Here is a 52,041-nt window from a genome sequence, read left to right as displayed (position 1 = left end):
ATGCTTTTTCATGGTCTCGCCCTCGCTGCCGTTGGCTTCTTCGAACGCCACCGTGGCACTGTGATGCCTCGGCGGGGGCGAGTCCATCGATTACACCGACCGCACGCCCCTGTCAGGCGTACACGGTCCCTGTAGGAGCGGCCTTGTGTCGCGATAGGGCTGCAAAGCAGCCCCAGCCCTCTCAACCCCGCCCCGCATTCCTCTCGGAAACCTGGCTGTTCAACGTCCAGAAGTCATACAGCACCCCCACCAGGAACAGCCCGCCGGTAAAGAAGTAGATGATCGCGGTAATCCACTTGCCCTGATACAGCCGGTGCAGGCCAAACACCCCAAGGAAGGTCAGCAGCACCCAGGCGATGTTGTAGTCGATGCGCCCGGACTGGAACCGAAGGTCAGCCTCACGGTCCATGGACGGGATCAGGAACAGGTCGATCAGCCAGCCGATGCCCAGCAGCCCCAGGGTAAAGAACCAAATGGTGCCGGTGACGGGCTTGCCATAGTAGAAACGATGCGACCCGGTGAAGCCGAAAATCCACAGCAGGTAGCCAATGACCTTGCTGTGAGTGTCGTGATAGGGCGCACCCTGCTCATAACTGTTCATTCGTAGCCCTCGTGGGTTATCCAAAAATTTTCTAAAAAAAAATGTGACTTTCTCGTGGCAGGCCGACGTACGGCACGTGGGCAATCGACCAACGGATCAAATAATGATCAAAAAGCTGTTATAAAGTTGCGCGCCCAACACATAACTATTCATAAGAGCTTCATCTATGCCGCCTTTATTCAAGACATGGCTGACCCTCTGTCTATTATTGCCCCTGGCCGCCCACGCCACCAATCGTGAGCAACGTCTTCCCAATGGTTTCACCGGCTACACCACCAATGCCTCGGTGAAACACGCGCCGGTCAAGCAGACCACGCTGCGCGCACGCCCAGGCAACGCTGCCAGCAGCCGCGGTGTGCCGGTGGCTGCCATGTCGCCGAAACAGAGCAGCGATGTGCTCAGCCGTGCGGTGAATGTGCTCGGCACCCCCTACGTTTGGGGTGGCAACAGCCCGAAAAAAGGCTTCGACTGCAGCGGGCTGGTCAAATACGCCTTCAACGATGTCGCAGACGTCGACCTGCCGCGCACCTCCAATGCCATGGCCCAGGGCCACGGTGTGAAAGTGGCCAAGGGTGACCTGAAGCCTGGTGACCTGATTTTCTTCAACATCAAGAGCCGTCGGGTGAACCATGTTGCCATCTACCTGGGCAACGACCGCTTCATCCATGCGCCGCGGCGTGGCAAGCGGGTTAGCATCGACACCCTGAGCAAGCCTTACTGGCAGAAGCATTATGTAGTGGCCAAACGGGTGCTGCCGAAAGAGCAGCGGCAGCTGAGCCTGGCCAAGCGCTGAGCTGATCGGCGTTCTCCTGTTCCGGCCTCTTCGCGGGCACGCCCGCTCCCACAGGTACGTCGCCCCTCTCACGGGAAACGCCATACCTGTGGGAGCGGGCGTGCCCGCGAAAGGGCCGGCACTGGCACTATGAATCGCTGATCACCCCCCTTTCCCTCAACCTCTGCAAAGCCCCCTCCATCGTCCGCATCCCCTCCGCCGCCCCTGCCTGCATCACCGAACACAACTGCGCCATCCGGCCTTCCCGCACCAGATTACGCACCGCCGGCGTCGCCACCAGCACTTCCCTTGCCGCCACCCGGCCACCGCCTTCACGCCTGACCAACACCTGCGCCACTACCAGCCTTAGCGATTCCGCCAGCATGGCCCGCACCAATGGTTTTTCCTCGGCCGCAAACACTTCCACCAGGCGATCAATACTGCCCGCCGCCGAACGCGTATGCACAGTCGCCATCACCAGGTGCCCGGTCTCCGCCGCGCGCAAGGCCAGGCGAACGGATTCAAGATCACGCAACTCACCGATCATGATCACATCCGGGTCCTGGCGCAGCGCACTGCGCAACCCTTGGGCGAAGCCGCCGCTATGGCGGCCAATCTCGCGCTGGTTGATCAGGCTGCGCTGGCTGCGGTGGATAACTTCGACCGGGTCTTCGAGGGTGATGATGTGCAGCGCCCGCTCGCGGTTCAGCTGGTCGAGCAACGTCGCCAAGGTGCTGGACTTGCCACTGCCGGTAGGCCCACCTATCAGGATGAGGCCATCACTGCATTGCGCAACAGCTTGATACACATCCCTCAGGTCAAGTTCATCCAGCGTGGCGATCCCCCCCGGGATCAGCCGAAAAGTAACCCCGGGGCCATTCAGTTGGCGAAACAGGTTTAGCCGAAAGCGGCCAAGCGTGGGAACCTCCAGCGCCAGGTCCAGCTCATCACCCTGTGACCACTGCTGTCGTTGATGTTCGGCCAGCAAGGGCGCCACACCCTCGGTCAGGCCTGCCGGCACCAGAGCCGGCATGTTCATCCGCTGCAACTCGCCATCCAGGCGCAGCATCGGTACCTGGCCAGCCGCCAGGTGCAGGTCCGAAGCCCCCGCCTCCACGGCCTGGGCCAACAGTTCAGTCACATCCATGAGACTCCCCAAAGGCCTTCAAGTAGGTAGAATGCCGCAGACCCTACAGCCGTCGGCATCCGTCCATGTCCACCCTAGCAGACAACCTTTCCGCTATTTCCGCCCGTATCGCCAGCGCTGCCCAGGCTGCCGGGCGTGATCCGGCCAGCGTCCAGCTGCTGGCCGTGAGCAAGACCAAGCCCGCCAGCGCCATCCGCGAGGTCCACGCTGCCGGTGTGCGCGATTTCGGGGAAAACTACCTACAGGAAGCGCTGACAAAGCAGCAGGAGCTCGGCGACTTGCCCTTGATCTGGCACTTCATCGGCCCCATTCAGTCGAACAAGACCAAAGCCATCGCCGAGCATTTCGACTGGGTACATTCCGTGGACCGCCTGAAAATTGCCCAACGCCTGTCCGAGCAACGCCCTACCGGGCTGGCGCCACTGAACATCTGCCTGCAGGTGAACGTCAGCGGCGAAGACAGCAAGTCCGGCTGTGCTCCCGCCGACCTGCCGGCCCTGGCCAAGGCCGTGGCCGCCCTACCCAACCTGCGCCTGCGCGGGCTGATGGCAATCCCCGAACCCACTGATGACCGCGCTGCCCAAGAGGCCGCCTTTGCAAGCTTGCGTGCCTTGCAGGAGGGCATAAACCTTGGCCTGGACACGCTGTCCATGGGCATGAGCCACGACCTGGAAACGGCAATTGCACAGGGCGCGACCTGGGTGCGTATCGGTACCGCCCTGTTCGGCGCCCGCGACTACGGCCAAAACTGATTGCATGCTTTACTCACTCTTTCCCACAAGGACCTGACATGAGCAACACTCGTATTGCCTTCATCGGCGCCGGCAACATGGCCGCCAGCCTGATCGGTGGTCTGCGTGCCCAGGGCCTGGACGCCTCGCAGATCCGCGCCAGCGACCCGGGCGCGGAGACCCGCAGCCGCATCCAGGCCGAACACGGCATCGAAACCTTCGAGAACAACGCCCAAGCCATCGACGGCGCCGATGTGATCGTGCTGGCGGTCAAGCCGCAAGTCATGAAAGCCGTGTGTCAGGCCCTGCAACCCAACCTGCATGATGGCCAGCTGATCGTATCGATCGCCGCCGGCATCACCTGCGCCAGCCTGCAAAGCTGGGTAGGCTCCCGCCCGGTGGTGCGCTGCATGCCCAACACCCCGGCGCTGCTGCGCCAAGGCGTGAGCGGCCTTTACGCCACCGCTGAAGTGTCCGACGAGCAACGCCAGCAGGCCGAACAACTGCTGTCTGCGGTGGGCACAGCCCTGTGGCTGGAGCAGGAACAACAACTGGACGCGGTGACCGCTGTGTCCGGCAGCGGCCCTGCGTACTTCTTCCTGCTGATCGAGGCCATGACCGCAGCAGGCGAAAAACTTGGCCTGCCACGTGAAACCGCTTCCCAACTGACCTTGCAGACCGCACTTGGCGCTGCCCGCATGGCCGTTGCCAGCGATGTCGATGCCGCCGAACTGCGCCGCCGCGTCACCTCACCAGCAGGCACCACGGAAGCAGCGATCAAGTCGTTCCAGGCCAGCGGCTTCGAGGCCATCGTCGAGCAGGCACTGCAGGCTGCGGCCACGCGCTCCGCCGAGCTGGCCGAACAACTGGGCAAATAAGGAGCTTTAGATGAATGCACTGTCCGGCGCCGCGATCTTCGTGGTGCAAACCCTGGTCAGCCTGTACCTGGTGATCGTTCTGCTGCGCTTCGTCCTGCAACTGGTCAAAGCCAACTTCTACAACCCGCTGTGCCAGTTCGCGGTGCGTGCCACCCAGCCGCTGCTCAAGCCGATTCGCCGGGTCATCCCCAGTGTCGCTGGGCTGGACACCTCGTCGCTGCTGTTGGCCATCGTTATCCAGGCCCTGCTGATGGGCTTCGTGCTGATGGTCACCTATGGCACCTTCGGCGACGTCCTGCACCTGCTGATGTGGGCGATCATCGGCATCACCTCGCTGTTCCTGAAGATCTTCTGGGTGGCGATGATCGTGATGGTGATCGTTTCGTGGGTCGCGCCCAATAGCCATAACCCCGCAGCCGAGCTGGCCTACCAGATCAGCGAACCGGTGCTGGCACCGTTCCGCCGCATCGTGCCCAACCTGGGCGGCATGGACATATCGCCGATCTTCGCCTTCCTGGCAATCCAGGTGATCCAGTCGTTCGTCATGCCCCCTCTGGCTGCCTACGCAGGCATGCCACAAGAACTGTGGCGCATGATCTGACCCTGGTTGCTTCCAGCGGCAAGCCTTTGCTTGCCGCTGGGGGTAGCGCTCTTTAGACTTACGCCTCCGTCAAGCGTGAGCAGGGTCGATGTCCACTGTCTTTCCCGAAGATTCCGTCGGTCTGGTAGTACCGCAAACCGCCCGGTTCGATGAACCGCTGGCACTGGCCTGTGGCCGTTCACTGGCCAGTTACGAGCTGGTCTACGAGACCTATGGCACCCTGAACGCCAGCGCGAGCAACGCCGTGCTGATCTGCCATGCCCTGTCCGGCCACCACCACGCCGCTGGCTACCATGCCGCCACCGACCGCAAGCCGGGCTGGTGGGACAGCTGCATTGGCCCCGGCAAGCCGATCGACACCAACCGTTTCTTCGTGGTCAGCCTGAACAACCTCGGCGGCTGTAACGGCAGCACCGGCCCCAGCAGCATCAACCCGGCTACCGGCAAACCTTATGGCGCCGACTTCCCGGTGCTGACTGTTGAAGACTGGGTACACAGCCAGGCACGCCTGGCAGACCGCCTGGGCATTGCACAATGGGCAGCCATCGTCGGCGGCAGCCTTGGCGGCATGCAGGCGCTGCAATGGACCATGACCTACCCCGAGCGTGTACGCCATTGCGTCGACATCGCCTCGGCACCCAAGTTGTCGGCGCAAAACATCGCCTTCAACGAAGTGGCACGCCAGGCCATCCTCACCGACCCCGAATTCCACGGTGGCTCGTTCCAGGACCAGGGCGTGATCCCCAAGCGCGGCCTGATGCTGGCGCGCATGGTTGGCCACATCACCTACCTGTCCGATGACTCGATGGGTGAAAAATTCGGCCGTGAGCTCAAAAGCGACAAGCTCAACTACGACTTCCACAGCGTCGAGTTCCAGGTAGAAAGCTACCTGCGCTACCAGGGCGAGGAGTTTTCCGGCCGTTTCGACGCCAACACTTACCTGCTGATGACCAAGGCACTGGACTATTTCGACCCGGCTGCCAGCCAAGGCGGCGACCTGGCCGCCACCCTGGCCCACGTCAAGGCGGATTACTGCATCATGTCGTTCACTACCGACTGGCGCTTCTCGCCGGCCCGTTCGCGCGAGATCGTCGACGCCCTGATGGCAGCGCGCAAGAACGTCTGCTATCTGGAGATCGACTCGCCTTATGGGCACGATGCCTTCCTGATCCCCACGCCTCGCTACATGCAGGGTTTCTCGAACTACATGAACCGCATTGCCATCTGAGGACAGCATGAGAGCCGATCTGGAAATCATCCACGACTGGATCCCCGCCGGCAGCCGGGTACTCGACCTGGGCTGCGGCAGCGGCGAATTGCTGGCCTCGCTGCGTGACCGCAAACAGGTCACCGGCTATGGCCTGGAGATCGACGCCGACAACATCGCCGCCTGCGTGGCGAAGGGCGTCAACGTCATCGAGCAGGACCTGGACAAAGGCCTGGGCAACTTCGCCAGCAACAGTTTCGATGTAGTGATCATGACCCAGGCCCTGCAGGCCGTGGAGTACCCCGACCGCATCCTGGATGAGATGCTGCGCGTAGGCCGCCAGTGCATCATTACGTTCCCCAACTTCGGCCACTGGCGCTGCCGCTGGTACCTGGCCACCAAGGGGCGCATGCCGGTGTCGGACTTCATGCCGTACACCTGGTACAACACGCCAAACATCCACTTCTGCACCTTTGCCGACTTCGAAGAACTGGTGCACGAGCGCAGGGCCAAGGTGCTCGACCGCCTGGCCGTCGACCACTTGCACCGCAACGGGTGGGGCGGCCGGCTTTGGCCTAATCTTCTAGGTGAGATCGGCATCTATCGCGTCAGCAGCCCGGGCCTGCAAGAGCACCAGCTCGCAGTCTGACGCCCACCGGAGGAATCGCCCCATGCGTCGCCTAGCCCTGTTCCTGATCAGCCTGTGCCTGGCCTTGCCGGTACTGGCTGCCGATGCCGCCCGGCCCGAGCGCAAGGAAGTGTTTGGCGACGTGACGGTGCATTACAGCGCATTCACTTCGAGCATGCTTACACCCGAGGTGGCTGCAGCCACCGGCCTTGTACGCAGCAAGAACCAGGGCGTGCTCAACATTGCCGTGCTCAAGGCCAACAAGCCCACCACGGCGCTGGTCAGCGGCACGGTCAAGGACCTGACCGGGCGCAGCAGCCCGCTGTCGTTCAAACAGATTACCGAACAGGGCGCGGTGTACTACGTTGCCCAGTTCAAGATCGAACAGCCAGAAACCGTCACCTTCGACCTGAATATCGAAACCGGCGGCATCAGCAATTCCCTCAGCTTCAACCAGGAAGTTTTCCCAGGCGAATGATCAATTTCCAGCAACTCGTATTGGCCAGCCACAACGCCGGCAAACTCAAGGAACTGCAGGCCATGCTCGGCCAGTCCGTGCAGCTGCGCTCCATTGGTGAATTCAGCCAGGTCGAGCCGGAAGAAACCGGCTTGTCGTTCGTCGAGAACGCCATCCTCAAGGCGCGCAACGCCGCGCGAATCTCCGGCCTGCCGGCCTTGGCCGACGATTCCGGCCTGGCGGTGGACTTCCTCGGTGGTGCGCCGGGCATCTACTCGGCGCGCTACACCGACGGCAAGGGTGACGCGGCCAACAATGCCAAGCTGCTCGAAGCCCTGAAGGACGTGCCCGAAGCCGAGCGCGGTGCGCAGTTCGTCTGCGTACTGGCTTTGGTGCGACACGCCGACGACCCGCTGCCGATCCTCTGCGAAGGCCTCTGGCACGGCAGTATCCTGTTCGAGGCCAGCGGCGAGCACGGCTTTGGCTACGACCCGCTGTTCTGGGTGCCGGAGCGCAACTGCTCCAGCGCCGACCTGGCCCCGGCAGACAAGAACCAGCTCAGCCACCGCGCCCGTGCCATGGCCCTGCTGCGCCAACGTCTGGGCCTGGCATGATCGCAACGCTGTCCACCCCCGGCGCGGCGGGTTTCATCAGCCTGCCGCCGCTGGCGCTGTACATCCACATTCCGTGGTGCGTACGCAAGTGCCCTTACTGCGACTTCAATTCCCACGCTGCCGGGCCTGAACTGCCGGAGGACGCCTACGTCACAGCGCTGCTGGACGACCTTGATCAGGAGCTGGCCGCCGTACAGGGCCGCCCCATCCGCTCGATCTTCTTCGGTGGCGGTACGCCCAGCCTGTTCAGTGCCAACGCCCTGGGCCGGCTGCTGCGCGGCGTGGAGCAACGCATCCCGTTCGCGCCAGACATTGAAATCACCCTGGAGGCCAACCCAGGCACGTTCGAGCAGGACAAATTCAAGGCCTACCGGCAAACCGGCATCAACCGCCTGTCCATCGGCGTGCAGAGCTTCCAGCCAGCCAAGCTGGAGGCGCTGGGGCGCATCCACAATGGCGACGAAGCGGTCCGTGCTGCCGGCATGGCGCGTGCGGCCGGTTTTGACAACTTCAACATGGACCTGATGCACGGCCTGCCCGACCAGTCCCTGGATGATGCGCTGGGCGACCTGCGCCAGGCCATCGACCTGGGGCCAACGCACCTGTCGTGGTACCAGCTGACCGTGGAACCGAACACGGTGTTCTGGAACCAGCCGCCTGAGCTGCCCGAGGACGACATCCTCTGGGATATCCAGGAAGCCGGCCAGGCACTGATGGCCGAGCACGGTTTCCGCCAGTACGAGGTATCGGCCTACGCCCAGGCGGGCCGCGCTGCCCGGCACAACCTGAACTACTGGCGCTTCGGCGACTTCATCGGGATCGGCGCCGGCGCCCACGGCAAGCTGACTTTCGCCGACGGGCGCATCCTGCGGACCTGGAAGACCCGCCTGCCCAAGGATTACCTGAACCTGGCCAAGCCATTCAAGGCCGGGGAGAAACTGCTGCCGGTCGACGAACTGCCGTTCGAGTTCCTGATGAACGCCCTGCGCCTGACCGATGGCGTGGAAGCCGAACTGTTCACCCAGCGCACCGGCTTGCCACTGGAGCAACTGCGCGAGGCACGCCGCGCCGCCGAACAAAAGGGCCTTTTACAGGTCGAACCGGATCGACTGGTGGCCACGCCAAGGGGCCAGTTGTTCCTCAATGACCTGCTGCAGTATTTCTTGACCTAAGGATGACCCATGGATCTGGTACTTGATCTGCTCGCGACGGTTTCCCGCTGGAGCCGCGGTAACCTGTCGGAGATTTCACTGGCCTTGGTAGGCTGCCTGCTGGTGCTGTTTGGTAGCGATGTAAAAGCCTGGGCCGAGCAACGCATTGGTGGCCTGGCGGGCGCCCTGCGCGTGCCGTTCATGGCGCTGATGGTGATGATCGGCAGCGGTGCGGCGCTGATCTATGCCACGCCGTGGGTGGTGAAGGGGTTGAGCCAGTTCAACAACTACGCGCTGGCGCCGGTGTTGTTGGTGGTGCTGGTGTTGATTGGTGTGGTGGCTGATCGCCGAGGGTAAGGACTGCTAAAAGCTGCCCCGGAGTACCAGGGCAGCCCTACCACCTGACTAGCCCTTAACGGGCATCATCGAAGTGGTCGCGCATGAAATCCCGAACGGTCTTGATCACTATCAAGATCCGGACAAGCTTCCAGACGCGGCTCAGCGCATCAAGCAAACGCTTCATATGCCTTGGCCTCCGTGTTGGCGGGCCAATCTTCCAGCATCTAACCGGTGCTTCGATGCCTTCGAAAACTGGGTGGACGTTTTCGGTGAAGTGGCCAGGTTAATGGCCCTTCGAAGTCAGTTACCGGCACGGTTCTCAGGCCGTGTCGAAGGGGCCGGAAAGCAGAATTTTTCCCCTACCCGACCCATCACCGAATTTTTCCCCACAGGAGCAACACGATGATAATCGGGATGCGCGATCAAAGCTGTTAAGCGCGCAGACACACGTGATGCTGGATATTTCTGATCGTTGACGCGACCTTTTTGGCTGCTTATGATCCACTGACTGTGTGGACGTTTTCGGTGAAGTCCCAGAGCGAAGGATACTCAGTCCTGTCGCTCACAAAAAAACCGCCCTTCTCAGGGCGGTTTTTTTTCGCCTGCATTTCTGCAAGCACCAGCACATCGAAAGGCCGTATCAGCCGATCAATCCACCTTCTCGAACTTCAAATCCCACACCCCATGCCCCAGCCGCTCGCCACGGCGTTCGAACTTGGTGATCGGGCGCTCTTCCGGGCGCGGCACGTAGGTGCCATCGGCCGCACGGTTGCGATACCCCGGGGCCGCGCTCATCACTTCCAGCATGTACTCGGCGTACGGTTCCCAGTCAGTAGCCATGTGGAACACGCCACCAGGCTTGAGCTTGCGTCGTACCAGCTCGGCAAACTCCAGCTGGACGATGCGGCGTTTGTGATGGCGCGCCTTGTGCCAAGGGTCGGGGAAGAACAGCATCAGGCGGTCGAGGCTGTTGTCCGCCACGCAGCGGTTCAGCACTTCGATGGCATCGCAGTCATACACCCGCAGGTTCTTCAGCCCCTGGGTCAGCACGCCGTTCAGCAGCGCTCCAACGCCCGGGCGGTGCACTTCCACGCCGATGAAGTCCTGCTCAGGCGCAGCCGCCGCCATCTCCAGCAGGGAATGGCCCATGCCGAAGCCGATCTCCAGGGTGCGCGGCGCTGAACGGCCGAACACCTTGTCGTAGTCCACCGCGCTGTCCGCCAGCGGCAGGACGTACAGCGGGCCGCCCTGGTCCAGGCCGCGTTGCTGGCCTTCGGTCATGCGCCCGGCGCGCATCACGAAGCTCTTGATGCGGCGGTGTGGGCGGGCGTCGCCGTCGGCGGCGATCGGCTTATCTTGCGAGTCAGTCATCTGGGGCTCTTACTTGATCAGACCATCCAGCGGCGAAGAGGCGCTGGCATAGAGTTTTTTCGGCATGCGGCCGGCCAGGTAGGCCAGGCGACCGGCGACGATGGCGTGCTTCATGGCCTCGGCCATCAGCACCGGCTGCTGCGCGTGGGCAATGGCCGAGTTCATCAGTACTGCCTCGCAGCCCATTTCCATGGCGATGGTGGCATCGGAGGCGGTACCCACGCCGGCATCGACCAGCACTGGCACCTTCGATTCTTCAAGGATGATCTGCAGGTTGTAGGGGTTGCAGATACCCAGGCCGGTACCAATCAGGCCAGCCAGCGGCATGACCGCGATGCAGCCGGCTTCGGCCAGCTGGCGGGCGATGATCGGGTCATCGCTGGTGTACACCATCACGTCGAAACCTTCCTTGACCAGTACTTCGGCAGCCTTGAGGGTCTCGATCACATTGGGGAACAGGGTTTTCTGGTCGGCCAGCACTTCCAGTTTTACCAGCGTGCGGGATTCGTGCGACTTGCGCCCATCGAGCAGTTCGCGGGCCAGGCGGCAGGTACGTACCGCTTCCACCGCGTCAAAGCAGCCTGCAGTGTTCGGCAGGATGGTGTACTTGTCGGGCGACAGTACGTCGAGCAGGTTCGGCTCGCCCGCATTCTGGCCAAGGTTGGTGCGGCGCACGGCAACGGTGACGATTTCGGCACCCGAGGCCTCGGTGGCCAGGCGGGTTTCTTCCATATCACGGTACTTGCCGGTACCCACCAGCAGGCGCGACTGGAAAGTACGCCCGGCCAGGGTGAAGGGCTTGTCGCTACGAACGTTGCTCATCGTTGTTCCTCGGGAAAAGGTTGCAGGGCTAGCTTTTGAACCGCGGGCTGCTGTCAGCCGCCACCAATGGCGTGGACCACTTCGACCTGGTCGCCGTCGTTCAGCAGCGTGCTGTCGTGCTGGCTACGCGGCACGATATCCAGGTTCAGTTCCACCGCAACACGGCGCCCGGCCAGCTCCAGGCGGGTCAGCAGGGCTGCAACGCTTTCGCCAGCAGGCAGTTCGTAAGGTTCACCGTTCAGTTGAATGCGCATGCGCACGGCCACCATTGTTCTTTGGGGCCCGCATTCTAGCGCCGAACCGCCCTGCAACCCAAGGGCGGTGCGCGCCATTAGTCGCGATTGTGGACCAACCGGTCAGCCCAGCCGCCAGGCTGCCAGGCCCAGGCACAACCAGCCGGCCAGGAAGCACAGGCCGCCAATTGGGGTGATGATGCCGAGCTTGCCAATGCCGCTGAGGGTCAGCAGGTACAAGCTGCCGGAGAACAGCACGATACCCAGCGCAAACAGGCCCCCAGCCCAGCCGACCAGGCGCCCGGGGAGGTGCGCCGAGAGCACGGCAACGCCAAAGATCGCCAGCGCATGCACCAGCTGGTAGGTCACGCCGGTGTGGAAGATAGCCAGGTAGTCGGCCGTCAGCCGGCTTTTCAGGCCATGGGCGGCGAAGGCACCCAGGGCGACCCCGGTAAAGCCGAAAAAGGCGGCAAGCATCAGGAAGCTGCGAAGCATGGGACGACTCCTTGTATCGGGTCTGTATAATGGCCCCTTCCACCCGTACGGCCAAGCCATCGTCATGCTGCCAACCCTTATCCGCCGCCTCTCCCGTGCCCTGCTCTGGTTCGCTGCCGGCAGCATCGTGCTGGTGCTGGTGTTCCGCTGGGTGCCACCGCCTGGTACGGCGCTGATGGTCGAGCGCAAGGCGCAGTCGTGGGTCAGCGGCGAGCCGATCGACCTGCAACGCGACTGGGAGCCATGGGAGAACATCTCCGATGAGCTGAAAGTAGCTGTCATCGCGGGTGAGGACCAGAAGTTCGCCAGCCATTGGGGCTTCGACATCCCGGCCATCCAGGCAGCCTTGGCCTATAACGAGCGCGGCGGCAGTGTTCGCGGTGCCAGCACCCTGACCCAGCAAGTGGCCAAGAACCTGTTCCTGTGGTCCGGGCGCAGCTGGTTCCGCAAAGGGCTGGAGGCCTGGTTTACCGCGCTGATCGAGCTGTTCTGGTCCAAAGAACGGATTCTCGAGGTCTACCTGAACAGCGCCGAGTGGGGCAAGGGCGTGTTTGGTGCGCAGGCGGCGGCGCGTTATCACTTTGGCGTCGATGCCAGCCGGCTCAGCCGCCAGCAGGCGGCGCAACTGGCGGCGGTGCTACCTAGCCCGATCAAGTGGAGTGCCAGCCGGCCGAGCGCCTACGTGGCCAGCCGGGCCGGGTGGATTCGCCGGCAGATGAGCCAGTTGGGTGGGCCCAGCTACCTGATGCAGCTCGATACTTCGCGCAAGCTTTGAGGGCCCTTTCGCGGGCACGCCCGCTCCCACAGGTTCAGCGCTGCTCTTGAGACTTGCGCCCTACATGTGGGAGCGGGCGCGCCCGCGAAGAGGCCGTCAAAGCCAACACAAATAAAAAGCCGCTTACCCGATCAGGGCCAGCGGCTTTTCTGTGCAACCAAGGCCCGATCAGACCGCAATCAACGCCTTGACCTTGTTCATCGCATTCTTCTCAAGCTGGCGAATCCGCTCGGCCGACACGCTGTACTTGTCCGCCAGCTCATGCAACGTGGCCTTCTCTTCTGCCAGCCAGCGCTGGTAGAGAATATCGCGGCTACGCTCGTCCAGGCCTTGCAGTGCTTCGTGCAGGTTGCTGGTGGAGTTATCGCTCCAGTCGGCATTCTCCAGTTGCACCGCCGGGTCGTACCGGTGGTCTTCCAGATAATGCGCAGGCGACTGGAAGGCGCTGTCGTCATCCGCCTCGGCTGCCGGGTCGAAGGCCATGTCCTGGCCACTCAAACGGCTTTCCATCTCACGCACTTCACGCGGCTCGACACCCAGGCTTTCAGCCACGCGATGCACTTCGTCGTTGTTCAGCCAGGCCAGGCGTTTCTTCTGGCTGCGCAGGTTGAAGAACAGCTTGCGCTGGGCCTTGGTGGTGGCCACCTTGACGATGCGCCAGTTGCGCAGAATGAATTCGTGAATCTCTGCCTTGATCCAGTGCACGGCAAAGGACACCAGGCGCACGCCCATTTCCGGGTTGAAGCGCTTGACGGCTTTCATCAGGCCAACGTTGCCTTCCTGGATCAGGTCGGCCTGGGCCAGCCCGTAGCCTGCATAGCTACGGGCGATATGTACGACGAAACGCAGGTGGGCCATCACCATTTGACGAGCGGCCTCGACATCCTGCTCATAATAGAGACGCTCGCCCAGATCACGCTCCTGCTCGACCGTCAGCAGCGGGATGCTGTTGACCGTGTGCACATAGGCTTCCAGGTTTGCACCGGGCACCAAGGCATAGGCAGGTTGCAACGATGTGGTCATTCAAGAACCTCCGACTTACCAGACTCGCGCCTTGTGGGCGCTGCCAACATTGACCCGGAACGACGGTACAAGTTCCATGGTGAAGAAAATGTCAATGCTGGCACGTAAAAACTATCGCGGCGCCAGCTCGTTCAGATGACGAGCGACGGCAATCCATGCACCGATATACCCCAACAACACTGCTCCGATCAAGAGGGACAGACCATCGGACGCAGGCACTCCGCCCAGTGCGAAATCACTGCCATACAGGCCGGAAAGCCCTACAACCGCCTCGTTCAGCCAGTTCAGGCCAAACGCCAGGATGCCCCACGCCAGCAGGCCAGCACCCAGGCCATACAAAGCGCCCATGTACAGGAAAGGCCGGCGCACGTAGGCGTCGGTGCCGCCTACCAGCTTGATCACCTCGATCTCGATGCGGCGGTTTTCAATGTGTAGACGAATTGTGTTACCGATTACTAACAGCAACGCAGAAATCAGCATCACGGCCAAGCCGAAGACGAAGCGGTCACCCAGCTTGAGGATGGCCGCGAGGCGCTCGACCCACACCAGGTCCAGTTGCGCCACCTCCACCCTCGGCAGCTCAGACAGGCGCTGACGCAACGCTTCCAGGGCCGGCTTGTCGACCTCGCTCGGTGTCACCACCACTACGCCAGGCAGCGGGTTGTCCGGCAGTTCGCGCAAGGCCTCGCCCAGGCCAGACTGCTGCTGGAACTCCTCCAGTGCCTGCTCGCGGCTAACGAATTGCGCGTCTGCCACGCCGGGCATGCCCTTGATCTCATCGCGCAGCGCTTCACCGTCGCGGCTACCGGCATCCAGCTTGAGAAACAGCGAGATCTGCGCTGCGCGCTGCCACGAGCCGCCAAGCTGCTCGATGTTTTTCAGCAGCAACGACAGGCCCATGGGCATGCTCAGCGCCACTGCCATCACCAGGCAGGTGAAAAAGCTGCCTATCGGCTGCTTGCCCAGACGGCGCAGGCTATCGGCCATGCTGGCACGGTGGCTTTCCAGCCAGGCATGCAGCAACGTGCGGAAATCCGGGCCGTCATCGTCTTCGCCGCGTTTTTTCTTTGCCGGTTGCGGGTCGGCCGGCTTTGGCGCAACCCGCTCGGAAACCTTCGGCGTACGTGTAGTGCTCATTGCCCGGCCTCCCCATCGCCGATCAAGCGGCCGCGCTGCAAGGTCAGCATACGGTGGCGCATGCGCGCAATCAGTGCCAGGTCGTGGCTGGCGATCAATACCGTGGTGCCCAGGCGGTTGATGTCTTCAAACACACCCATGATCTCTGCGGCCAGGCGCGGGTCGAGGTTACCGGTGGGTTCGTCGGCCAGCAGCAAGGCCGGCTGATGCACGATAGCGCGTGCGATACCGACACGCTGCTGCTGCCCGGTGGACAGGTCGGCCGGGAACAGCTCGCCTTTGTCGCTCAGCGATACACGCTCCAGGGCCGAGTCCACGCGCTTGGCGACCTCGGCCTTGGACAGGCCGAGAATCTGCAGTGGCAGGGCGATGTTGTTGAACACCGTGCGGTCGAACAGCAACTGGTGGTTCTGGAACACCACGCCGATCTGCCGACGCAGGAACGGGATCTGCGCATTGCTGATCTGGCCCAGGTCCTGCCCGGCCAGCATCAGCTTGCCGCTGGTCGGGCGTTCCATGGCCAGCAACAGGCGCAGCAAGGTGCTCTTGCCGGCGCCCGAGTGCCCGGTGACGAACAGGAATTCGCCCCGGCGCGCCCGGAAACTCAGCTCATGCAAACCCACATGACCGTTGGGATAGCGCTTGGCAACCTGTTCGAATCGGATCATGGTCAGTCTCGCTCGGCGAACAGAGCCTTGACGAACGGCTCGGCTTCAAAGGTGCGCAGGTCATCGATGCCTTCACCCACACCGATGAAGCGGATCGGGATATTGAACTGCTTGGCCAGGGCGAAGATCACCCCGCCCTTGGCGGTGCCGTCCAGCTTGGTCAGGGCCAGCCCGGTCAGTTCGACACTCTGGTTGAAGTACTTGGCCTGGCTGATGGCGTTCTGGCCAGTACCGGCGTCGAGCACCAGCAGCACCTCGTGTGGCGCATCGGCGTCGAGCTTGCCGATGACCCGGCGAACTTTCTTCAGCTCTTCCATCAGGTTGTCTTTGGTGTGCAGGCGCCCGGCGGTGTCGGCGATCAGCACGTCCGCGCCACGCGCCTTCGCGGCCTGCACGGCATCGAAGATCACCGAGGCAGAGTCGGCGCCTGTGTGCTGGGCAATCACCGGAATCTGGTTGCGCTCGCCCCACACCTGCAGTTGCTCGACCGCCGCGGCACGGAAGGTATCGCCCGCAGCCAGCATCACCTTCTTGCCTTCCAGTTGCAGCTTCTTGGCCAGCTTGCCGATGGTGGTGGTCTTGCCGGCACCGTTCACGCCAACCACGAGGATCACGTAGGGCTTGTTCTGTGCCTGGACTTTCAGCGGCTGCTCAACCGGGCGCAGCAGTGCGGCCAGTTCTTCCTGCAACGACTTGTACAGGGCATCGGCGTCGGCCAGCTGCTTGCGCGCGACTTTCTGGGTCAGGTTCTGGACGATGGCCGAGGTGGCTTCCACGCCGACGTCGGCAGTCAGCAGCCGGGTTTCGATTTCATCGAGCAGGTCGTCGTCGATGACCTTCTTGCCGAGGAACAGGCTGGCCATGCCCTCGCCGATGCTGGCGCTGGTCTTGGACAGGCCCTGTTTGAGGCGGGCGAAGAAGCCTGGTTTGGCTTGCTCGGTAACGGTTGTGGCAGGGGCTGGCTCTGGCTCTGGCTCTGGCTCTGGCTCTGGCTCGACAGGTGCAGCCACCGGGCGCTCGGGGATCGCTGGCGGGGCCTTGGGCTCCAGGTCAGGGACCAGGGCGACGGGCTCCTCGGCAACGGGCAGGACCAGGTTGCTGACCGGGGGTTCGACGGATTGAACGACCGGGGCTGGTGCTGGCGCAGGGGTTACGACCTGCGGGGTGGCAGGCTCCGCATTCGCGGGCACGCCCGCTCCCACCGGGGCCGGTGCAGGCTCGGGAGCTGGGGTAACCACTGGGGCAGGCTCAGGCGCCGGGGCAGGCTCGAGGACCGGTGCAACCACTGGGGCAGGTGCAGGTTCAGGGGCTGGTGCTGGCTCGAAAGCCCGAGGGGTCTCGGTTGCAGGTGCGGGAGTTTCTGCAACCACCGGCTCTACCGGAGCAGCTTCAGGGTGCTCGACGGCGGGCTGCGGCGCTACAGGTTCTGCGGCCTGGGCTTCAGGCGCTTGTGGCTGTTCGGCGACGGGTTGCTGCGGCTTCTTTCGAAACCAGCTGAACAGGCCTTTCTTTTCGCCAGCCTCGGCCGGCGCTTTTTTGTCGTCGTTGGAACCAAACATGGAGGACGGCTATCTCAGGGTAGCGATGGGCCAGCAACGGCACATCGGGAATTCTCTCTACGCAGAACAGACTATCTTGAAGCCGGCTGGTTCATGCGCAACGTTTTGTCTTAGTGTCCTGTGGGCCAGAACGGCGACAGGCATGGTCGCCAGGCAACCGGATCAGTATCCTAGCACCTCCTGGCCCGTCGACGCTAAACCCAGCGGGCCGCCGAACAGGTTAAACACCGTATGAATGCTCTAGCCCGCCGCGCCGCTGGCCTGTTGTTCGGCACGCTCTGCCTGCCGCTCGCGGCCTTTGCCGCCGATGTGCAACCCACCCACGAATTCATCCTCGACAACGGCCTCAAAGTGGTCGTGCGCGAAGACCACCGGGCCCCGGTGGTGGTCTCGCAGATCTGGTACAAGGTCGGCTCCAGCTACGAGACCCCGGGCCAGACCGGCCTGTCCCACGCGCTGGAACACATGATGTTCAAGGGCAGCGCCAAAATCGGCCCCGGTGAAGCTTCGCGCATCCTGCGTGACCTGGGCGCCGAAGAAAACGCCTTTACCAGCGACGACTACACCGCCTACTACCAGGTACTGGCCCGCGACCGCCTGCCAGTGGCCCTGGAACTGGAGGCCGACCGCCTGGCCAGCCTGCGCCTGCCCGCCGACGAGTTCAGCCGCGAAATCGAGGTGATCAAGGAAGAGCGCCGCCTGCGCACCGACGATCAGCCCAACGCCAAGGCATTCGAGCTGTTCCGCGCCATGGCCTACCCGGCCAGCGGCTACCACACCCCGACCATTGGCTGGATGGCCGACCTCGAGCGCATGAAGGTCGAGGAACTGCGCCACTGGTACGAAAGCTGGTACGCCCCCAACAATGCCACCCTGGTGGTGGTCGGCGATGTCACAGCCGATGAGGTCAAGGGCCTGGCGCAGAAGTACTTCGGCAGCATTCCCAAACGCGCGGTACCGCCTGCCAAACTGCCACTTGAGCTGGCCGAGCCTGGCCAGCGTCAGCTGACCCTGCATGTACGCACGCAGCTGCCCAGCCTGATCTACGGGTTCAACGTGCCCGGCCTGCCCACCGCCAAAGACCCGCGTACCGTCCACGCCCTGCGCCTGATCTCGGCCCTGCTCGACGGCGGCTACAGCGCCCGCATGCCGGCCCGCCTGGAGCGTGGCCAGGAGCTGGTAGCCGGTGCTTCGTCCAGCTACAACGCCTTTACTCGCGGCGACAGCCTGTTCCTGATCTCGGCTACGCCGAACGTGCAAAAGCAGAAAACCCTCGCCGATGTCGAAAAAGGCATCTGGCAGTTGCTTGACGAGCTCAAGACCACCCCGCCCACGGCAGAAGAGCTCGAACGCGTGCGCGCCCAGGTCATTGCCGGCCTGGTCTACGACCGCGACTCCATCAGCAGCCAGGCCACCACTATCGGCCAGCTGGAAACCGTCGGCCTGTCCTGGAAACTGATCGACAGCGAGCTGGACGAGCTCAAGCGTGTCACCCCGCAGGACATCCAGAACGCCGCGCGCACCTATTTCACCCGTGAACGCCTGAGCGTTGCCCATGTACTGCCTGAGGAGTCCGCTCATGAGTGATCGTCGCGCACCGCGCCCAACCCTGCTGGCCACGGGTATCCGCGCCTTGGCGCTGGCGGCCGTGCTGGCCGCCCCGGCCATGGCCGACAATGCAGCTAAAGCCGACAGCAGCGCCGCCCGCCCGGCCAACACCTTGCAATCGCTGGCCGAGCTCGATGGCAAGGCGCCCAGCCGGCGTCAGCTGAACATCCAGCACTGGAACACCGCCGAAGGCGCCCGGGTGTTGTTCGTCGAAGCCCGCGAATTGCCCATGTTCGACCTGCGCGTCACGTTTGCTGCGGGCAGCAGCCAGGACGGCAGCACACCCGGCGTGGCCGCCCTGACCAACGCCATGCTCAACGAGGGTGTGGCCGGCAAGGACGTGACCGCCATCGCCGAAGGCTTCGAAGGCCTGGGCGCAGACTTTGGCAACGGTTCCTACCGCGACATGGCCGTAGCGTCGTTGCGCAGCCTCAGCGCCAAGGACAAGCGCGAACCCGCACTCAAGCTTTTCGCTGAAGTAGCCGGCAAACCGACCTTCCCCGAAGACGCGCTCAAACGCATCAAGAACCAGATGCTGGCCGGGTTCGAATACGAGAAGCAGAACCCCGGCAAGATTGCGGGCAAGGCGCTGTTCGGCAAGCTCTACGGCGATCACCCTTACGCCCACCCTAGTGACGGTACCGCCGAAAGCATCAACGGCATCACCCTGGCACAACTGCGCGCCTTCCACGCCAAGGCCTATACCGGCGGCAACGCGGTCATCGCCCTGGTCGGTGACCTGAGCCGCGCCGAGGCCGAAGCCATTGCCGCCCAGGTGTCTGCCGGCCTGCCCAAGGGCCCGGCGCTTGCCGCCCCAGCCCAGCCAACCGAAGCCAAGGCCGGCTTGACCCACATCGACTTCCCGTCCAAGCAGACCCACTTGATGCTGGCCGAACTGGGTATCGACCGTCAGGACCCGGACTGGCCAGCCTTGTCGCTGGGCAACCAGATCCTCGGTGGCGGCGCGTTCGGCACCCGGCTGATGAGCGAAGTGCGTGAAAAGCGCGGCCTGACGTACGGCGTGTACTCGGTGTTCAGCCCGATGCAGGTACGCGGCCCGTTCATGATCAACCTGCAAACCCGTGCCGAACTCAGCGAAGGTACGCTCAAGCTGGTGCAGGACATTCTCGCCGACTACCTCAAGGCCGGCCCTACCCAGCAAGAGCTGGACGATGCCAAGCGCGAACTGGCCGGCAGCTTCCCGCTGTCCAACGCCAGTAACGCCAGTATCGTCGGCCAGTTGGGCGCCATCGGCTTCTACAACCTGCCGCTGACCTGGCTGGAGGATTTCATGCAGCAGTCCCAGGCCCTCACCGTCGAGCAGGTCAAGGCAGCGATGAACAAACACCTGTCAGCCGATAAACTGGTGATCGTCACCGTTGGCCCGAAAGTGCCACAACAACCGCTGCCAGCCCCCACTGACAAGCCCTCCGAGCAGCCGCTCGGGGTACCGGAGCACTAATGCCTAGATCCACCCCTACCGCCCGCCCACAACCGGGCCAAAGCAAGGGCCAGGGCCACCTGCGCATCATCGCCGGCGAGTGGCGCAGCCGCCGCCTGGCGGTACCGGAGGGTGATGGCCTGCGGCCAACGCCTGATCGCGTGCGCGAAACCGTTTTCAACTGGCTGGCACCCTACATCGAAGGTGCCCGCGTGCTGGACGCCTTCACCGGCAGCGGCGCACTGGTGCTCGAAGCCCTGTCGCGCGGGGCCAAGGACGCCGTTGCGCTGGACAACAACCCGGCGGCCATCGCCAACCTGAAGAACAACCTCGAGATCCTGCGCTGCCCACGCGGGCAAATCCTGCAAACCGATGCCCTGCGCTACCTGCAAGGCCCGGCCAAGCAGCAGTTCGATGTGGTATTCCTCGACCCGCCATTCCACCAGGACCTGTTGGCCAACACCTGCAACCTGCTGGAGCAGAACCAGTGGCTGGGCGAACAGGCGCTGATCTATACCGAAAGCGAAGCGGCGCCGTCGACACTGCCGATGCCCGACAACTGGCGCCTGCACCGCGAAAAGAAAACCGGCCAGGTGCATTACGCGCTGTGGCAGCGGGGCTGATCCCGTAACTCTGGGTTGTCGTACTTAGTTACCGCAACCTTGTCAGACCCATGGCTGAAGCTGCTCCTTCGTTTCTTGCAGGAGCACTTCAATCATGCCCCACCGCCCTTCCCCGCCCACACCGGTAAGCGCCGTAAGCGCTTTCACACTTGCCAACGGCTTGCGTGTCTACCTGCGTGAAGACCGACGCGCGCCGCTGGTCAGCGCGCAAGTGTGGTATCACGTCGGTTCCAGCTCCGAGCCAGCAGGCCATACAGGCCTTTCTCATGCACTGGAGCATCTGCTGTTCGAAGGCAGTAGCAAACTGGCCGCCGGTCAGTACTCCGCGCTCATGACACGCATTGGCGGCAATCCGAACGCATTTACTGCTCATGAAGCCACCGTTTTTCCGCTGACATTGCCCAGCAATCGCTTGGAGATTGCTCTGGAGGCCATGGCCGACGTGATGGCAAGCGCCACCCTCGGCAGCACGCCATTTGCTCGGGAGCTGGCAGTGGTCATGGCCGAGCGACGTGAAAGTGTCGATAACAGCCCTCTTGCACTGGCACTGGAGCACCACCTGCTACTCGCCTATGGCGACAGCGGCTATGGCACACCAGTGATCGGCCACAAAACGGACCTCAGCCACATGACGCTGGCCGCGGCACGTACTTGGTACCAAAGCTGGTACCGCCCCAACAACGCCACGCTCGCAGTGGCCGGCAACATTGACTTGCAACAACTGCAAACGCTGGTTACCCGGCACTTTGCAACAATCCCCGCCAATCGTCTGCCACCACAGCAAACATTCCTCGCGCCTCCCGGACTGGTCCGACGCTGCCAGACATTGCGTCTGCAAGGCCTGTACACGGGTGTAATTCTCAGCTTCAACGTACCCAGCCAATGTACCGCCAAGTCTGACGCACAAGCCTATGCACTGCGGCTACTGCCTGAAGTTCTTGCCGAAGGCCATGCCAGCACATTGCACCGCCTGTTGGTACAAGAAGAATCGCTACTGCTGGGGCTGAGATCGGCTTATGAGCCCTGGCAGCGGGGCGACAGTCTGTTAACCCTCTACGCGTTCTGCAGCCCACAGTCCAAGCCGGAGGCTATAGCCGAACGGCTGATGCTTGAGATAGACGCATTCCGCCAGTCGGCCCCCTCCAAAGAAGACCTTCAACGCGCCAAAACGCGGCTGCTGGCCAAGCGGCTGTTCGAAATGGACGATATCAGCAAACAAGCAGCAACCATTGGCAAGCAGGCCGGGTGTGGTCTGGATCCCGTGACCCTGGACGATGAACGTCAAGCCATCAACGCAGTGACAGCCGAACAAGTCGGCCTGGCAGCCTTGGAATACCTCACCGAACCCCGGACCACCATCACTTTCATGCACAGCAAGGAGAGCGCTGATGAATGACCCAATTCCACTCCCTCAGCCGGCCATGGCCGATGGCATCTTCGGCGGCCTTGTCTCGGCCCAAGGGCTGGACTTGAATCAGCTCGAGTCCCCTCAGATACAAGTGCAGGCTTGGACAACAGCAACGGGCACAGGTGTGAAGTTCGTCGAGGCCCGCGGGCTGCCTATCGTCGATGTGATGCTGCGATTCAAGGCCGGCACGACCCAGGACACCTCGCAACCCGGCTTGGCCGCCTTGACGCGGCACATGCTTGATGAGGGCAGCCAGCGTTACACAGCCACCCAGCAAGCCGAGCATATGGAACGGCTGGGCGCGTTCACGGAACAAAAGATACACCTGGAACATGCAACGCTGAGCCTGCGCAGCCTGAGCAGCAAGGCCCTGCTGGATCCTGCCCTGGATCTTTTCATCGATCTTGCTGCAAACCCGGCCTTCCCGGCCCCTGCCCTTGAGAAGGTAAAACGTCAGTTGTCGCAGCACAACGCAGCTCGCGACCGGCGGCCAGATGCAAGGGCTCGCAACGAAGTTTTCCGCCATTTGTTCAAGGCACATCCCTATGGCACCCCGTTGGGTAGCACTGCTGGCGGCATAAGGTCCGTGACCCCTGAGGACTTGCGGGTATTCCACCAACGAGCTTATTGCACCAGCAATCTGGAGATAGTGTTGGTCGGCGACCTCTCTCTCACTGAAGCACAAAGCATTGCACAACGAATTTGCCAGGCCCTACCACAGGGCTGGCCCGCTATTGACCTGCCAGCCGTACCGGCAGCAACCGGTACAACAGTCAACATCGACCAGGCCGGCGCCAGCAGTGCATTGGTACTGGCAGTGCCCATCAACGTGCCCGCCAATGACCCGGATTATCCGGCTCTGGTGCTAGCGAGCGAGGTTTTGGGGGCAGGCCTCGAATCCCGCTTGATGACGGAACTGCGCCAACGTCGCGGCCTGACTTACGGCATCTACAGCCGGGTATCGTCCATGAGTGCCGGTGGCCTGTTCACCATCGATTGGGAAATCGCGCCGGCGTATGTGCAAGCTACACAGGCACTGGTAGAAACCCTGCTGCGTGATTTCATAGGCCATGGGCCGACCCAGACCGAGCTGGACCTGGCGCGCAAACAACTTGCCGGGCATTTGCTACGAGGAGTTGCGCAAAACAAAAGCTTGGCAGCGTTGCTCACGGAGCTCGCTCATCAAAACCAGCCCGTTGATCATCTGAACACCTACATCGAGCGCATCGGTAGGCTGACCCCGGAGGATATTCGCACCGTCATGCAGCGCCGGCTCGACCTGAGCCACAAGGTACTTGTCAGTGTCGGCACTCAGGTCGTCCAACAAGCGCTGCCGGGCCTCGACCAATAGCGCAGGTACGGTGGCGCTTTTTCATGGCACTCTAGGCAGGCACATCACGAGTTGCCCAGTATGCCCAGCACAAGCGCCACCTTCCGGCCGGCCACCGGCCTGTCCAACCCCCACCTGCAGACGCTATGGGGCCCCCTGTGGCGCAAGCTGCCTGCGCTGCAGCGCGACCGCGAGCGGCTATGGCTGGCCGACGGCGACTTCATCGACCTCGACTGGCATGGCCCACATCAGGCCCAAGCGCCACTGGTGCTCGTGCTGCATGGGCTGACCGGCTCCTCCCACTCGCCCTACGTCAAAGGGTTGCAGCAAGCGCTGCACAGCCGCGGCTGGGCCAGCGTGGCGGTGAACTGGCGTGGTTGCTCAGGCGAGCCCAACCTGTTGCCGCGCAGCTACCATTCCGGCGCCAGCGAAGACCTGGCGGAAATTGTCAGCCACCTGCGCACAAAGCGCCCCTTGGCCCCGCTGTACGCGGTGGGTTACTCGCTGGGTGGCAATGTGCTGTTGAAATACCTGGGCGAGAGCGGCGTTGCCAGCCAACTGGAGGCGGCAGTTGCCGTGTCGGTACCCTTTCGCCTGGACCACTGTGCCGACCGTATCGGCCAGGGGTTCTCCAAGGTGTATCAGGCGCATTTCATGCGCGAGATGCTGGCGTATGTTCAGCTCAAGCAGCGGCACTTCCATGAGCAGGGCCAACATGAACGGCTGGCGGCGTTGCAGCGCTTGGGGCACCTGACCAACCTGCGCACGTTCTGGGATTTCGACGGCAAAGTCACTGCTCCGCTCAACGGCTTTCGCGATGCGCACGATTACTATCGCCGCTCATCGAGCCACTTCTTCCTTGGCCAGAACCGCACGCCTACGCTGATCATCCACTCGAGCGATGACCCGTTCGTGGCCGGCCAGAGCCTGCCTACGGCGCGTGAACTGGCACCGCAAACCCGCTTCGAACTGCACAGCCGCGGCGGGCATGTGGGGTTTGTCGATGGCAGCCTGCGCAACCCGGGGTATTACCTGGAGCGGCGGATTCCGCAGTGGCTGGTCGACGGTAGCTAGTCAGAGTATGCAAAAGCTACGCGATCTGTGTGGGAGCGGCCTTGGGTCGCGATGGGCTGCGGAGCAGCCCCAGGACCTTGGCAAAACCACATGAATTGCCGGGGCCGCTTTGCGGCCCTATCGCGACACAAGGCCGCTCCCACAAAAACCCGCGATCTCCTGTACTGAGTATCTATTCGCCAGTGGCCACACCACGTGCTGGGTTGTTGATCCACTCGCTCCACGACCCCGCATACAGCTTGCCCAGCGGGTAGCCCGCCAGCGCCAGCGCAAACAGGTTATGGCAAGCCGTTACCCCAGACCCGCAGTAGGACACCAACTGCTCCGGCGCACGCCCGCCCAGCTTTTCGGCAAAGCGCTGCTTGAGCTGGTCCGCAGGCAGGAAGCGCCCGTCAGCGCCGAGGTTGTCGGTGAAGGCCGCACACTGCGCACCCGGAATATGCCCGGCAACCGGGTCGATCGGTTCCACTTCGCCACGAAAACGTGGCAACGCGCGTGCGTCTAGCAAGGTCAGGTCCGCAGCACCCAGGCGCTTGCCCAAGTGGTCGGCATCGACCAACAATTTGGCATCCGGCTCACCCGTGAAGGTGCCTTCGTGCTTTGGCGGCGAGTCCAGACTCAGCGGCAGGTGCGCCGCATGCCACGCCTTCAGCCCACCATCGAGAATCGCCACGCCGCTGCGCTTGCCCAGCCAGGCCAGCAACCACCAGGCGCGAGCGGCAAAAGCGCCCGGCCCGTCGTCGTACAGCACCACCTCGCTGTCATCGTCCAGGCCCCAATCGCGCAAGCGTTCGACCAGGCGCCGCGCCTCAGGCAAAGGGTGGCGCCCGGTGCGCCCCTTGCTCACCGGCCCGCTAAGGTCACGGTCCAGGTCGGCAAAATGCGCCCCGGCAATATGCCCCTGGGCGTAACTGCGTTGGCCATAGTCCACATCCTCGAGGGCAAAGCGACAGTCGAGGATCACCAACTTGGGCGAGTCCAGACGCTCGGCCAACTGCTGCGGGGTGATCAATTGCGCAAGGGGCATGACAATCTCCTGATCGATGGCACTAGGGCCCTGGGTTACTGTTCCAGGGCCTGGTTGAACGGTACATGGAATTCCTGGCACAGGGCGTCCACGGCACTGCGGGCGTTGTCGGTCACATAGCCGAGTTCCAGCACCAGCACTTGGTAGACGCCGCGCTTGAAGGCTTCTTCACCCAGATGCGCGGAATGTTCACGGGTGGTGCTGAGAAAGCGCACCCACGACGTCAGCACGATCCAGGCATTGATGGTCAGCGATTCGATCTGCGCAGGTGCCATGGTCAGGATGCCGGCCTCGACAAAGCCGCGATAAATCGCCTGGCCCTGGCGCAGGCAGCGTTCGGAAAAGCGCCTGTAGCGGGCGGCCAGTTCCGCATCGCTTTCCAGCAGGTGCTCCAGGTCGCGGTGCAGGAAGCGGTAGTTCCACATCGCCGCCAGCAAGGCCTTGAGGTAGAAGCGCTTGTCCTCCACGGTCGCTGCGCGCCCTTGTGGCGGGCGCAGGAAGCTGTCCACCAGCTCTTCGTACTGGCTGAACAACAGGGCGATGATCGCCTGCTTGTTGGGGAAGTGGTAATACAGGTTGCCGGGCGAGATTTCCATGTGCGCGGCAATGTGGTTGGTACTGACGCTGCGTTCGCCCTGCTGGTTGAACAGCTCCAGGCTGTTCTGCACGATGCGCTCTCGGGTCTTCATGCGCGGGGCCATGCTCAGCTCCCAGTCTGCGGGCCTTCTTCAAAGTGCCATCTTACGGCGTATTGCAGGTGGAATGCACCGTTCGACGGCGCGGAAAAATTCGCACCATGGTACAAATTAGAGTATAGGCTCTAGGGATTCCCTGCCCGGACTCGACGCCGCCATGAACTCGCCCAGTGCCTTGCCCCCTGTGCAACCCGACCTCGACCTTGCAGCAGTGTTCGCCACCCAGCGCCAGGCCTTTGCGGGCAACCCTCTGCCACCCGCCGCCCAACGCCGGCAATGGCTAAAAAGCCTGCGCGAAGCCCTGCTGGCCGGCCAGGCCGGGTTGATCGCAGCCATCAGCGAGGACTTTGCCGGGCGCAGCGCCGACGAGACCCTGCTGGCCGAGCTGCTGCCCTCGGTACAGGGCCTGCGCCACGCCGAAAAGCACCTGCAACGCTGGATGCGCGCCAGCCGGCGGCAGGTTGGGCTGGCCTTCCAGCCGGCCAGCGCGCAGGTGCGTTACCAACCGCTGGGGGTGGTCGGCATCATCGTGCCGTGGAACTACCCGCTATTCCTCGCCATCGGCCCGCTGACGTGCGCCCTCGCCGCAGGCAACCGGGTCATGCTCAAGCTCAGCGAAGCCACGCCTGCCAGTGGCCAGGTACTGAAGCAATTGCTGGAACGGGTCTTCCCCACCGACCTGGTCAGCGTGGTGCTCGGTGAAGTCGAGGTGGGCCAAGCCTTCGCCCGCCTGCCCTTCGACCACCTGCTGTTCACCGGCGCCACCAGCGTGGGCCGCCAGGTCATGCTGGCTGCTGCGCAGAACCTGACCCCGGTCACCCTGGAACTGGGCGGCAAGTCACCAGCCGTCGTGTCTGCCGACGTGCCCCTGGATACCGCGGCAGAGCGCATTGCCTTTGGCAAAACCCTGAACGCTGGCCAGACCTGCGTCGCCCCCGACTACGTGCTGGTGCCGCGTGACAGGCTGGAGGCCTTCAGCGACGCCTACCAGCGCGCCGTCCGCCGCCTGTACCCACGCATTGCCGATAACCCCGACTACACCGCCATCATCAACCCGCGCCAGCTCCAGCGTTTGCAGCACCTGCTGGACGATGCCCGGGAAAAGGGTGCGCAGGTGGTCGACCTGTACCCTGGCGAAACCCGCCAGGGCCGGCGCCTGCCACCGCACCTGCTGCTGGGTGTGAATGACGACATGCAGGTGATGCAGGACGAAATCTTCGGCCCGCTGCTGCCGCTGCTGCCCTATGACAGCCTCGACCAGGCGCTGGCTTACATCAACCAGCGCCCGCGGCCTCTGGCGCTGTACTACTTCGGTTATGACCGGGCCGGCCAGGACCGCGTGCTATGCAACACCCACTCGGGTGGGGTGTGCTTGAACGATACCTTGCTGCACGTGGCCCAGGACGACCTGCCCTTCGGTGGCATCGGCCCTTCGGGCATGGGTCATTACCACGGCCACGACGGTTTCCTTACCTTCAGCAAGGCCAAGGCAGTGCTGGCCAAGCAACGCTTGAACGCCGCCCGGCTGATCTACCCGCCTTATGGCAAAGCCTTGCAGCGCCTGATCTACAAGCTGTTTATCCGCTGAGGGCCGGCCTATGCAACGCCGTGACCTGCTGCGTTTCAGCTTGGGCGCCAGCGTCTTTCTGAGTGCCACCAGCCTGGTCGGCTGCACCGCGCAAACCAGCGCACACGGTTACCAGGCAGTGCGCGATGACGACCTGCCACTGCTGCGTGCGCTGATCCCGGTGGTGCTGGCGGGTACGTTGGCCACCGAGCAGCCAGTACTGCTGAGCCTCGACCACAAACTGGCGGCCTTGTCGCCGGAAATGCTCAAGCTCACCCGGCAACTGTTCGACGTGCTGAGCCTGCCACTCACCCGCGGCCCGTTGACCGGTATCTGGGGCGCCTGGGAACAGGCCAGCCCTACCCAGGTCACAGCCTTCCTGCAGCGCTGGCAGGACAGTTCATTGAACCTGCTGCGCATGGGCCACGCCTCGTTGCTGCAACTGCTGCAAATGGCCTGGTACGAACGCCCCGAGTCCTGGGCCGCCTGTGGTTACCCCGGCCCACCGAACATCTGAAAACAACAAGAGCATCGCCAATGCCTGTAGCCGATCCGTTTCGCCAAGGCCTCGAACGCGGCTGGATAACCCACGACGCTTCGCGCCTGGAGCATGACCTAGCCCTTGAGGCCGATGTAGCCGTTATCGGCAGCGGTGCCGGTGGTGCCACCAGCGCACAGATGCTCAGCGCTGCCGGTTTCAAGGTGCTGTTGATCGAAGAAGGCCCGCTCAGGACCAGCAGCGACTTCCACCTGCTGGAGAGCGAAGCCTACGCCAGCCTGTACCAGGAGGGCCTGGGGCGCATGAGCAAGGATGGCGCCATCACCATTCTTCAGGGCCGCGCCGTTGGCGGCACCACGCTGGTGAACTGGACATCGAGCTTTCGTACCCCGCCGCAGACGCTGGCCCACTGGGCCTCGGCGCACGGCGTGAACGGCCTGGGTGAGGATGACCTGCGCCCCTGGTTCGAGCGGGTGGAACAAGAGCTGGGCATTACACCCTGGGCCATGCCGCCCAACGCCAACAACGACGTGCTGCGCCGCGGTTGCGAACAACTGGGCTACCGGTGGGCGGTGATCCCGCGCAACGTGCGCGGCTGCTGGAACCTGGGCTACTGCGGCATGGGCTGCCCGGTGAATGCCAAGCAGTCGATGCTGGTAACCCGTATTCCCGCCACCCTCGAGCATGGCGGCGAACTGCTGTACCTGGCCCGGGCCGCGCGCTTCACACACAACGGCGAACGTATCCAGGGCCTGACATGCCAGGCCCTGGATGCCCAAGGCATCTACCCCACCGGCAAGCAGGTCAGCGTACGTGCACGTCATTACCTGCTGGCCGGCGGCGGCATCAACAGCCCGGCCCTGCTGCTGCGTTCCGACGCGCCAGACCCCCACGGCCGCCTGGGCAAGCGCACCTTCCTGCACCTGGTAAATTTCAGCGCAGCGCGCTTCAAGGAGCGCATCGACCCTTACTACGGCGCCCCGCAGTCCATCTACAGCGACCACTTCCAGTGGCAAGGCGGCACGGATGGCCCGGTCGGCTACAAACTGGAAGTGCCGCCGCTGCACCCGGCCCTGGCCAGCACCCTGCTGGGCGGACACGGCCAGGAGAACGCCCGGCGCATGGCCGAGCTGCCGCACACCCATGTAATGCTGGCGTTGCTACGTGACGGCTTTCACCCCGAAAGCCAGGGCGGGGCCGTGGAGCTGCGTGGCGATGGCTCACCGGTGCTCGATTACCCGGTCACCGGCTACCTGCGCGACGGCTTGCGTCGCGCCTACCGCAGCATGGCACAGATCCAGTTCGCGGCTGGGGCCACGCAGGTGACGCCCGTGCACAGCGATGCCAGCACCGCTTCCAGCCTGGAACAGGCCTTGCGCATGATCGACACCTTGCGCCTGGAGCCCTTCAGGACGCGCCTGGGCAGCGCCCATGTGATGGGTGGCTGCGCGTTGGGCGAAGACCCGCGCCAGGCGGTATGCGACAGCCTGGGCCGCCATCACCAGCTGGAAAACCTGTCGGTCCACGACGGCTCGCTGTTCCCCACCAGCATCGGCGCCAACCCGCAACTTTCGGTGTATGCCATCAGCGCCAGGCTTACCGAGGCCCTGATTGCCCGCCTGGCACACAGCGCATGACAACCAATACGGCCCCTGTCTATAGTGCCATCAGCCAGCCGCATGACTTGGCCGGGGCGCCGTCGCTGCGCTACCATCCGACTCCCCAACGCACTCCAGCCAGGATGACGCGATGAACCGAGTGTTGTACCCGGGTACTTTCGACCCCATTACCAAAGGCCATGGCGACTTGGTCGAGCGCGCCTCGCGGCTGTTCGACCACGTGATCATCGCAGTGGCGGCCAGCCCGAAGAAAAACCCCCTGTTCCCGCTGGAACAACGGGTGGAGCTCGCCCGTGAGGTCACCAAGCACCTGCCCAATGTCGAAGTCATCGGCTTCTCTTCCCTGTTGGCGCATTTCGCCAAGGAACAGGGTGCCAACGTCTTCCTGCGTGGCCTGCGTGCCGTTTCCGACTTCGAGTACGAGTTCCAACTGGCGAACATGAACCGGCAGCTGGCCCCCGATGTCGAGAGCCTGTTCCTCACGCCGTCGGAGCGCTATTCGTTCATTTCTTCGACGTTGGTCCGGGAAATTGCCGCACTGGGCGGAGATATCACCAAGTTCGTCCACCCGGTGGTGGCCGAAGCGCTGACCGAACGCTTCAAGAAGTAAGCCTGACCGCCTGATTGTCGCGCCCGCGTGCACTGCGGGCGCGAATGCGGCACAATTGTGCCCATTGCGTTGAACATGCCCGGGCTGTGAGCCCCGGCCGGAGTCCCCATGTCCCTGATCATCACCGACGATTGCATCAACTGCGACGTCTGCGAACCCGAGTGCCCGAACGAGGCCATCTCCCAAGGCGAAGAGATCTACGTGATCGACCCTAACCTGTGCACCCAGTGCGTAGGTCACTACGACGAGCCGCAGTGCCAGCAAGTCTGCCCGGTCGACTGCATCCCACTGGATGAAGCGCACCCAGAGACCGAAGAACAGCTGATGGCCAAGTACCGCCGCATTACCGGCAAGGACTGACCCTTCAGGCCTGCGCGGTCCCTGTAGGAGCGGCCTTGTGTCGCGATGGGGTGCGAAGCGCCCCCAGCGGTTTCTGCGCAGAAGCTGAAATTTTGGGGGCGCTTCGCACCCCATCGCGACACAAGGCCGCTCCTACAGGGGAAAGCAGCACACCTGTGCGCTTCAGCGCTGGCAGCGCGGGCAATACACGCTCGCCCGCTGCCCCAGCTTCACCTCGCGCAGCTCCGTGCCACACACCTTGCACGGCTGCCCACCGCGCCCGTAAACGAACAATTCCTGCTGGAAGTACCCCGGCTGCCCATCGCCCCCGATAAAGTCGCGCAGTGTGGTACCGCCTTGCTCGATCGCCGCCGCCAACACCCGCTTGATCTCGATCGCCAGCTTCAGGTAGCGCCCCCGGGAAATCCCGCCCGCCTCCCGGCGCGGGTCGATGCCCGCGGCAAATAGCGCCTCGGTGGCGTAGATGTTGCCCACCCCCACCACCACTGCGTTGTCCATGATGAACGGCTTGACCGCCATCGACCGCCCGCGGGACAACTGGAACAGGCGCTCACCGTCGAACAGGTCGGTCAGCGGTTCCGGCCCCAGGCGCAGCAGCAGTTCGTGGTTCAGCGGGTCCAGGCTCCACAGCATGGCACCAAAGCGGCGCGGGTCGGTGTAGCGCAGCATCAGCCCCGACTCCAACTCGATGTCCACGTGCTCATGCTTGGCCGCCGGCAAGCCCAGCTCGACCAGCCGCAGGTTGCCCGACATGCCCAGGTGACTGATCAGCGTACCGACCTCGGCATTGATCAACAGGTACTTGGCGCGCCGCTCGACACTGACAATGCGCTGCCCCGACAGGCGCACATCCAGGTCCTCGGGGATCGGCCAGCGCAAGCGCCGGTCACGCACCACCACTCGACTGACGCGCTGGCCTTCCAGGTGGGGCGCTATACCGCGCCGGGTTGTTTCAACTTCGGGTAATTCCGGCATGTGTCAGTGCCCGCCCAGCTCGCGAATGTTCTGCTTGAGGTTTTCGAAATCGTATTCCGACAAGCCAATGTAATCGAGCACCAGCGGGCCGACCACGTTCCATTCGTGGTCAACCGCCTGGTTGCCAAGCACCCGGTAGGACGCGCAGATGTGCTCGGCCATCTTCAGGACTGCCAGCAGGTTCTTCAGCTGGCTCTGTGTGTTGCGCGAGCTCTCGTCGCGGAACACCGCCAAGGCGTTGTGGTGGTTGGCGATGGCAGCCGTAAGGTGCTCAGGCAAGCGCCAGGATTTGGCGGTGAAGTAGCCGACCACCGAATGGTTGGTGTTGAACGTATGGTTTTCGGTATCGACCACGCGGGTTTCTTCGCCGGCCTTGGCATAGGCCTCTTCCAGCACATCCATGTAGTTGGGGAAGCGCTTGAGCATCAGTGGCACGCCGCAGTCATGGAACAGGCCCAGGGTGTAGGCCTCGTCCGCGGCCTGGATGCCGGTGCGCTTGGCCAGGGTCAGGCAGGTGTTCGCCACGTCCTGAGCGGTATCCCAGAAGCGGTTGAGGGTGACGATGGTCTCGTCGCTCATCTCGCCTTTGATCGACTGGGCGTTGATCAGGTTGATGATCGAACGGCTGCCCAGCAGGTTCACCGCACGCTGGATCGAGCCAATCTTGTTGGCCAGGCCAAAGTGCGGCGAGTTGACCAGCTTGAGCAAGGCCCCCGAGAGGCCCGGGTCTTGGGAAATCAGCTTGGCGATGGTTTCCAGGTCCGGGTCAGGCATGTACTGCTCGAACTGCAGGTCGACCATGATCTGCGGTTGCGGCGGGATGGTGATGCCTTGCAAGGCTTGCTGGATCTGTTCGGCGCTGAGTTCTTGGGACATACGTGCACACTCGTTTAGGACGGGGGATTCTAACCCAGTTGGCTGTGCCAGCGCTTTGTCGTACCCCGAACCGAAGTGCAGGCCAACAGGGTATACTCCCGCTCTTTTTTCCCGGAGCGACGTCATGTCCCTGCCCAGCCTTCGCCTCAAAGCCAATGCCGACCGCCGCCTGCGCGCCGGCCACCTGTGGGTCTACAGCAACGAAGTCGACGTTACTGCGACCCCGCTGCAAGGCTTCCAGGCCGGCCAGCAGGCCGTTCTGGAGGCAGCCAACGGCAAGCCGCTGGGCATCGTCGCACTCAGCCCCAACAACCTGATCTGCGCCCGCCTGCTGTCGCGCGACATCAAGTTGCCGCTGGACAAGTCGCTGCTGGTACACCGCCTGAACGTCGCTCTGTCGCTGCGCGAGCGCCTGTTCGACCAGCCATGCTACCGCCTGGTCTATGGCGATTCCGACCTGCTGCCGGGCCTGGTGGTCGACCGCTTCTTCGACATCCTCGTGGTTCAGCTGGCCTCGGCCACCATGGAAGCGCACAAGGACGACGTGATCGCTGCCCTGGTGCAAGTGCTCAAACCAAGCGGCATCCTGTTCAAGAACGATTCCGCCGCGCGTGACGCCGAAGGCCTGCAGCGCTATGTCGAGACCGTCTACGGTGAGGTGCCGGACTGGGTGCCGCTGGAAGAGAACGGCGTCAAGTTCGAAGCCCCGGTGCGTGAAGGCCAGAAGACCGGCTGGTTCTACGACCACCGCATGAACCGCGCGCGCCTGGCGCCGTACGTTAAAGGCAAGCGTGTGCTCGACCTGTTCAGCTACATCGGTGGCTGGGGCGTGCAGGCCGGCGCGTTCGGCGCCAGCGAAGTGTTCTGCGTCGACGCCTCGGGCTTTGCCCTGGATGGCGTGGAGCGTAACGCTGCATTGAACGGCATCAGCGAGAAGCTGACCTGCATCGAGGGCGATGTATTCGAAGCCCTGCGGGAACTGAAGGCTGCTGAAGAACGCTTCGACGTGATCATTGCCGACCCACCCGCCTTCATCAAGCGCAAGAAAGACCTGAAAAACGGCGAAGCGGCCTACCGCCGCCTCAACGAACAGGCCATGCGCATGCTGAGCAAGGACGGCATCCTGGTCAGCGCCTCGTGCTCGATGCACCTGCCCGAGGACGACCTGCACAACATCCTGCTGACCAGCGCCCGCCACCTGGACCGCAACATGCAGCTGCTTGAGCGCGGCGGCCAGGGGCCGGACCACCCGGTACACCCGGCCATTGCCGAGACCCGCTACATCAAGAGCATCACCTGCCGGTTGCTGCCCAACAGCTGATCTCTGCTAAAAAGGGCCGCCAAGCGGCCCTTTCCTGCCGCAATCCCCCCGCCAACCATCCACATCTGCATTCCTTCGCCGCGCCAGCGGTGTAGAATCGGCCTATTCATCGCCAGTCATCCCCGGCGGGTTTATGAGCTCTGGCCAAGCACGCGGCGATCCCGCGCGGTCTTCGGCCTCATCCGTGCCAGTGGCAACCGGCCTGCGGCGCAAAGGACAAGAGAAGCTCACTCCCCTTTATGTGACCTGATTAAGCCGCCAGGAGTGTTTCATGCCTGATTATCGTTCCAAGACTTCCACCCAAGGCCGCAACATGGCCGGCGCCCGTGCCCTGTGGCGCGCCACCGGCATGAAGGACGAAGACTTCAAGAAACCGATCATCGCCATTGCCAACTCGTTCACCCAGTTCGTCCCGGGCCACGTGCACCTGAAGGACCTGGGCCAGCTGGTTGCCCGCGAAATCGAGCGCGCCGGTGGCGTGGCCAAGGAATTCAACACCATCGCGGTCGATGACGGCATCGCCATGGGCCACGACGGCATGCTGTACTCGCTGCCAAGCCGCGAAATCATTGCCGACGCCGTGGAGTACATGGTCAACGCCCACTGCGCCGACGCCATCGTGTGTATCTCCAACTGCGACAAGATCACCCCCGGCATGCTGATGGCCGCCCTGCGCCTGAACATCCCGGTGATCTTCGTTTCCGGCGGCCCGATGGAAGCCGGCAAGACCAAGCTGGCCAGCCACGGCCTGGACCTGGTCGACGCCATGGTCATCGCCGCCGACTCCACCGCCAGCGACGAGAAAGTCGCCGAATACGAGCGCAGCGCCTGCCCGACTTGCGGTTCGTGCTCCGGCATGTTCACCGCCAACTCGATGAACTGCCTGACCGAGGCCCTGGGCCTGGCCCTGCCGGGCAACGGTTCGACCCTGGCCACCCACGCCGACCGCGAGCAGCTGTTCCTCACCGCCGGCCGCACCATCGTCGAACTGTGCAAGCGCTACTACGGCGAGAACGACGAGTCGGTGCTGCCGCGCAGCATCGCCAACTTCAAGGCGTTCGAAAACGCCATGATGCTCGACATCGCCATGGGCGGCTCGACCAACACCATCCTGCACCTGCTGGCCGCAGCCCAGGAAGGCGAAGTGGCGTTCGACCTGCGTGACATCGACCGCCTGTCGCGCAAAGTGCCGCAGCTGTGCAAGGTGGCGCCGAACATCCAGAAGTACCACATGGAGGACGTGCACCGCGCCGGTGGCATCTTCAGCATCCTCGGCTCGCTGGCCCGTGGCGGCCTGCTGCACACGGACCTGCCGACCGTGCACAGCCGCAGCATGGAAGAAGCCATCGCCAAGTGGGACATCACCCAGACCGATGACGAGGCCGTACACACCTTCTTCAAGGCAGGCCCTGCCGGCATCCCGACCCAGACCGCGTTCAGCCAGTCGACCCGTTGGGAAACCCTGGATGACGACCGCGAGAACGGCTGCATCCGCAGCTTCGAGCACGCCTATTCGCAAGAAGGCGGCCTGGCCGTGCTGTACGGCAACATCGCCCTTGACGGCTGCGTGGTGAAAACCGCCGGTGTCGACGAGTCGATCCACGTGTTCGAAGGCACCGCAAAAATCTTCGAAAGCCAGGACAGCGCCGTGCGCGGCATCCTCGCCGACGAAGTGAAAGCCGGCGACATCGTGATCATCCGCTACGAAGGCCCTAAAGGTGGCCCGGGTATGCAGGAGATGCTGTACCCGACCTCGTACCTGAAGTCCAAAGGCCTGGGCAAGGCGTGCGCCCTGCTCACCGACGGCCGCTTCTCGGGCGGTACTTCGGGCCTGTCGATCGGCCACGCCTCGCCGGAGGCTGCTGCTGGCGGCGCTATCGGCCTGGTGCGTGACGGCGACAAGGTACTGATCGACATCCCTAACCGTTCGATCAACCTGCTGGTCAGCGATGAAGAGCTGGCTGAGCGCCGCATCGAGCAGGACAAGAAGGGCTGGAAACCAGCTGAAGTACGCCCACGCAAGGTGACCACCGCGCTGAAGGCCTATGCCCTGCTGGCGACCAGTGCCGATAAGGGTGCTGTGCGTAACAAGGCAATGCTGGAAGGGCTGTGAGGCTCTGAAAGCGTGAATGAAGAACCGGCGCTCTGAGCGCCGGTTTTTTTATGCCTGTACCGGCCTATTCGCGGGCTCGCCCGCTCCCACAGGGACTGCATAGCATCTGAAACTTGTACAATTCCTGTGGGAGCGGGCGAGCCCGCGGAGAGGCCAGCAAAGGCAACACAAGGCTTACTGAATCTGCTCCGGCGTCACGATCACCCAGTTCTTGTCCGCCGTCACCGGCAACCCTTCCCTGGCCTGCGCCGCCGCATTTCTGGCAATCATCCCGTTCAGCTGGTCCATGTACTTGGCCTTGCGGTTTATCCACAGGTGGATACCACCTTTACCTACATCCACCCCATGAAACTGCATGTAGCCATCACTGGTCGGCGTGTCGCCACCCACCAGCACCGGCTTCTTCCACTCATCGATATAGGTCAGGATCGCCGCTTGCTTACCCGCCATCCAGGTGGCCGGGGTCCACAGGTACGGCGTCAGCTCCAGCCCTTCGTTGGCCTTGGCGTCATAGTGCCCGGCACTGATCTGCTTGCGCGCGGTGGTCAACTGGCCATTGGCGCGATCCTTGAGCAGCAGGCTCACGCCAATCACATTCTGCGGCTTCACGTTGTAGCCGTACTTGGGGTCCGAAGCGACCATGCGCACCAACTCTTCGGAGGCGGCGGATATCACGTACACCTCGATGCCGTTCTCCATCAGCTTGTTGTACAGCTCGGCCTGGCCCTTGAAGACCTTGGGCGGCTGCACCTCGATGGCCTTTACCTGATCCCCTTCATAATACGTGCTGGGGATCGGCTTGGTGGAAGCCATCAGCTCATCCACCTGCACCTTCAGGGTAAAGCCCGAGAACACCTGGGCTACCCACGGGTAGCAGACCATGTCGTCGACTTCACACAACCGGTAGTAGTAGCTGAACAGGCTTTCCTTGTGCTCGGCGGTGTCCTTGAACGGCATCAGCTTCAACGACGGGTCGAGCTTTTCCCGGCTCAGCAGCCCTTTGTTTTCCATGAACGGCAGCAAGGCCTCTTCAAGGTCGTAGCGGTAACTGGTGTTGTCCATGTCGAACACCGCGTAGTTACCCTTGTTGGCATTGGCAGCGATCATGCTGTCGAGCTGTTTGGCCGCTTCGGCAGGCCAGTGCTTGAGCTCGGTGGCGAAGGTTTCGATACTGAACAGCAGGGACAGGCCGATGGCGGCGGCTTTCACAGCGACTCTCATGTACGAATCTCCTGAAATGACCCGGAAACGCTAGTGCAACAATCCCTGCCGGCGGCCGTCGATAGCGACCTCCATGCAGCAGTAAACGCCGTGTTCATTGCAATCTGCGACAAGTCGTTATTCCATAAACGACTATGCAAATTCCATTTGGGTATAAATTCGTTTGTTTTCAGCCTGTTAGCATTTCCGTTCGCAATCGCTCACAGAGGCGATGCCACTTCTGCTTTTTTCTGCTGGAGCTTCAATGAACCTGCCGCTGTCACTTAACCTGCTGGCGTTCCTGGCCCTGTTGCTGGGCCTGGCACAAACCCGCCGCACCGACTGGAGCCTGGCCAAGAAGGTACTGCTGGGCCTGGTGCTGGGCGTGGTCTTCGGCCTGGTCCTGCACACCGCCTATGGCGCTGGCCACCCGGTGCTCAAGGCCACCATCAGCTGGCTCGACCTGGTCGGCAACGGCTACGTCGGCCTGTTGCAAATGATCGTCATGCCACTGATCTTCGCCTCGATCCTCAGTGCCGTGGCGCGCCTGCACAATGCCTCGTCACTGGGCCGCATCAGCGTGCTGAGCATCGGCACCCTGCTGCTGACCACGGCCATTGCCGCGCTGATCGGCATCGTGCTGACCAACCTGTTCGGCCTCAGCGCCGAAGGCCTGGTGGCCGGCGCCCAGGAAAGCGCGCGCATGCAGGTTATTCACAGCGACTACGCGGGCAAGGTCGCCGACCTCAACATCCCGCAGCTGCTGCTGTCGTTTATCCCCAGCAACCCGGTAGGCGACCTGGCACGGGCCAAGCCGACCTCGATCATCAGCGTGGTGATCTTCGCCGTGTTCCTCGGCCTGGCCGCGTTGCAGCTGATCAAGGACGATGCCGAGAAAGGCGAGCGCGCGCTGTCGGCAATCGACACCCTGCAAGCCTGGGTGATGCGCCTGGTGCGGGTGGTGATGAAGCTGACCCCATATGGCGTGCTGGCCCTGATGACCAAGGTGGTCGCCAGCTCGAACATGGAAGACATCCTCAAGCTGGGCAGCTTCGTGGTGGTGTCGTACCTGGGCCTGGCACTGATGTTCGTGGTGCATGCCGTCATCCTGGCCGCCACTGGCGTGAGCCCGCTGCGCTTCTTCCGCAAGGTATGGCCGGTGCTGACCTTTGCCTTCACCAGCCGCTCCAGCGCGGCCAGCATCCCGCTGAACATCGAAGCGCAAACCCGCCGCCTGGGCGTGCCGCAGTCGATTGCCAGCTTCAGCGCCTCGTTCGGTACCACCATTGGCCAGAACGGCTGCGCCGGGCTCTACCCTGCCATGCTGGCGGTGATGGTCGCGCCAGCGGTGGGCATCGATACCTTCGACCCGCTGTGGATCGCCACCCTGGTGGCCATCGTCACCCTGAGTTCGGCAGGGGTTGCCGGGGTGGGCGGCGGTGCCACCTTCGCCGCGCTGATCGTGCTGCCGGCCATGGGCTTGCCGGTGGAGCTGGTGGCCTTGCTGATCTCGGTGGAACCGCTGATCGACATGGGGCGTACGGCGCTGAACGTGAACGGTTCGATGACGGCGGGTGTGGTGACCAGCCAGTTGTTGAAAGAGACCGACAAGGATGTGCTGGCGGGCGATGAGCATGCCGAGCTGAGCCATACCTGACAGATAGCCGGGGGCGCTTCGCGCCCCTATCGCGACACAAGGCCGCTCCTACAGGGGTTATGCGTTCCCTTGTAGGAGCGGCCTTGTGTCGCGATTGGGCCGCAAAGCGGCCCCGGCATTCTCAAGTCAATAACTGGCCCGCAAGCTCAACGTCAGGTTCCGCGGCTCGCCATAGAAGTTCGACCCCCACGCACTGTCCACCCGCTCGTAATACTTGCGATCGAACAGGTTATTGGCCGTCAGCGTCGTGGTCAGGTGCTTGTTGAAGCGGTACCCCACCTGCGCGGTCGCCACGCCATAGCCACCCTGCACAAAGTCCACGCCATTGCGCATGTAGTAGGTCTCGCTGACCACCCGCACCCCGCCCCCTACGCTTACGCCCTGCAACGGCCCATCGTTGAACTCGTAGCGTGTCCACAGGTTGAAGTTGTGCTTGGGCGTAATGGTGATGCCCTGGTAGTCCTCATTGCTCATCGACTTGAGCATGGTGAAGGCGTAACCGGTACTGATGCTCCAGTTATCGGTCAGGTTGCCGGAAAGCTCGGTTTCCCAGCCCTGGCTACGCACCTTGCCCTGTGCCTCGTTGTACGTCGTCTGGCCCACCAGCTGCGCACGGTTTTCGTCATAGATGCGGAACACTGCCACGCTGCCGTTCAGGCGCCCATCGAAGAACTCACGCTTCAGGCCCAGTTCATACTGCTTGCCCTTGCGCGGGTCGATCGGCACGCCATCCTTGTCCACCTCCGTCTGCGGCTTGAAGATACTGGTGTAGCTGGCGTAGGCCGACAGTTCCGGCGTCAGCTTGGCCACCAGCGCACCGTAGGGGATGAACTTGTGGTTGATGTTGGTCTCGGAGCTGTTGAACTGGTTGAAGAACGGGTTGGCGTTGCGCGCCTCGCTGTCGAACCAGGTCAGGCGGCCGCCGGCGATCACGTCCAGCCAGTCGGTGGCACTGATCTTGGCCCGGGTATAGGCCCCGTACTGGTTGGACTTCGACCAGTTGCCATTGGGCATGTCGTAGTCCTGCCTGGGAATAGTGATACTGCCCGGGTCGAAAACGTTGATTGGGAAGTAATCCCCGCCACCGTAGGTAAAGTCCTTGTCCAGATGCTGGTATTCGGCACCCACCGTAAACTCATGGCTACGCCCGAAGGCCTCCACCGGCAGGGTGACAAAGCTGTCCAGGCCCACTGATTTGATATGCGTGTAGTAGGAATAGGCTAACGCCCAACTGTCGCCGGTTTCCGGATCAACAGAATCGTCGGTCCAGGTAAAGTTGCGGGTCGGCGTTTCCGCATCGCGGTAGGTCAGCGAAGTCTTGAACTGGCCACCGTTGTCCAGTGTATGGTCAACCTCGAAGAAGCTTTCCCACAGGCGCTCGTCCAACTCGTTCCATTTGGCATCAACGAAGGTCGAACGGCTGACGTCCAGCAGCTTACCGTCGGCATAAGCTGGCAGGCCGAAGGCTGGCGTGGAATTGTTGCGTTGGTAGGTGCCACCCAAAGACAACGTGGTAGCCGGGGTAATGTCGTATTCCAGGCGACCGTAAACCATCGGCCGCTCGTTCTGCGCGTAGTCGACAAACGACTGGTTGTTCTCGTAGGCCGTGACAAAACGCCCACGCAGGGTGCCTTGGTCGTTCAGCGGCCCGGTAATGTCGACCGTGGAGTGATAGCGGTCCCAGCTGCCGGCCGACAGCTCGCCAGACAAACCGAACTGCCCCAGCGCCCGCTTGCGCACAAGGTTGATGGTGCCGCCCGGTTCACCCGCACCCTGGTACAAGCCGGAAGGGCCGCGCAGCACCTCGACCCGGTCGAACATGGCCAGGTCGAAGCTGGTGGCCATGTCGCCCTGCCCGGTGCGCTGGGAAACGCCGTCCACCTGCACCTGATCGACCAGGAAGCCGCGGATGTACACATCGTTCAAGTTGGAACCGGTGTTATACGACTTGATCGTCGCCCCGGTTACCTGGCGCATGGCGTCCTGCAGGCTGTTCATGTTCTGGTCGTCCAGCCGCTGACGGGTAACTACCGAGACCGACTGGGGGATGTCCTTGAGCTTCTGCTCGCCCTTGCCGATGGTCAGCGCGCTGGTGGTGTAGGAATGCGTACCTTCGGTGGTGGTACCCAACTGGCGGCTGTCGATCTTGATCGCGCCCAGTTGCAGCGAGGCATCGTCGTCACTGCCACGCCGTTCCAGGGTTACGCTGTCGGCGTCAATATACGTGGCACTGAGGCCGGTGCCCTCCAGCAGGCGTACCAGCGCCTGGGCCTGTGGATAACTGCCACTCACGCCCGGCGAACGCAGCCCTTGGGTGAACTCCCCCGGCACCAGCACCTGAAGCCGCGTCACCGCACTGAAGGCCGCCAGCGCCGAATCCAGCGGCTGTGCCGGGATCTCGAAACGGTAGGCCTGAGCCTGGGTCGCGGCACTGGCGTGCAGCGGCACGGCCAATGTGCCGCAGGCAAGTGCAACGGCCAGCCCAAGCGCAGTGCGCGTGGCGATGATCTTCATGTGGTGAGGCTCCCCGAATTCGTCCTGATGATCGACGGCGCGGCACTGTCTGAGAGTGCTTATTATTTGCGCCTACCCAATCAAGGACGTCGGCTCGGCTGGAATCCCCGAAAAATTTTTGAAAATCTTCGCTCAACCTTCACGCAGGATGCGCAACCACGGCGTGTACTGCTCGGCGCGCAACCCCAAGGTATGCGTCAGCGCCTTGAGCACGGCATCGGGCTTGTCGATCTCGAACACGCCAGACACCTTGCGCTGGCGCAGGCCCTCGCCCAGCAGCACCGTCTGGCCCGGCCAATAGCGGTTCAACTCGGCAACCACCTCGGCCAGCGGTTGCTGGCTGAACACCAGCTGCCGCTGCCGCCAGGCAAAAGCACTGGCCTGGTCGAACGGGTGCAAGGCAGCCAGCGAGCCCGCCGCATACTCCACGGCCTGCCCCGGCCCAAGGAACACGCCCGGGCCACTGCCAGCGTTGACTTCGACCCTGCCCTGCCCGACCTTGACGCGGGTCTGGCCAGCGTCACTGGCCACGCTGAAGTGGGTACCGACCACCCGCACCCAACCCTCACCGGCATTCACCACGAACGGCCGGGCGGGGTCGCGCGCCACATCGAACCAGGCCTCGCCGCGCAACAGCCGCACCCGCCGCTCGCCCTGCGCCAGGGTTACCTGAAGCGCCGTGTCGGTGTTCAGTTGCACCTGTGAGCCATCGTCAAGGCGCACACTGCGCGACTCACCGGTGGCGGTTGCATAGTCGGCGCGCCAGCGGTCGACATACGGCGTCTGGCCAACCAGCGAGCCCAGCAACAGGGCCGCAGCTACGCCCTGCGCAACCTTGCGCCAGCTACGCCGGGCAGGCTTGCGCCACTGTTGGCGCTGCTGTTCACGCAGCTGAGCCGCGGGTGCCTGCAAAGCGCCCAGCAACAGGATCACTTCATCCCAGGCCTGCATTTGCGCAGCCCCGGCCACCTTCCAGGCAGCGAATGCCGCTTGCTCCTCAGGCGTGACATCGTCGGCCTGCAAGCGGTAATACCAGGCTGTGGCTTCGGCGAACATCTGCTCGCTGTCGGGCGTTTCGCTCATGGGGGTATCTGAAATTCCAGGGTTCATGGCCGCGGTACCCTCACCTGGCCGGCCAGTTGCCGCTTGATGAAGGCGCGGCAGTCCAGCAGTGCCCGGCGCAGCTGGTATTCGACGCTGCGCGGGGTAACGTTCATGCGTTCACCGATTTCCCGGTAGCTGCAGCCGTCGACATGGTAAAGCAGGAAGATATGCCGGGTCGCCTCGGGCAACGATTCGATCGCGGCCTGCATCAAGGCGTGCTGCTGCTGGTCGAACAGTTGTTCTTCGGCGCCGGGGTCGTCGCTGGCCAGCTCTTCGCTCGGCTCGCCAGCATCCAGGCGCTCGCGACGAATCATTTGCCGCTGGTGATCGCGCACCAGGTTACTGGCAATGGTGAAGAGAAAGGCCGGCAGGTTGTCGATCTGCTTGTCGGCAGGCAGCCGCGCCAGGCGCAGGAACGACTCCTGGGTCAGGTCAGCGGCTACCTGAGCATTGCCGGTACGCCGTGCGACGAAGGCCTCCAGCGCTTTCTTCTGCTCGGTGAACAGCCGGGCGATCTGCTTGTTCCATGAAGACACGGCACGCCTCGGCTGCAAGTCTCAAGAGGTGCGCACGCTAGCAGAAGATGAGATGTATTCGCAATTGGTACTGGATGGGCTCCGCTATACTACTCACCGGACTTTGCGAATATCCCGAGAGAAAGGAACCATCATGCAGCCGCACGACATTACCCAGGCCGAAGCCGAAAAGATTCGGGTTGAGGTCGCCAAGCTCCACGTCGAGGTGGACAAGCTGATGGCAGATACCCGCAAGGCGCATGCTGAGCCCATCAGAATGACCCGCGAAATTTTTTGGTACCCGGTTGCGATTGCAGCCGGGATTGTCACGACGGTGGCCACTGTCACCGCCGTGATCATCAAGCTACTCACCTGAGCACCACCGCCCATGTGCGACCAATTACCTTGCGCTGCTTGCTCTGGCCCTATCGCCGGCAAGCCAGCTCCCACAAGATCACCACAAGCCTAGATACCTGTGCAGTACCTGTGGGAGCTGGCTTGCCGGCGATGGGCTGCAAAGCAGCCCCGGCATTCTCAAACCCTGTCCCAAACCTCGAAGTGATACGCAGGCTTGCCTTCCTCAACCTGCGCCTCACTCGAAACCAGCGTCCACTGCCCCGCATCAAACGCCGGGAACCACGCATCCCCTTGCGGCGCCAACTCCACGCGCGTCAGGTACATGCGGCTGACCAGTCCCTTCTCCAGCGCCTGCCCATACAGCTGCGCCCCGCCAATCAGCATCAGCTCATCGACGCCTTTCTCCCGCGCCCACTGCTCGGCGCGCACCAGCGCCTCTTCCAGCGAGCCGAAGACCTCGGCGCCCTCCAGTTGCAGCCCAGCCTGGCGGCTGACCACGATGTTCAGCCGCCCTGGCAGCGGCCTGCCCAGCGAGTCCCAGGTCTTGCGCCCCATGATGATCGGCTTGCCCAGGGTGGTGGCCTTGAAGTACTTGAAATCCCCCGGCAGATGCCAGGGCATGGAGTTGTCGATGCCGATCACGCGGTTCTCGGCGTGAGCCGCGATCAGGCTGAGGGGGAGTGATGTATTCATGCCAGCGAGGATAGCACCGGGCGTGTGGGTTATGCTTCTGCCCTGACCTGTGCAATGGAAGAGCTTGTGACCGAACCGACTCCACTGGACAAACGCTGGCTCACCGAAGCGGTACGCCTGCGTGAAGAACATGCCGGCCCATTGGAAGACCAGGAGGCCAACCGCCGCGCCCGCCAACAAGGCGGCGACCTGGCGGCCCGCATCGAAACCCGTGCGCTGTGCCTGGCTGAACGCGACGGCATGACCACCGCCCTGCACCACTGGAAGCAGGGCGCACGCCTGGCGCTACTGGCCTTGCTGCTGATGGCGGTACTCAGCGGCGCCGGCCTGGCGCTGGCTGCCCTGGGCGACGGGCAGCGCCCGGTGAATGTGTTCTGGGCGCTGGGCAGCCTGCTCGGGCTGAACCTGCTGATGCTGCTGGGCTGGGCCATCGGTTTTACCCTGAGTGGCGAGCATGGCGCAGGGCTGGGGCGCCTGTGGCTGTGGCTGAGCGAACGCTTTGCCCGTGACGCCAAGGCCGCACACCTGGCGCCAGCACTGCTGGTGCTGCTGCAACGCCAGCGCCTCAACCGCTGGCTGCTCGGCCTGCTGGTGCACGGCCTGTGGCTGTTGGCGATGCTCACCGCGCTGGGCATGCTGCTGGCCTTGTTGGCCACTCGCCGCTACGGCTTTGTCTGGGAAACCACCCTGCTTGCCGCCGACCCGTTCATCCACCTGACCCAGGCACTGGGCGCCCTGCCCTCGCTGCTGGGCTTTGCCGTACCCGACGAGGCCATGATCCGCGCCAGCGGCGACACCTTGCCGGCCCTGGAACTGGCCCGCCAGGCCTGGGCCAGCTGGCTGCTCGGCGTGGTGCTGGTGTACGGCCTGCTGCCGCGCCTGCTGCTGGCCGGGTTATGCCTGTGGCGCTGGCGCCAGGGCCGCGAGCGCCTGTCGCTGGACCTGAGCCTGCCCGGCTACGCGCACCTGCGTGATGCGCTGATGCCTCGCAGCGAACGCATCGGCGTGCAGGACGCCGCCCCCGAAGCCTTGCCGCAGTTTGCCGCCGGGCAGCTGGAAAGCGGCAGCAGCGGTGCCTTGCTGGTCGGCCTGGAACTGGACGACCAGCGCCCCTGGCCGCCCACCCTGCCGAAAAGCGTGATCGATGCCGGCGTGCTCGACAGCCGCGAGTCGCGCAACCGCCTGCTCGAACAACTCAGCCGCTTTCCGCCGGCACGCCTGGCCGTCGCCTGCGACCCACGGCGCTCGCCAGACCGCGGCAGCCTGGCACTGCTGGCCGAACTGGCGCGCAATGCTGGCGCGACCCGAATCTGGCTATTGCAGGCCGCGCCGGGTCAGGCCCTCGATGCACAACGCCTGGGCGACTGGCACGAAGCCCTCGACCGCCTTGGCCTGGCGCACGCCGATACCTCGCCTTTGACCTGGCTGGAGCATGGCCATGACTGAGCCGCTGAAACTGGCCGTGGTCGGCCACACCAACGTCGGCAAGACCTCGCTGCTGCGCACCCTCACCCGTGACGTCGGGTTCGGCGAAGTGTCCCACCGCCCCAGCACCACCCGCCATGTCGAGGGGGCGCGCCTGTCGGTAGACGGCGAACCCTTGCTGGAGCTGTACGACACGCCGGGCCTTGAAGATGCCATTGCCCTGCTCGACTACCTTGAACGCCTGGAGCGCCCGGGCGAACGCCTGGACGGCCCGGCCCGCCTGGAGCGGTTTCTGCAGGGCAGCGAGGCACGCCAGCGGTTCGAGCAGGAGGCCAAGGTGCTGCGCCAGTTGCTGGCCAGCGACGCCGGCCTGTACGTGATCGACGCACGCGAGCCGGTGCTGGCCAAATACCGTGACGAACTGGAAGTGCTGGCCAGCTGCGGCAAGCCGCTGCTACCGGTGCTCAACTTTGTCGCCAGCCACCAGCACCGTGAGCCGCAATGGCGTGAAGCCCTTGCCCGCCTTGGGCTTCACGCGTTGGTGCGGTTCGACAGCGTGGCCCCGCCAGAGGATGGCGAACGCCGTTTGTACGAAAGCCTGGCCCTGCTGCTGGAAGACGCCCGCCCAGCCTTGCAACGGCTGATCGACGACCAGCAGGCGCAGCGTCTGGCTCGCCAACACAGCGGCAAGCGGTTGATTGCCGAGCTGCTACTGGACTGCGCCGCGTGCCGGCGTAGCGTGGAGGCTGTGCCGGCTGCCGAAGCCAAGGCCATCGAGGCCTTGCGCCAGGACGTGCGCCAGCGTGAACAGCGCTGCGTCGAGGCGCTGCTCAAGCTGTATGCCTTCCGCCGCGAAGATGCCCATGCCAGCGACCTGCCGCTGCTCGATGGCCGCTGGGGCGATGACCTGTTCAACCCCGAGACGTTGAAGCTGTTGGGCGTACGCCTGGGCAGCGGCGTGGCGGCCGGGGCTGCGGCAGGTGCCGGGGTCGACCTGCTGGTTGGCGGGCTCACCCTGGGTGCGGCGGCGCTGGCCGGGGCAATTGCCGGTGGCGCGCTACAGACGGCACGCAACTATGGGTCGCGATTGATGGGCAAGCTCAAAGGCAAACGCGAGCTGACCGTGGACGACACGGTGCTGCGGTTGCTGGCTTTGCGTCAGCAGCAATTGATGGTGGCGCTGGATAGCCGCGGGCATGCGGCGCAGGACCGCATCAGGTTGGGTGAGCTGGATGAGAAGGCCTGGCGCGAGGGCAAGTTGCCAGAGGCCCTGGTGAAGGCGCGGGCGCATCCGCAGTGGTCCACGCTCAATCCTGGGGCGAAGCTGAATCAGGCTGAGCGGCAGGAACAGCTGGAGGCGCTGGTTTCACAATTCTGAGCGGGCAGGTCTGGCCTATTCGCGGGCACGCCCGCTCCCACAGGATCTCCACTGCCTTCGAAACCTGTGCAGTACCTGTGGGAGCTGGCTTGCCGGCGATAGGGCCAGTACTGCAAACCAAAATTTCAGAGCAAAGCCAAAGCCTTCCGCCTCAACCCATCCAGATCCACCACCGGCACCCCAACCTCCTTGGCCAACTCATCCCACTCCCGCATCCGCAAACTCACCTCGAACAGCGGATCCCGCTCGAACGCATCCGCCTGCGCCTCACTCATCACGCCCCCCTGATATTCCAACGTCCGCCGGCTCGCCTCGCTCAACTGCTGGTAATACCCCGGCCGGCGCAACGTCAGGTAGCGCTTGGCCTCCACGTGATACTGCACCAGCCGCGCCATGCGTTCGCCAAAACCGCAACGGCGCAGGTACTCGGCACCGATGCGTTCGTGGCTGACCACGCCATACCCACCCATGCTGGCATCACCGCCACACAGGTGGCCGATGTCGTGGAAGAACGCCGCCAGCACCACTTCATCGTCGAAGCCTTCGGCCATGGCCAGTTGCGCGGCCTGGGACATGTGTTCGATCTGGGTGATGGCTTCGCCGATGTAGTCGTCGCTGCCATGGCGGTCGTACAGGGCGAAGGTACTGTCGATAATCTCGGCAGGGGTGGGCATTCAAGTCTTCTCCTGGCTTGATTCAGTGATGGCTTCTTCGCGGGCTCGCCCGCTCCCACCCCCTCAGGGCCTGCGCAGTACCTGTGGGAGCGGGCGTGCCCGCGAAGAGGCCGGTACAGGTTACTGCTGGGTAACCTTCTCCGACTTGCCGTCATAGCGCTTGCGCCATTCAGCCAGAATCTCGTCACGGTTCTTCGAGGCCCAGGCAAAGTCGTTCTTGATCAGGCGCTGTTCGTAGTCCGCCGGCAACTCGGTCTGCGGCTTGGCAATGCCCGGCGCAGCCAGCACGGCGAAGTTCTCCTTGTACAGTTCCATGGCCGCCGGGCTTGCCGAGAAATCAGCCAGCCGCCTGGCCGCATCCGCCTTGGGCGAGCCCTTGATCACCGCTGTCGCCTCGATCTCCCAGCCCAAGCCTTCCTTCGGCAGCACGATATCCAGCGGCGCGCCCTGGCGCTTGAGCTGCACGGCCGGGTACTCGAACGAGATCCCGATCGGGAACTCACCCGCCGCCGCCAGCTTGCACGGCTTGGAGCCGGAGTGAACGTACTGGCCGATGTTCTGGTGCAATGCATCCATGTAAGCCCAGCCCTGCGGCTCGCCAAAGGTCTGCAACCAGGCACTCACGTCAAGGAAGCCAGTGCCCGAAGAGGCCGGGTTGGGCATGACGATCTTGCCCTTGTACTCCGGCTTGGTCAGGTCCTGCCAGCTCACCGGTTTGCTCAGGCCCTGCTTCTCGGCCTCGACGGTATTGAAGCAGATGGTCGCGGCCCACACGTCCATGCCCACCCAGGCCGGGGGGTTGGCGGCATCACGGTAGTTGCTGGAGATCTTGCCCAGGTCCTTTGGCGCGTACGCTTCCAACATGCCGTTCTGGTCGAGAACGGCCAGGCTGGACGCCGCCAGGCCCCACACGGCGTCGGCTTGCGGGCGGTCTTTTTCGGCCAGCAGCTTGGCGGTGATGATGCCGGTGGAATCGCGCACCCATTTGATCTCGATATCCGGGTTGGCCTTTTCGAAGGCCTGCTTGTAGCTCTTCAGCTGTTCGGCTTCCAGGGCGGTGTAGACCGTCAGCTGGGTGCCGGCGGCCGAGGCCTGCAGGCTGAACACGGCGCAAGTGGCAGCGGCAAGTGCAAGGTGCTTGTACATGGGTAGGTTCCTTACAGATCAGACGGTCGCGGCGCGTTGGCGCCAGGCTTGGGAGCGGCGCAGCAGGCCGCGTGAGGCTGCGGCCAGCAACAGTGAAGCGCCGGCACTGGTGAGCAGAATCAGGGTGGACATGGCAGCAGCACCGCCAACGTTGCCGGCATCGTCCATGTTCAGCACGGCAACGGCCGCCAGGATGGTGTCGGGGCTGTACAGGAAGATCGCCGCCGACACGGTGGTCATGGCCGAGACGAACAGGTAGCGGATGATGTCCAGCAGCGCCGGCAGGCAGATCGGTACGGTCACCCGCAGGAAGTGCATGTACAACGGCGCCTTCAGCGACAGCGCAGCGGCCTCGAACTCGCCGTCGAGCTGGCGCAGCGCAGTGGTTGCAGTCATCTGCGCGGTGGTCAGGTAGTGGGCGATGGTGCACACCACCAACAGCCCCATGCCGCCATACAGCACATGCAGCGGGTTGCCGTTCAGGTTGAAGAAGAATACGTAGCCAAGGCCCAGCACCAGGCCTGGCACGGCCATGGGGATGAAACTGAGCAGGCGCAGCATCTGGTTGAGCAGGCGCTGGCCCTGGGTTTTCTCCATCAGGTAAGCACCGGTGAAGATCACGATACTGCCGATCAGCGCGGTGCCGATGGCCATGGTCACGCTGTTGCGATAGGCCAGCCAGCCGCCACCGGCGGTGTCTTCGAACATGTAATGACGCAGCGACAACGACAGGTTGTACGGCCAGAAGGTGACCAGCGACGAGTACACCGCCATGCCGATCACCAGCAGCAGCGCCGCGCACACCAGCAGCACAATGGCCAGGTAGCAGGCATCACGGCCCCGCGATGGCTTGGGTTCGAACACCTGGGCACGGCCGCTCATGGCCTCGCCCTGGCGCCGCCGCAGCCAGGCATCGACCGTGAAGCTGAACAGGGCTGGCAGCAGCAGCACCATGCCGATCAACGCGCCACGACCGAACTGTTGCTGCCCGACCACAGCCTTGTACGCCTCCAGCGCCAGCACCTGATAATCACCGCCGACCACCACCGGTACACCGAAGTCGGTGATGGTCAGGGTGAACACCAGGCAAAACGCCGCGAACACCGCCTGGCGGGTGGCCGGCCAGGTGATGCTGGTGAACGCCCGGCATGGGCCGGCGCCCATGCTGGAGGCCGCGTCGAACAGGCCCGCATCGGCCAGCGACAGCGCCGACAGCAGGATCATCAGCGCATGCGGGAAGGTGTAGATGGCCTCGCCCAGCACGATACCCCAGAAGCCGTAGATGTTGTCGCTGAGCAACCCGCGCAGCAGCCCCTGGTTACCGAACAGATAGACCAGCGCAATGGCCGGCAGCATCGACGGCGCCAGCAGCGGCAGCAGCGAAATCCCCCGCCACAGGCCCTTGGCCGGGATCAGCGTACGTTGCAGGGCATAAGCGAACAGATACGCCAGCGGCACCACGATGGCCGCTACGGTGAAGGCCACCGACAGGCTGTTGCCCAGCAACCAGTGGAAGTTGTCGCTGGCAAACAGTTCGCGGGCAGCCAGCAGGCCGCCGCCCTGGCCCGCCTCACCACTGAAACCACGCCAGAAGATCGCCAGCAGCGGCATCAGCACGGCCAGCACCAGAAGGATCAGCAGCAGGCTCTTGCCACCGACGACAAACAACCGGTCACCCAGGGCGACACCCACACGCGGCGCGGTCTTGGCCTGGCTCAGCGGCAGGGACATTGGCGCGGCCATCTCAGGCAAACACCTGCAGGCTCTGCGGTGGCAGCGCCACCCAGATGTCCTGCGAGCCCAGGCGCGGCATGGCCTCGGGGGCCAGTTCGGCGAGCAGGGCATGGCCAGGCAGGGCCTTGAGCTCGAAGCTCATGCGGCAGCGGTTACCCAGGAAGGTGATCTCGCGGACCTTGGCCGGAAACAGGTTTTCTTCGTGCACCACCGGGTTGACCGTAATCGCCTCCGGGCGGCAGAACAGCCGGCCGCTGCTGGCCTGGGCCGAGCCTGGCGACAGGCGCATGTTCATGCCACCGACCTGGGCATGGCTGTCACCGCTGCGCTGGAATGGCAGCCAGTTACCCTGGCCGACAAACTCGGCGACGAACGGCGTGGCTGGCTGGTCGTAGATTTCCTGCGGGGTGGCGTACTGCTCGACCTGGCCGTTGTTCATCACGGCAATGCGGTCGGCCATCAGCATGGCCTCGTCCTGGTTGTGGGTGACCATCAAGGTGGTAATGCCCAGCTGGCGTTGCAGTTGACGCAGTTCGGTGCACAGGTGCTCGCGCACCCGGGCGTCCAGCGCCGACATGGGCTCGTCGAGCAGCAGCAGGGACGGCGCCGGTGCCAGCGCACGGGCCAGGGCCACGCGCTGCTGCTGGCCACCGGAGAGCTGGCCCGGGTACTTCTTCTCGCTGCCGGCCAGGCCTACCAGTGCGAGCATTTCGGCGACCCGTTGGCGGGCCTGCTCGCGGCCGCTGCCAGTCAGGCCGTAGGCAATGTTGGCCTCGACGGTGAGGTTGGGGAACAGCGCGTAGGACTGGAACAGGATGCCGTAGTCACGGGCCTGGGGTGGCAGTTCGGAGATATCGCGCTCGCCGATGTACAGCGTGCCGCGGTCCTGCCGTTCCAGCCCGGCGATGCAGCGCAGCAGCGTGGTCTTGCCACAGCCGGACGGGCCGAGCAGGCACACCAGCTCGCCGGCAGCGATGTCCAGCGAGACATCGTTGAGCGCCGTGAAGGCACCGAAGCGCTTGTGGATGTTGCGCACTTTCATCTGTGCGCCGGGGGTGGTGTGGATCATGGCAGGGCCTCATCGAAGAGATGGGGCCATGCTAGGAAGACTGTGCGAAGGTTCTGTGGCGTTTGGGCAAAAGCCGGTGATAGTGGTATAGGCAGATTTTGTATCTGACCCGGCAGGCTGATCCAGCCCCTGTAGGAGCGGCCTTGTGTCGCGAAAGGGCTGCGCAGCAGCCCCAGGATTTCAGCTTCGCCGCATGAATTGCCGGGGCTGCTGCGCAGCC

At 63.5% G+C, this 52,041-nt stretch carries 51 protein-coding genes and 1 pseudogene; 28 read left to right on the top strand and 24 right to left on the bottom strand.

From position 1 onward, the window contains the following. Positions 1 to 181: 181 nt before the first annotated feature. On the bottom strand, positions 182 to 601 hold the full coding sequence (locus ACQKPZ_RS22175; RefSeq protein WP_391126506.1) for an NINE protein: 420 nt from the start codon (positions 599 to 601) through the stop codon (positions 182 to 184). 166 nt (positions 602 to 767) lie between these two features. Between ACQKPZ_RS22175 and ACQKPZ_RS22170 the strand changes: the two genes are divergently transcribed. Next, positions 768 to 1,394, top strand: coding sequence for a C40 family peptidase (locus ACQKPZ_RS22170; RefSeq protein WP_427542196.1), 627 nt, complete (start codon positions 768 to 770; stop codon positions 1,392 to 1,394). A 127-nt stretch (positions 1,395 to 1,521) separates the two neighbouring features. Here the strand turns inward: ACQKPZ_RS22170 and ACQKPZ_RS22165 are convergent, their stop codons facing one another. After that, positions 1,522 to 2,520: a type IV pilus twitching motility protein PilT gene (locus ACQKPZ_RS22165; RefSeq protein ID WP_427542193.1), complete on the bottom strand. Its 999-nt coding sequence runs from the start codon at positions 2,518 to 2,520 to the stop codon at positions 1,522 to 1,524. 65 nt (positions 2,521 to 2,585) lie between these two features. On the opposite strand from ACQKPZ_RS22165, the gene ACQKPZ_RS22160 reads away from it, so the two are divergent. The 9 genes from ACQKPZ_RS22160 to ACQKPZ_RS22120 all read left to right on the top strand — a co-directional run bounded on the left by ACQKPZ_RS22160 (position 2,586) and on the right by ACQKPZ_RS22120 (position 9,144). Beyond that, positions 2,586 to 3,272, top strand: coding sequence for a YggS family pyridoxal phosphate-dependent enzyme (locus ACQKPZ_RS22160; protein ID WP_427542190.1), 687 nt, complete (start codon positions 2,586 to 2,588; stop codon positions 3,270 to 3,272). A gap of 38 nt (positions 3,273 to 3,310) precedes the next feature. Next, the gene (gene proC, locus ACQKPZ_RS22155) at positions 3,311 to 4,129 is read left to right on the top strand and encodes a pyrroline-5-carboxylate reductase (RefSeq protein WP_427542187.1); all 819 of its coding nucleotides are present in this window, start codon (positions 3,311 to 3,313) and stop codon (positions 4,127 to 4,129) included. A 10-nt stretch (positions 4,130 to 4,139) separates the two neighbouring features. After that, positions 4,140 to 4,730, top strand: coding sequence for a YggT family protein (locus tag ACQKPZ_RS22150; protein ID WP_391126521.1), 591 nt, complete (start codon positions 4,140 to 4,142; stop codon positions 4,728 to 4,730). A gap of 88 nt (positions 4,731 to 4,818) precedes the next feature. After that, positions 4,819 to 5,958 carry a homoserine O-succinyltransferase MetX gene (gene metX, locus ACQKPZ_RS22145; protein ID WP_391126524.1) on the top strand — a complete coding sequence of 380 codons (1,140 nt, stop codon included), beginning with the start codon at positions 4,819 to 4,821 and terminating at the stop codon, positions 5,956 to 5,958. A 7-nt stretch (positions 5,959 to 5,965) separates the two neighbouring features. Next, the gene (metW, locus tag ACQKPZ_RS22140; protein WP_003249106.1) at positions 5,966 to 6,586 is read left to right on the top strand and encodes a methionine biosynthesis protein MetW; all 621 of its coding nucleotides are present in this window, start codon (positions 5,966 to 5,968) and stop codon (positions 6,584 to 6,586) included. A 22-nt stretch (positions 6,587 to 6,608) separates the two neighbouring features. Continuing rightward, positions 6,609 to 7,043 carry a DUF4426 domain-containing protein gene (locus ACQKPZ_RS22135; RefSeq protein WP_427542184.1) on the top strand — a complete coding sequence of 145 codons (435 nt, stop codon included), beginning with the start codon at positions 6,609 to 6,611 and terminating at the stop codon, positions 7,041 to 7,043. Then, positions 7,040 to 7,636: an RdgB/HAM1 family non-canonical purine NTP pyrophosphatase gene (gene rdgB / locus ACQKPZ_RS22130; RefSeq protein WP_427542182.1), complete on the top strand. Its 597-nt coding sequence runs from the start codon at positions 7,040 to 7,042 to the stop codon at positions 7,634 to 7,636. Before ACQKPZ_RS22135 ends, rdgB begins: the two co-directional genes overlap by 4 nt. Continuing rightward, positions 7,633 to 8,808, top strand: a complete 1,176-nt coding sequence (gene hemW / locus ACQKPZ_RS22125; RefSeq protein WP_427542179.1) for a radical SAM family heme chaperone HemW — start codon at positions 7,633 to 7,635, stop codon at positions 8,806 to 8,808. Before rdgB ends, hemW begins: the two co-directional genes overlap by 4 nt. A 9-nt stretch (positions 8,809 to 8,817) precedes the next feature. Then, entirely contained in the window at positions 8,818 to 9,144 is a 327-nt protein-coding gene (locus ACQKPZ_RS22120) for a DUF3392 domain-containing protein (RefSeq protein ID WP_284353117.1), read from the top strand. A 630-nt stretch (positions 9,145 to 9,774) separates the two neighbouring features. On the opposite strand, the gene trmB is transcribed toward ACQKPZ_RS22120, so the two are convergent. The 4 genes from trmB to ACQKPZ_RS22100 form a co-directional block, all read right to left on the bottom strand. After that, positions 9,775 to 10,497 (bottom strand): tRNA (guanosine(46)-N7)-methyltransferase TrmB, encoded by a 723-nt coding sequence (trmB, locus tag ACQKPZ_RS22115; RefSeq protein WP_427542176.1) that lies wholly within the window; start codon positions 10,495 to 10,497, stop codon positions 9,775 to 9,777. A 9-nt stretch (positions 10,498 to 10,506) separates the two neighbouring features. Beyond that, entirely contained in the window at positions 10,507 to 11,319 is an 813-nt protein-coding gene (locus tag ACQKPZ_RS22110; protein ID WP_019097203.1) for a thiazole synthase, read from the bottom strand. Between the two features lie 53 nt (positions 11,320 to 11,372). After that, a complete protein-coding gene (gene thiS / locus ACQKPZ_RS22105; RefSeq protein WP_012274654.1) occupies positions 11,373 to 11,573 on the bottom strand; it encodes a sulfur carrier protein ThiS in 201 nt (66 codons plus the stop codon). Positions 11,574 to 11,675: 102 nt separating this feature from the next. Beyond that, the gene (locus tag ACQKPZ_RS22100; RefSeq protein WP_391126541.1) at positions 11,676 to 12,047 is read right to left on the bottom strand and encodes a DUF423 domain-containing protein; all 372 of its coding nucleotides are present in this window, start codon (positions 12,045 to 12,047) and stop codon (positions 11,676 to 11,678) included. Between the two features lie 64 nt (positions 12,048 to 12,111). Between ACQKPZ_RS22100 and mtgA the strand changes: the two genes are divergently transcribed. Then, positions 12,112 to 12,822 (top strand): monofunctional biosynthetic peptidoglycan transglycosylase, encoded by a 711-nt coding sequence (gene mtgA / locus ACQKPZ_RS22095; RefSeq protein WP_427542198.1) that lies wholly within the window; start codon positions 12,112 to 12,114, stop codon positions 12,820 to 12,822. Positions 12,823 to 12,990: 168 nt separating this feature from the next. Here mtgA and rpoH read toward each other — a convergent pair whose 3' ends face one another. The 4 genes from rpoH to ftsY form a co-directional block, all read right to left on the bottom strand. Further along, complete coding sequence (gene rpoH / locus ACQKPZ_RS22090) at positions 12,991 to 13,845, bottom strand: RNA polymerase sigma factor RpoH (protein ID WP_391126544.1); 855 nt, start codon at positions 13,843 to 13,845, stop codon at positions 12,991 to 12,993. A 111-nt stretch (positions 13,846 to 13,956) separates the two neighbouring features. Continuing rightward, positions 13,957 to 14,982 carry a permease-like cell division protein FtsX gene (gene ftsX / locus ACQKPZ_RS22085; protein WP_427542173.1) on the bottom strand — a complete coding sequence of 342 codons (1,026 nt, stop codon included), beginning with the start codon at positions 14,980 to 14,982 and terminating at the stop codon, positions 13,957 to 13,959. Continuing rightward, positions 14,979 to 15,650, bottom strand: a complete 672-nt coding sequence (gene ftsE / locus ACQKPZ_RS22080) for a cell division ATP-binding protein FtsE (RefSeq protein WP_391126549.1) — start codon at positions 15,648 to 15,650, stop codon at positions 14,979 to 14,981. The genes ftsX and ftsE overlap by 4 nt, the downstream gene beginning before the upstream one ends. A gap of 2 nt (positions 15,651 to 15,652) precedes the next feature. Continuing rightward, positions 15,653 to 17,209: a signal recognition particle-docking protein FtsY gene (ftsY, locus tag ACQKPZ_RS22075; RefSeq protein ID WP_427542170.1), complete on the bottom strand. Its 1,557-nt coding sequence runs from the start codon at positions 17,207 to 17,209 to the stop codon at positions 15,653 to 15,655. Between the two features lie 231 nt (positions 17,210 to 17,440). Here ftsY and ACQKPZ_RS22070 point away from each other — a divergent pair, with 231 nt between their 5' ends. The 6 genes from ACQKPZ_RS22070 (at position 17,441) to ACQKPZ_RS22045 (ending at position 24,693) form a co-directional block, all read left to right on the top strand. Continuing rightward, positions 17,441 to 18,796 (top strand): M16 family metallopeptidase, encoded by a 1,356-nt coding sequence (locus tag ACQKPZ_RS22070; protein ID WP_391126555.1) that lies wholly within the window; start codon positions 17,441 to 17,443, stop codon positions 18,794 to 18,796. Continuing rightward, entirely contained in the window at positions 18,789 to 20,279 is a 1,491-nt protein-coding gene (locus ACQKPZ_RS22065; RefSeq protein WP_427542167.1) for a M16 family metallopeptidase, read from the top strand. Before ACQKPZ_RS22070 ends, ACQKPZ_RS22065 begins: the two co-directional genes overlap by 8 nt. Next, on the top strand, positions 20,279 to 20,881 hold the full coding sequence (gene rsmD, locus ACQKPZ_RS22060; RefSeq protein ID WP_427542164.1) for a 16S rRNA (guanine(966)-N(2))-methyltransferase RsmD: 603 nt from the start codon (positions 20,279 to 20,281) through the stop codon (positions 20,879 to 20,881). The genes ACQKPZ_RS22065 and rsmD overlap by 1 nt, the downstream gene beginning before the upstream one ends. 94 nt (positions 20,882 to 20,975) lie before the next feature. Beyond that, positions 20,976 to 22,277: a M16 family metallopeptidase gene (locus ACQKPZ_RS22055; RefSeq protein WP_427542161.1), complete on the top strand. Its 1,302-nt coding sequence runs from the start codon at positions 20,976 to 20,978 to the stop codon at positions 22,275 to 22,277. Next, entirely contained in the window at positions 22,270 to 23,640 is a 1,371-nt protein-coding gene (locus ACQKPZ_RS22050; protein WP_427542158.1) for a M16 family metallopeptidase, read from the top strand. The genes ACQKPZ_RS22055 and ACQKPZ_RS22050 overlap by 8 nt, the downstream gene beginning before the upstream one ends. A gap of 60 nt (positions 23,641 to 23,700) precedes the next feature. Beyond that, positions 23,701 to 24,693 (top strand): hydrolase, encoded by a 993-nt coding sequence (locus ACQKPZ_RS22045; protein ID WP_427542155.1) that lies wholly within the window; start codon positions 23,701 to 23,703, stop codon positions 24,691 to 24,693. Between the two features lie 172 nt (positions 24,694 to 24,865). Here the strand turns inward: ACQKPZ_RS22045 and ACQKPZ_RS22040 are convergent, their stop codons facing one another. Next, entirely contained in the window at positions 24,866 to 25,720 is an 855-nt protein-coding gene (locus tag ACQKPZ_RS22040; RefSeq protein ID WP_427542152.1) for a sulfurtransferase, read from the bottom strand. 35 nt (positions 25,721 to 25,755) lie between these two features. After that, positions 25,756 to 26,421 carry a TetR/AcrR family transcriptional regulator gene (locus ACQKPZ_RS22035; RefSeq protein WP_391126570.1) on the bottom strand — a complete coding sequence of 222 codons (666 nt, stop codon included), beginning with the start codon at positions 26,419 to 26,421 and terminating at the stop codon, positions 25,756 to 25,758. A gap of 151 nt (positions 26,422 to 26,572) precedes the next feature. On the opposite strand from ACQKPZ_RS22035, the gene ACQKPZ_RS22030 reads away from it, so the two are divergent. The 5 genes from ACQKPZ_RS22030 (at position 26,573) to ACQKPZ_RS22010 (ending at position 31,070) form a co-directional block, all read left to right on the top strand. Continuing rightward, positions 26,573 to 28,003 (top strand): coniferyl aldehyde dehydrogenase, encoded by a 1,431-nt coding sequence (locus ACQKPZ_RS22030; protein WP_427542149.1) that lies wholly within the window; start codon positions 26,573 to 26,575, stop codon positions 28,001 to 28,003. 10 nt (positions 28,004 to 28,013) lie between these two features. Continuing rightward, the gene (locus tag ACQKPZ_RS22025; RefSeq protein WP_427542146.1) at positions 28,014 to 28,499 is read left to right on the top strand and encodes a twin-arginine translocation pathway signal protein; all 486 of its coding nucleotides are present in this window, start codon (positions 28,014 to 28,016) and stop codon (positions 28,497 to 28,499) included. 20 nt (positions 28,500 to 28,519) lie between these two features. Further along, positions 28,520 to 30,118 (top strand): GMC family oxidoreductase N-terminal domain-containing protein, encoded by a 1,599-nt coding sequence (locus ACQKPZ_RS22020; protein WP_427542143.1) that lies wholly within the window; start codon positions 28,520 to 28,522, stop codon positions 30,116 to 30,118. 112 nt (positions 30,119 to 30,230) lie between these two features. Beyond that, positions 30,231 to 30,710 (top strand): pantetheine-phosphate adenylyltransferase, encoded by a 480-nt coding sequence (gene coaD, locus ACQKPZ_RS22015; protein WP_027920955.1) that lies wholly within the window; start codon positions 30,231 to 30,233, stop codon positions 30,708 to 30,710. Positions 30,711 to 30,818: 108 nt separating this feature from the next. Then, positions 30,819 to 31,070 carry a YfhL family 4Fe-4S dicluster ferredoxin gene (locus tag ACQKPZ_RS22010; protein ID WP_016489663.1) on the top strand — a complete coding sequence of 84 codons (252 nt, stop codon included), beginning with the start codon at positions 30,819 to 30,821 and terminating at the stop codon, positions 31,068 to 31,070. Between the two features lie 162 nt (positions 31,071 to 31,232). Here the strand turns inward: ACQKPZ_RS22010 and mutM are convergent, their stop codons facing one another. After that, positions 31,233 to 32,045, bottom strand: coding sequence for a bifunctional DNA-formamidopyrimidine glycosylase/DNA-(apurinic or apyrimidinic site) lyase (mutM, locus tag ACQKPZ_RS22005; RefSeq protein WP_046613562.1), 813 nt, complete (start codon positions 32,043 to 32,045; stop codon positions 31,233 to 31,235). 3 nt (positions 32,046 to 32,048) lie between these two features. Beyond that, on the bottom strand, positions 32,049 to 32,867 hold the full coding sequence (locus tag ACQKPZ_RS22000; protein ID WP_391126678.1) for an HDOD domain-containing protein: 819 nt from the start codon (positions 32,865 to 32,867) through the stop codon (positions 32,049 to 32,051). A gap of 178 nt (positions 32,868 to 33,045) precedes the next feature. Between ACQKPZ_RS22000 and ACQKPZ_RS21995 the strand changes: the two genes are divergently transcribed. Together ACQKPZ_RS21995 and ilvD are read left to right on the top strand one after the other, a co-directional pair. Then, positions 33,046 to 34,242 carry a class I SAM-dependent rRNA methyltransferase gene (locus ACQKPZ_RS21995; protein WP_391126588.1) on the top strand — a complete coding sequence of 399 codons (1,197 nt, stop codon included), beginning with the start codon at positions 33,046 to 33,048 and terminating at the stop codon, positions 34,240 to 34,242. A gap of 271 nt (positions 34,243 to 34,513) precedes the next feature. Next, positions 34,514 to 36,355, top strand: coding sequence for a dihydroxy-acid dehydratase (gene ilvD, locus ACQKPZ_RS21990; protein ID WP_391126591.1), 1,842 nt, complete (start codon positions 34,514 to 34,516; stop codon positions 36,353 to 36,355). Positions 36,356 to 36,529: 174 nt separating this feature from the next. Here the strand turns inward: ilvD and ACQKPZ_RS21985 are convergent, their stop codons facing one another. Continuing rightward, on the bottom strand, positions 36,530 to 37,576 hold the full coding sequence (locus tag ACQKPZ_RS21985) for a haloacid dehalogenase-like hydrolase (RefSeq protein WP_427542140.1): 1,047 nt from the start codon (positions 37,574 to 37,576) through the stop codon (positions 36,530 to 36,532). Between the two features lie 244 nt (positions 37,577 to 37,820). Between ACQKPZ_RS21985 and ACQKPZ_RS21980 the strand changes: the two genes are divergently transcribed. Beyond that, on the top strand, positions 37,821 to 39,212 hold the full coding sequence (locus ACQKPZ_RS21980) for an L-cystine transporter (RefSeq protein WP_427542137.1): 1,392 nt from the start codon (positions 37,821 to 37,823) through the stop codon (positions 39,210 to 39,212). Positions 39,213 to 39,338: 126 nt separating this feature from the next. Here ACQKPZ_RS21980 and ACQKPZ_RS21975 read toward each other — a convergent pair whose 3' ends face one another. The 3 genes from ACQKPZ_RS21975 to ACQKPZ_RS21965 form a co-directional block, all read right to left on the bottom strand. Continuing rightward, positions 39,339 to 41,726 carry a TonB-dependent siderophore receptor gene (locus ACQKPZ_RS21975; protein WP_427542134.1) on the bottom strand — a complete coding sequence of 796 codons (2,388 nt, stop codon included), beginning with the start codon at positions 41,724 to 41,726 and terminating at the stop codon, positions 39,339 to 39,341. A 132-nt stretch (positions 41,727 to 41,858) separates the two neighbouring features. Further along, a complete protein-coding gene (locus ACQKPZ_RS21970) occupies positions 41,859 to 42,809 on the bottom strand; it encodes a FecR family protein (RefSeq protein WP_427542131.1) in 951 nt (316 codons plus the stop codon). Positions 42,810 to 42,832: 23 nt separating this feature from the next. After that, positions 42,833 to 43,366 (bottom strand): RNA polymerase sigma factor, encoded by a 534-nt coding sequence (locus ACQKPZ_RS21965; protein WP_427542128.1) that lies wholly within the window; start codon positions 43,364 to 43,366, stop codon positions 42,833 to 42,835. A 133-nt stretch (positions 43,367 to 43,499) separates the two neighbouring features. Between ACQKPZ_RS21965 and ACQKPZ_RS21960 the strand changes: the two genes are divergently transcribed. After that, a complete protein-coding gene (locus ACQKPZ_RS21960) occupies positions 43,500 to 43,721 on the top strand; it encodes a hypothetical protein (protein ID WP_427542125.1) in 222 nt (73 codons plus the stop codon). Between the two features lie 158 nt (positions 43,722 to 43,879). Here the strand turns inward: ACQKPZ_RS21960 and ACQKPZ_RS21955 are convergent, their stop codons facing one another. Continuing rightward, the gene (locus tag ACQKPZ_RS21955) at positions 43,880 to 44,395 is read right to left on the bottom strand and encodes a dihydrofolate reductase (protein WP_427542122.1); all 516 of its coding nucleotides are present in this window, start codon (positions 44,393 to 44,395) and stop codon (positions 43,880 to 43,882) included. A gap of 54 nt (positions 44,396 to 44,449) precedes the next feature. On the opposite strand from ACQKPZ_RS21955, the gene ACQKPZ_RS21950 reads away from it, so the two are divergent. Further along, the gene (locus ACQKPZ_RS21950) at positions 44,450 to 45,841 is read left to right on the top strand and encodes a DUF2868 domain-containing protein (RefSeq protein WP_427542119.1); all 1,392 of its coding nucleotides are present in this window, start codon (positions 44,450 to 44,452) and stop codon (positions 45,839 to 45,841) included. Next, entirely contained in the window at positions 45,834 to 47,198 is a 1,365-nt protein-coding gene (locus ACQKPZ_RS21945; protein WP_391126614.1) for a GTPase/DUF3482 domain-containing protein, read from the top strand. The genes ACQKPZ_RS21950 and ACQKPZ_RS21945 overlap by 8 nt, the downstream gene beginning before the upstream one ends. Before the next feature lie 125 nt (positions 47,199 to 47,323). Here the strand turns inward: ACQKPZ_RS21945 and ACQKPZ_RS21940 are convergent, their stop codons facing one another. The 5 genes and pseudogenes from ACQKPZ_RS21940 to ACQKPZ_RS21920 all read right to left on the bottom strand — a co-directional run. Further along, positions 47,324 to 47,872: a phosphonate degradation HD-domain oxygenase gene (locus tag ACQKPZ_RS21940; protein ID WP_427542116.1), complete on the bottom strand. Its 549-nt coding sequence runs from the start codon at positions 47,870 to 47,872 to the stop codon at positions 47,324 to 47,326. A gap of 120 nt (positions 47,873 to 47,992) precedes the next feature. Then, on the bottom strand, positions 47,993 to 49,018 hold the full coding sequence (locus ACQKPZ_RS21935; protein ID WP_427542113.1) for a putative 2-aminoethylphosphonate ABC transporter substrate-binding protein: 1,026 nt from the start codon (positions 49,016 to 49,018) through the stop codon (positions 47,993 to 47,995). Positions 49,019 to 49,036: 18 nt separating this feature from the next. Then, the gene (locus ACQKPZ_RS21930) at positions 49,037 to 50,761 is read right to left on the bottom strand and encodes a putative 2-aminoethylphosphonate ABC transporter permease subunit (protein WP_427542111.1); all 1,725 of its coding nucleotides are present in this window, start codon (positions 50,759 to 50,761) and stop codon (positions 49,037 to 49,039) included. 1 nt (position 50,762) lies between these two features. Further along, on the bottom strand, positions 50,763 to 51,821 hold the full coding sequence (locus tag ACQKPZ_RS21925) for a putative 2-aminoethylphosphonate ABC transporter ATP-binding protein (RefSeq protein ID WP_427542108.1): 1,059 nt from the start codon (positions 51,819 to 51,821) through the stop codon (positions 50,763 to 50,765). After that, positions 51,818 to 52,041: pseudogene (locus ACQKPZ_RS21920) on the bottom strand (hypothetical protein); the annotation flags it as partial. The gene ACQKPZ_RS21925 and the pseudogene ACQKPZ_RS21920, both read right to left, overlap by 4 nt.

Origin of the sequence: Pseudomonas sp. NPDC089547, from assembly GCF_050280665.1 — a bacterium.
Classification (GTDB): Bacteria; Pseudomonadota; Gammaproteobacteria; order Pseudomonadales; family Pseudomonadaceae; genus Aquipseudomonas.
Note: the sequence above shows the minus strand (reverse complement) of the source record. Positions and strands in the feature narration are given on the sequence as shown.

What these genes read in the sequence shown, in the direction of transcription:
- ACQKPZ_RS22175 (WP_391126506.1), bottom strand. Translation starts at nt 601, where the DNA reads ATGAACAGTTATGAGCAGGGTGCGCCCTATCACGACACTCACAGCAAG.
- ACQKPZ_RS22170 (WP_427542196.1), top strand. Translation starts at nt 768, where the DNA reads ATGCCGCCTTTATTCAAGACATGGCTGACCCTCTGTCTATTATTGCCC.
- ACQKPZ_RS22165 (WP_427542193.1), bottom strand. Translation starts at nt 2,520, where the DNA reads ATGGATGTGACTGAACTGTTGGCCCAGGCCGTGGAGGCGGGGGCTTCG.
- ACQKPZ_RS22160 (WP_427542190.1), top strand. Translation starts at nt 2,586, where the DNA reads ATGTCCACCCTAGCAGACAACCTTTCCGCTATTTCCGCCCGTATCGCC.
- proC (WP_427542187.1), top strand. Translation starts at nt 3,311, where the DNA reads ATGAGCAACACTCGTATTGCCTTCATCGGCGCCGGCAACATGGCCGCC.
- ACQKPZ_RS22150 (WP_391126521.1), top strand. Translation starts at nt 4,140, where the DNA reads ATGAATGCACTGTCCGGCGCCGCGATCTTCGTGGTGCAAACCCTGGTC.
- metX (WP_391126524.1), top strand. Translation starts at nt 4,819, where the DNA reads ATGTCCACTGTCTTTCCCGAAGATTCCGTCGGTCTGGTAGTACCGCAA.
- metW (WP_003249106.1), top strand. Translation starts at nt 5,966, where the DNA reads ATGAGAGCCGATCTGGAAATCATCCACGACTGGATCCCCGCCGGCAGC.
- ACQKPZ_RS22135 (WP_427542184.1), top strand. Translation starts at nt 6,609, where the DNA reads ATGCGTCGCCTAGCCCTGTTCCTGATCAGCCTGTGCCTGGCCTTGCCG.
- rdgB (WP_427542182.1), top strand. Translation starts at nt 7,040, where the DNA reads ATGATCAATTTCCAGCAACTCGTATTGGCCAGCCACAACGCCGGCAAA.
- hemW (WP_427542179.1), top strand. Translation starts at nt 7,633, where the DNA reads ATGATCGCAACGCTGTCCACCCCCGGCGCGGCGGGTTTCATCAGCCTG.
- ACQKPZ_RS22120 (WP_284353117.1), top strand. Translation starts at nt 8,818, where the DNA reads ATGGATCTGGTACTTGATCTGCTCGCGACGGTTTCCCGCTGGAGCCGC.
- trmB (WP_427542176.1), bottom strand. Translation starts at nt 10,497, where the DNA reads ATGACTGACTCGCAAGATAAGCCGATCGCCGCCGACGGCGACGCCCGC.
- ACQKPZ_RS22110 (WP_019097203.1), bottom strand. Translation starts at nt 11,319, where the DNA reads ATGAGCAACGTTCGTAGCGACAAGCCCTTCACCCTGGCCGGGCGTACT.
- thiS (WP_012274654.1), bottom strand. Translation starts at nt 11,573, where the DNA reads ATGCGCATTCAACTGAACGGTGAACCTTACGAACTGCCTGCTGGCGAA.
- ACQKPZ_RS22100 (WP_391126541.1), bottom strand. Translation starts at nt 12,047, where the DNA reads ATGCTTCGCAGCTTCCTGATGCTTGCCGCCTTTTTCGGCTTTACCGGG.
- mtgA (WP_427542198.1), top strand. Translation starts at nt 12,112, where the DNA reads ATGCTGCCAACCCTTATCCGCCGCCTCTCCCGTGCCCTGCTCTGGTTC.
- rpoH (WP_391126544.1), bottom strand. Translation starts at nt 13,845, where the DNA reads ATGACCACATCGTTGCAACCTGCCTATGCCTTGGTGCCCGGTGCAAAC.
- ftsX (WP_427542173.1), bottom strand. Translation starts at nt 14,982, where the DNA reads ATGAGCACTACACGTACGCCGAAGGTTTCCGAGCGGGTTGCGCCAAAG.
- ftsE (WP_391126549.1), bottom strand. Translation starts at nt 15,650, where the DNA reads ATGATCCGATTCGAACAGGTTGCCAAGCGCTATCCCAACGGTCATGTG.
- ftsY (WP_427542170.1), bottom strand. Translation starts at nt 17,209, where the DNA reads ATGTTTGGTTCCAACGACGACAAAAAAGCGCCGGCCGAGGCTGGCGAA.
- ACQKPZ_RS22070 (WP_391126555.1), top strand. Translation starts at nt 17,441, where the DNA reads ATGAATGCTCTAGCCCGCCGCGCCGCTGGCCTGTTGTTCGGCACGCTC.
- ACQKPZ_RS22065 (WP_427542167.1), top strand. Translation starts at nt 18,789, where the DNA reads ATGAGTGATCGTCGCGCACCGCGCCCAACCCTGCTGGCCACGGGTATC.
- rsmD (WP_427542164.1), top strand. Translation starts at nt 20,279, where the DNA reads ATGCCTAGATCCACCCCTACCGCCCGCCCACAACCGGGCCAAAGCAAG.
- ACQKPZ_RS22055 (WP_427542161.1), top strand. Translation starts at nt 20,976, where the DNA reads ATGCCCCACCGCCCTTCCCCGCCCACACCGGTAAGCGCCGTAAGCGCT.
- ACQKPZ_RS22050 (WP_427542158.1), top strand. Translation starts at nt 22,270, where the DNA reads ATGAATGACCCAATTCCACTCCCTCAGCCGGCCATGGCCGATGGCATC.
- ACQKPZ_RS22045 (WP_427542155.1), top strand. Translation starts at nt 23,701, where the DNA reads ATGCCCAGCACAAGCGCCACCTTCCGGCCGGCCACCGGCCTGTCCAAC.
- ACQKPZ_RS22040 (WP_427542152.1), bottom strand. Translation starts at nt 25,720, where the DNA reads ATGCCCCTTGCGCAATTGATCACCCCGCAGCAGTTGGCCGAGCGTCTG.
- ACQKPZ_RS22035 (WP_391126570.1), bottom strand. Translation starts at nt 26,421, where the DNA reads ATGGCCCCGCGCATGAAGACCCGAGAGCGCATCGTGCAGAACAGCCTG.
- ACQKPZ_RS22030 (WP_427542149.1), top strand. Translation starts at nt 26,573, where the DNA reads ATGAACTCGCCCAGTGCCTTGCCCCCTGTGCAACCCGACCTCGACCTT.
- ACQKPZ_RS22025 (WP_427542146.1), top strand. Translation starts at nt 28,014, where the DNA reads ATGCAACGCCGTGACCTGCTGCGTTTCAGCTTGGGCGCCAGCGTCTTT.
- ACQKPZ_RS22020 (WP_427542143.1), top strand. Translation starts at nt 28,520, where the DNA reads ATGCCTGTAGCCGATCCGTTTCGCCAAGGCCTCGAACGCGGCTGGATA.
- coaD (WP_027920955.1), top strand. Translation starts at nt 30,231, where the DNA reads ATGAACCGAGTGTTGTACCCGGGTACTTTCGACCCCATTACCAAAGGC.
- ACQKPZ_RS22010 (WP_016489663.1), top strand. Translation starts at nt 30,819, where the DNA reads ATGTCCCTGATCATCACCGACGATTGCATCAACTGCGACGTCTGCGAA.
- mutM (WP_046613562.1), bottom strand. Translation starts at nt 32,045, where the DNA reads ATGCCGGAATTACCCGAAGTTGAAACAACCCGGCGCGGTATAGCGCCC.
- ACQKPZ_RS21995 (WP_391126588.1), top strand. Translation starts at nt 33,046, where the DNA reads ATGTCCCTGCCCAGCCTTCGCCTCAAAGCCAATGCCGACCGCCGCCTG.
- ilvD (WP_391126591.1), top strand. Translation starts at nt 34,514, where the DNA reads ATGCCTGATTATCGTTCCAAGACTTCCACCCAAGGCCGCAACATGGCC.
- ACQKPZ_RS21985 (WP_427542140.1), bottom strand. Translation starts at nt 37,576, where the DNA reads ATGAGAGTCGCTGTGAAAGCCGCCGCCATCGGCCTGTCCCTGCTGTTC.
- ACQKPZ_RS21980 (WP_427542137.1), top strand. Translation starts at nt 37,821, where the DNA reads ATGAACCTGCCGCTGTCACTTAACCTGCTGGCGTTCCTGGCCCTGTTG.
- ACQKPZ_RS21975 (WP_427542134.1), bottom strand. Translation starts at nt 41,726, where the DNA reads ATGAAGATCATCGCCACGCGCACTGCGCTTGGGCTGGCCGTTGCACTT.
- ACQKPZ_RS21970 (WP_427542131.1), bottom strand. Translation starts at nt 42,809, where the DNA reads ATGAGCGAAACGCCCGACAGCGAGCAGATGTTCGCCGAAGCCACAGCC.
- ACQKPZ_RS21960 (WP_427542125.1), top strand. Translation starts at nt 43,500, where the DNA reads ATGCAGCCGCACGACATTACCCAGGCCGAAGCCGAAAAGATTCGGGTT.
- ACQKPZ_RS21955 (WP_427542122.1), bottom strand. Translation starts at nt 44,395, where the DNA reads ATGAATACATCACTCCCCCTCAGCCTGATCGCGGCTCACGCCGAGAAC.
- ACQKPZ_RS21950 (WP_427542119.1), top strand. Translation starts at nt 44,450, where the DNA reads ATGGAAGAGCTTGTGACCGAACCGACTCCACTGGACAAACGCTGGCTC.
- ACQKPZ_RS21945 (WP_391126614.1), top strand. Translation starts at nt 45,834, where the DNA reads ATGACTGAGCCGCTGAAACTGGCCGTGGTCGGCCACACCAACGTCGGC.
- ACQKPZ_RS21940 (WP_427542116.1), bottom strand. Translation starts at nt 47,872, where the DNA reads ATGCCCACCCCTGCCGAGATTATCGACAGTACCTTCGCCCTGTACGAC.
- ACQKPZ_RS21935 (WP_427542113.1), bottom strand. Translation starts at nt 49,018, where the DNA reads ATGTACAAGCACCTTGCACTTGCCGCTGCCACTTGCGCCGTGTTCAGC.
- ACQKPZ_RS21930 (WP_427542111.1), bottom strand. Translation starts at nt 50,761, where the DNA reads ATGGCCGCGCCAATGTCCCTGCCGCTGAGCCAGGCCAAGACCGCGCCG.
- ACQKPZ_RS21925 (WP_427542108.1), bottom strand. Translation starts at nt 51,821, where the DNA reads ATGATCCACACCACCCCCGGCGCACAGATGAAAGTGCGCAACATCCAC.